At 57.5% G+C, this 56,262-nt stretch carries 55 protein-coding genes and 1 pseudogene (2 of these 56 only partly in view); 32 read left to right on the top strand and 24 right to left on the bottom strand.

Features of this window, described 5'->3' with window-relative positions:
• Together AC1Z1G_RS12950 and lpxO are read right to left on the bottom strand one after the other, a co-directional pair.
• Window positions 1-370 carry the 5' portion of a hypothetical protein gene (locus AC1Z1G_RS12950; RefSeq protein ID WP_483627484.1) on the bottom strand. 8 nt of this gene lie to the left of the window's left edge, so only the first 370 of its 378 coding nucleotides appear in the window; its start codon is at window positions 368-370; its stop codon lies beyond the left edge, outside the window.
• Window positions 371-657: 287 nt separating this feature from the next.
• Window positions 658-1,557 carry a lipid A hydroxylase LpxO gene (gene lpxO / locus AC1Z1G_RS12945; protein WP_483627482.1) on the bottom strand — a complete coding sequence of 300 codons (900 nt, stop codon included), beginning with the start codon at window positions 1,555-1,557 and terminating at the stop codon, window positions 658-660.
• A gap of 410 nt (window positions 1,558-1,967) precedes the next feature.
• Between lpxO and AC1Z1G_RS12940 the strand changes: the two genes are divergently transcribed.
• Window positions 1,968-3,251 (top strand): serine hydrolase domain-containing protein, encoded by a 1,284-nt coding sequence (locus AC1Z1G_RS12940; RefSeq protein ID WP_483627835.1) that lies wholly within the window; start codon window positions 1,968-1,970, stop codon window positions 3,249-3,251.
• Window positions 3,252-3,257: 6 nt separating this feature from the next.
• Here AC1Z1G_RS12940 and AC1Z1G_RS12935 read toward each other — a convergent pair whose 3' ends face one another.
• Window positions 3,258-3,521, bottom strand: a complete 264-nt coding sequence (locus AC1Z1G_RS12935; RefSeq protein WP_483627480.1) for a DUF1652 domain-containing protein — start codon at window positions 3,519-3,521, stop codon at window positions 3,258-3,260.
• Window positions 3,522-3,787: 266 nt separating this feature from the next.
• Window positions 3,788-4,021, bottom strand: coding sequence for a hypothetical protein (locus tag AC1Z1G_RS12930; protein ID WP_483627478.1), 234 nt, complete (start codon window positions 4,019-4,021; stop codon window positions 3,788-3,790).
• 728 nt (window positions 4,022-4,749) lie between these two features.
• Here AC1Z1G_RS12930 and pseH point away from each other — a divergent pair.
• A complete protein-coding gene (pseH, locus tag AC1Z1G_RS12925) occupies window positions 4,750-5,298 on the top strand; it encodes a UDP-4-amino-4,6-dideoxy-N-acetyl-beta-L-altrosamine N-acetyltransferase (RefSeq protein ID WP_483627833.1) in 549 nt (182 codons plus the stop codon).
• Between the two features lie 52 nt (window positions 5,299-5,350).
• Here the strand turns inward: pseH and AC1Z1G_RS12920 are convergent, their stop codons facing one another.
• Window positions 5,351-5,602, bottom strand: coding sequence for a hypothetical protein (locus AC1Z1G_RS12920; protein ID WP_483627476.1), 252 nt, complete (start codon window positions 5,600-5,602; stop codon window positions 5,351-5,353).
• A gap of 373 nt (window positions 5,603-5,975) precedes the next feature.
• On the opposite strand from AC1Z1G_RS12920, the gene AC1Z1G_RS12915 reads away from it, so the two are divergent.
• On the top strand, window positions 5,976-6,380 hold the full coding sequence (locus tag AC1Z1G_RS12915) for a hypothetical protein (RefSeq protein ID WP_483627475.1): 405 nt from the start codon (window positions 5,976-5,978) through the stop codon (window positions 6,378-6,380).
• 158 nt (window positions 6,381-6,538) lie between these two features.
• Here the strand turns inward: AC1Z1G_RS12915 and AC1Z1G_RS12910 are convergent, their stop codons facing one another.
• Complete coding sequence (locus tag AC1Z1G_RS12910) at window positions 6,539-6,763, bottom strand: hypothetical protein (RefSeq protein ID WP_483627473.1); 225 nt, start codon at window positions 6,761-6,763, stop codon at window positions 6,539-6,541.
• A gap of 265 nt (window positions 6,764-7,028) precedes the next feature.
• Between AC1Z1G_RS12910 and AC1Z1G_RS12905 the strand changes: the two genes are divergently transcribed.
• From AC1Z1G_RS12905 to pcp, 3 genes are read left to right on the top strand one after another with little or no spacing between them, the layout of a single operon-like run.
• A complete protein-coding gene (locus tag AC1Z1G_RS12905; RefSeq protein ID WP_483627472.1) occupies window positions 7,029-7,754 on the top strand; it encodes a DUF969 domain-containing protein in 726 nt (241 codons plus the stop codon).
• Window positions 7,751-8,701 (top strand): DUF979 domain-containing protein, encoded by a 951-nt coding sequence (locus AC1Z1G_RS12900; protein WP_483627470.1) that lies wholly within the window; start codon window positions 7,751-7,753, stop codon window positions 8,699-8,701. The genes AC1Z1G_RS12905 and AC1Z1G_RS12900 overlap by 4 nt, the downstream gene beginning before the upstream one ends.
• A gap of 7 nt (window positions 8,702-8,708) precedes the next feature.
• Entirely contained in the window at window positions 8,709-9,356 is a 648-nt protein-coding gene (gene pcp, locus AC1Z1G_RS12895) for a pyroglutamyl-peptidase I (protein WP_483627831.1), read from the top strand.
• A gap of 148 nt (window positions 9,357-9,504) precedes the next feature.
• Here the strand turns inward: pcp and AC1Z1G_RS12890 are convergent, their stop codons facing one another.
• Both AC1Z1G_RS12890 and AC1Z1G_RS12885 read right to left on the bottom strand, forming a co-directional pair.
• A complete protein-coding gene (locus AC1Z1G_RS12890; RefSeq protein ID WP_483627468.1) occupies window positions 9,505-9,921 on the bottom strand; it encodes a hypothetical protein in 417 nt (138 codons plus the stop codon).
• Between the two features lie 254 nt (window positions 9,922-10,175).
• On the bottom strand, window positions 10,176-10,445 hold the full coding sequence (locus AC1Z1G_RS12885) for a hypothetical protein (protein ID WP_483627466.1): 270 nt from the start codon (window positions 10,443-10,445) through the stop codon (window positions 10,176-10,178).
• Window positions 10,446-10,942: 497 nt separating this feature from the next.
• Between AC1Z1G_RS12885 and AC1Z1G_RS12880 the strand changes: the two genes are divergently transcribed.
• Complete coding sequence (locus AC1Z1G_RS12880; protein ID WP_483627464.1) at window positions 10,943-11,272, top strand: hypothetical protein; 330 nt, start codon at window positions 10,943-10,945, stop codon at window positions 11,270-11,272.
• Between the two features lie 114 nt (window positions 11,273-11,386).
• Here AC1Z1G_RS12880 and AC1Z1G_RS12875 read toward each other — a convergent pair whose 3' ends face one another.
• From AC1Z1G_RS12875 to AC1Z1G_RS12860, 4 genes are all read right to left on the bottom strand, one after another.
• Window positions 11,387-11,779, bottom strand: coding sequence for a hypothetical protein (locus AC1Z1G_RS12875; protein ID WP_483627462.1), 393 nt, complete (start codon window positions 11,777-11,779; stop codon window positions 11,387-11,389).
• Window positions 11,780-11,895: 116 nt separating this feature from the next.
• Window positions 11,896-12,600: a tRNA (adenine(22)-N(1))-methyltransferase gene (locus AC1Z1G_RS12870; protein WP_483627460.1), complete on the bottom strand. Its 705-nt coding sequence runs from the start codon at window positions 12,598-12,600 to the stop codon at window positions 11,896-11,898.
• A gap of 367 nt (window positions 12,601-12,967) precedes the next feature.
• Window positions 12,968-13,375, bottom strand: coding sequence for an acyl-CoA thioesterase (locus tag AC1Z1G_RS12865; RefSeq protein WP_483627829.1), 408 nt, complete (start codon window positions 13,373-13,375; stop codon window positions 12,968-12,970).
• Window positions 13,376-13,574: 199 nt separating this feature from the next.
• Complete coding sequence (locus AC1Z1G_RS12860) at window positions 13,575-13,955, bottom strand: type 1 fimbrial protein (protein WP_483627458.1); 381 nt, start codon at window positions 13,953-13,955, stop codon at window positions 13,575-13,577.
• Window positions 13,956-14,213: 258 nt separating this feature from the next.
• Here AC1Z1G_RS12860 and AC1Z1G_RS12855 point away from each other — a divergent pair, with 258 nt between their 5' ends.
• From AC1Z1G_RS12855 to AC1Z1G_RS12820, 8 genes are all read left to right on the top strand, one after another.
• Entirely contained in the window at window positions 14,214-15,182 is a 969-nt protein-coding gene (locus AC1Z1G_RS12855; RefSeq protein ID WP_483627456.1) for a fimbrial protein, read from the top strand.
• A gap of 54 nt (window positions 15,183-15,236) precedes the next feature.
• Window positions 15,237-18,056, top strand: coding sequence for an ATP-binding protein (locus AC1Z1G_RS12850; RefSeq protein WP_483627455.1), 2,820 nt, complete (start codon window positions 15,237-15,239; stop codon window positions 18,054-18,056).
• Window positions 18,043-19,230 carry a response regulator cyclic di-GMP phosphodiesterase PvrR gene (pvrR, locus tag AC1Z1G_RS12845; RefSeq protein WP_483627453.1) on the top strand — a complete coding sequence of 396 codons (1,188 nt, stop codon included), beginning with the start codon at window positions 18,043-18,045 and terminating at the stop codon, window positions 19,228-19,230. Before AC1Z1G_RS12850 ends, pvrR begins: the two co-directional genes overlap by 14 nt.
• A gap of 85 nt (window positions 19,231-19,315) precedes the next feature.
• Window positions 19,316-22,537, top strand: a complete 3,222-nt coding sequence (locus AC1Z1G_RS12840; RefSeq protein WP_483627451.1) for a hybrid sensor histidine kinase/response regulator — start codon at window positions 19,316-19,318, stop codon at window positions 22,535-22,537.
• Window positions 22,538-22,581: 44 nt separating this feature from the next.
• Window positions 22,582-23,229, top strand: a complete 648-nt coding sequence (locus AC1Z1G_RS12835; protein ID WP_483627449.1) for a response regulator — start codon at window positions 22,582-22,584, stop codon at window positions 23,227-23,229.
• Window positions 23,230-23,408: 179 nt separating this feature from the next.
• The gene (locus AC1Z1G_RS12830; RefSeq protein ID WP_483627448.1) at window positions 23,409-23,996 is read left to right on the top strand and encodes a fimbrial protein; all 588 of its coding nucleotides are present in this window, start codon (window positions 23,409-23,411) and stop codon (window positions 23,994-23,996) included.
• Window positions 23,997-24,070: 74 nt separating this feature from the next.
• On the top strand, window positions 24,071-24,820 hold the full coding sequence (locus tag AC1Z1G_RS12825) for a fimbrial biogenesis chaperone (RefSeq protein WP_483627447.1): 750 nt from the start codon (window positions 24,071-24,073) through the stop codon (window positions 24,818-24,820).
• A 182-nt stretch (window positions 24,821-25,002) separates the two neighbouring features.
• The gene (locus AC1Z1G_RS12820; RefSeq protein ID WP_483627827.1) at window positions 25,003-27,480 is read left to right on the top strand and encodes a fimbria/pilus outer membrane usher protein; all 2,478 of its coding nucleotides are present in this window, start codon (window positions 25,003-25,005) and stop codon (window positions 27,478-27,480) included.
• Window positions 27,481-28,401: 921 nt separating this feature from the next.
• Here the strand turns inward: AC1Z1G_RS12820 and AC1Z1G_RS12815 are convergent.
• The 3 genes and pseudogenes from AC1Z1G_RS12815 to AC1Z1G_RS12805 form a co-directional block, all read right to left on the bottom strand.
• Window positions 28,402-28,557: pseudogene (locus tag AC1Z1G_RS12815) on the bottom strand (hypothetical protein); the annotation flags it as partial.
• Between the two features lie 313 nt (window positions 28,558-28,870).
• Window positions 28,871-29,443 carry a hypothetical protein gene (locus tag AC1Z1G_RS12810; RefSeq protein ID WP_483627825.1) on the bottom strand — a complete coding sequence of 191 codons (573 nt, stop codon included), beginning with the start codon at window positions 29,441-29,443 and terminating at the stop codon, window positions 28,871-28,873.
• Window positions 29,444-29,737: 294 nt separating this feature from the next.
• The gene (locus AC1Z1G_RS12805; protein WP_483627446.1) at window positions 29,738-30,190 is read right to left on the bottom strand and encodes a hypothetical protein; all 453 of its coding nucleotides are present in this window, start codon (window positions 30,188-30,190) and stop codon (window positions 29,738-29,740) included.
• 804 nt (window positions 30,191-30,994) lie between these two features.
• On the opposite strand from AC1Z1G_RS12805, the gene AC1Z1G_RS12800 reads away from it, so the two are divergent.
• Window positions 30,995-31,372 (top strand): c-type cytochrome, encoded by a 378-nt coding sequence (locus tag AC1Z1G_RS12800; protein ID WP_483627444.1) that lies wholly within the window; start codon window positions 30,995-30,997, stop codon window positions 31,370-31,372.
• 1,042 nt (window positions 31,373-32,414) lie between these two features.
• On the top strand, window positions 32,415-34,004 hold the full coding sequence (locus AC1Z1G_RS12795) for an ABC-F family ATPase (protein ID WP_347905965.1): 1,590 nt from the start codon (window positions 32,415-32,417) through the stop codon (window positions 34,002-34,004).
• A gap of 109 nt (window positions 34,005-34,113) precedes the next feature.
• Here AC1Z1G_RS12795 and AC1Z1G_RS12790 read toward each other — a convergent pair whose 3' ends face one another.
• Both AC1Z1G_RS12790 and AC1Z1G_RS12785 read right to left on the bottom strand, forming a co-directional pair.
• The gene (locus AC1Z1G_RS12790; protein WP_483627442.1) at window positions 34,114-35,151 is read right to left on the bottom strand and encodes an alpha/beta hydrolase family protein; all 1,038 of its coding nucleotides are present in this window, start codon (window positions 35,149-35,151) and stop codon (window positions 34,114-34,116) included.
• 250 nt (window positions 35,152-35,401) lie between these two features.
• Window positions 35,402-36,013: an FMN-dependent NADH-azoreductase gene (locus AC1Z1G_RS12785; protein ID WP_483627440.1), complete on the bottom strand. Its 612-nt coding sequence runs from the start codon at window positions 36,011-36,013 to the stop codon at window positions 35,402-35,404.
• Window positions 36,014-36,140: 127 nt separating this feature from the next.
• On the opposite strand from AC1Z1G_RS12785, the gene AC1Z1G_RS12780 reads away from it, so the two are divergent.
• Both AC1Z1G_RS12780 and AC1Z1G_RS12775 read left to right on the top strand, forming a co-directional pair.
• Window positions 36,141-37,049, top strand: coding sequence for a LysR substrate-binding domain-containing protein (locus tag AC1Z1G_RS12780; RefSeq protein WP_483627438.1), 909 nt, complete (start codon window positions 36,141-36,143; stop codon window positions 37,047-37,049).
• On the top strand, window positions 37,046-37,405 hold the full coding sequence (locus AC1Z1G_RS12775) for an MmcQ/YjbR family DNA-binding protein (RefSeq protein ID WP_483627436.1): 360 nt from the start codon (window positions 37,046-37,048) through the stop codon (window positions 37,403-37,405). The genes AC1Z1G_RS12780 and AC1Z1G_RS12775 overlap by 4 nt, the downstream gene beginning before the upstream one ends.
• Window positions 37,406-37,433: 28 nt before the next feature.
• On the opposite strand, the gene AC1Z1G_RS12770 is transcribed toward AC1Z1G_RS12775, so the two are convergent.
• Both AC1Z1G_RS12770 and AC1Z1G_RS12765 read right to left on the bottom strand, forming a co-directional pair.
• Window positions 37,434-37,835: a DUF1294 domain-containing protein gene (locus tag AC1Z1G_RS12770; protein WP_483627435.1), complete on the bottom strand. Its 402-nt coding sequence runs from the start codon at window positions 37,833-37,835 to the stop codon at window positions 37,434-37,436.
• Window positions 37,832-38,662 (bottom strand): undecaprenyl-diphosphate phosphatase, encoded by an 831-nt coding sequence (locus AC1Z1G_RS12765; protein WP_483627433.1) that lies wholly within the window; start codon window positions 38,660-38,662, stop codon window positions 37,832-37,834. The genes AC1Z1G_RS12770 and AC1Z1G_RS12765 overlap by 4 nt, the downstream gene beginning before the upstream one ends.
• Window positions 38,663-38,954: 292 nt before the next feature.
• Between AC1Z1G_RS12765 and AC1Z1G_RS12760 the strand changes: the two genes are divergently transcribed.
• The 9 genes from AC1Z1G_RS12760 to AC1Z1G_RS12720 all read left to right on the top strand — a co-directional run bounded on the left by AC1Z1G_RS12760 (window position 38,955) and on the right by AC1Z1G_RS12720 (window position 47,125).
• Window positions 38,955-40,589, top strand: a complete 1,635-nt coding sequence (locus tag AC1Z1G_RS12760; RefSeq protein WP_483627431.1) for a methyl-accepting chemotaxis protein — start codon at window positions 38,955-38,957, stop codon at window positions 40,587-40,589.
• Between the two features lie 125 nt (window positions 40,590-40,714).
• Window positions 40,715-41,278 carry a nicotinamide riboside transporter PnuC gene (pnuC, locus tag AC1Z1G_RS12755; protein WP_483627430.1) on the top strand — a complete coding sequence of 188 codons (564 nt, stop codon included), beginning with the start codon at window positions 40,715-40,717 and terminating at the stop codon, window positions 41,276-41,278.
• Complete coding sequence (locus AC1Z1G_RS12750) at window positions 41,275-41,799, top strand: AAA family ATPase (RefSeq protein ID WP_483627428.1); 525 nt, start codon at window positions 41,275-41,277, stop codon at window positions 41,797-41,799. The genes pnuC and AC1Z1G_RS12750 overlap by 4 nt, the downstream gene beginning before the upstream one ends.
• 348 nt (window positions 41,800-42,147) lie before the next feature.
• Window positions 42,148-42,597, top strand: coding sequence for a hypothetical protein (locus AC1Z1G_RS12745; protein ID WP_483627427.1), 450 nt, complete (start codon window positions 42,148-42,150; stop codon window positions 42,595-42,597).
• 1 nt (window position 42,598) lies between these two features.
• A complete protein-coding gene (locus AC1Z1G_RS12740; protein WP_483627425.1) occupies window positions 42,599-43,177 on the top strand; it encodes an adhesin in 579 nt (192 codons plus the stop codon).
• A 63-nt stretch (window positions 43,178-43,240) separates the two neighbouring features.
• Window positions 43,241-44,230 (top strand): heme utilization protein, encoded by a 990-nt coding sequence (locus AC1Z1G_RS12735; protein ID WP_483627423.1) that lies wholly within the window; start codon window positions 43,241-43,243, stop codon window positions 44,228-44,230.
• A 63-nt stretch (window positions 44,231-44,293) separates the two neighbouring features.
• Window positions 44,294-44,974, top strand: a complete 681-nt coding sequence (locus tag AC1Z1G_RS12730; protein ID WP_483627421.1) for a C39 family peptidase — start codon at window positions 44,294-44,296, stop codon at window positions 44,972-44,974.
• A 44-nt stretch (window positions 44,975-45,018) separates the two neighbouring features.
• Window positions 45,019-45,765: a hypothetical protein gene (locus AC1Z1G_RS12725; protein ID WP_483627419.1), complete on the top strand. Its 747-nt coding sequence runs from the start codon at window positions 45,019-45,021 to the stop codon at window positions 45,763-45,765.
• A gap of 46 nt (window positions 45,766-45,811) precedes the next feature.
• Complete coding sequence (locus AC1Z1G_RS12720; protein WP_483627417.1) at window positions 45,812-47,125, top strand: hypothetical protein; 1,314 nt, start codon at window positions 45,812-45,814, stop codon at window positions 47,123-47,125.
• 67 nt (window positions 47,126-47,192) lie between these two features.
• Here AC1Z1G_RS12720 and AC1Z1G_RS12715 read toward each other — a convergent pair whose 3' ends face one another.
• A complete protein-coding gene (locus AC1Z1G_RS12715; protein WP_483627416.1) occupies window positions 47,193-48,518 on the bottom strand; it encodes a sigma-54 dependent transcriptional regulator in 1,326 nt (441 codons plus the stop codon).
• Window positions 48,519-48,860: 342 nt separating this feature from the next.
• Between AC1Z1G_RS12715 and AC1Z1G_RS12710 the strand changes: the two genes are divergently transcribed.
• From AC1Z1G_RS12710 to AC1Z1G_RS12700, 3 genes are all read left to right on the top strand, one after another.
• A complete protein-coding gene (locus AC1Z1G_RS12710) occupies window positions 48,861-49,127 on the top strand; it encodes a hypothetical protein (protein ID WP_347905938.1) in 267 nt (88 codons plus the stop codon).
• 360 nt (window positions 49,128-49,487) lie between these two features.
• On the top strand, window positions 49,488-50,990 hold the full coding sequence (nhaB, locus tag AC1Z1G_RS12705) for a sodium/proton antiporter NhaB (protein ID WP_483627414.1): 1,503 nt from the start codon (window positions 49,488-49,490) through the stop codon (window positions 50,988-50,990).
• A 99-nt stretch (window positions 50,991-51,089) separates the two neighbouring features.
• Complete coding sequence (locus tag AC1Z1G_RS12700; protein ID WP_347905934.1) at window positions 51,090-51,869, top strand: TSUP family transporter; 780 nt, start codon at window positions 51,090-51,092, stop codon at window positions 51,867-51,869.
• Here the strand turns inward: AC1Z1G_RS12700 and nudC are convergent.
• Both nudC and AC1Z1G_RS12690 read right to left on the bottom strand, forming a co-directional pair.
• Window positions 51,837-52,667: an NAD(+) diphosphatase gene (gene nudC, locus AC1Z1G_RS12695; RefSeq protein ID WP_483627412.1), complete on the bottom strand. Its 831-nt coding sequence runs from the start codon at window positions 52,665-52,667 to the stop codon at window positions 51,837-51,839. The two genes, AC1Z1G_RS12700 and nudC, sit on opposite strands and share 33 nt — an antisense overlap.
• Before the next feature lie 6 nt (window positions 52,668-52,673).
• The gene (locus AC1Z1G_RS12690) at window positions 52,674-53,486 is read right to left on the bottom strand and encodes a crotonase/enoyl-CoA hydratase family protein (RefSeq protein ID WP_483627410.1); all 813 of its coding nucleotides are present in this window, start codon (window positions 53,484-53,486) and stop codon (window positions 52,674-52,676) included.
• 216 nt (window positions 53,487-53,702) lie between these two features.
• Between AC1Z1G_RS12690 and pncA the strand changes: the two genes are divergently transcribed.
• Window positions 53,703-54,344, top strand: coding sequence for a bifunctional nicotinamidase/pyrazinamidase (gene pncA, locus AC1Z1G_RS12685; protein WP_483627408.1), 642 nt, complete (start codon window positions 53,703-53,705; stop codon window positions 54,342-54,344).
• Between the two features lie 76 nt (window positions 54,345-54,420).
• Here pncA and AC1Z1G_RS12680 read toward each other — a convergent pair whose 3' ends face one another.
• Both AC1Z1G_RS12680 and AC1Z1G_RS12675 read right to left on the bottom strand, forming a co-directional pair.
• Complete coding sequence (locus AC1Z1G_RS12680) at window positions 54,421-55,722, bottom strand: ATP-binding protein (RefSeq protein WP_483627407.1); 1,302 nt, start codon at window positions 55,720-55,722, stop codon at window positions 54,421-54,423.
• Between the two features lie 4 nt (window positions 55,723-55,726).
• Window positions 55,727-56,262, bottom strand: the 3' portion of a protein-coding gene (locus AC1Z1G_RS12675; RefSeq protein ID WP_483627405.1) for a response regulator. 166 nt of this gene lie beyond the right edge of the window; only the last 536 of its 702 coding nucleotides appear in the window; its start codon lies off the right edge, out of view; its stop codon occupies window positions 55,727-55,729.

The raw sequence follows: 56,262 nt of genomic DNA, 5'->3' as shown, positions 1-56,262 counted from the left end.
TGTTGCTGTCCGAATCCCGGGGCGGTGTGGTGGGCTGCAATTGAGGTTTGGCTGATCCGGGAGCATGCCCTGTGCGTGGGTAACCGTTGCCGATGCCGCCGTTTTCCAGTGTCGGCGGGCGAGGCACGGGCGCAGTACTTGGCCCGCGAATGAGCGGAGCGTTGGGCTGGGTGCCTTGCATACTGTTGGGATTAGCCCGGCGAATAGGGCTGTTGTAGGGATTGTCGGCGCTACCCGGCAGGTTTTGCGCCATGAGTGTCGGCTGCCCTGCCACCGACGCCAACATGCCGATGTCGGCGGTGGCCTGCGCCAGCGTCCCGCCCAGACCGCTTAACGCCAGCGCTGTGAAACCGAACACGAACCTGTTCATGGTGGAGCGCCTCCCGAGCCTGCAGATAAGGTCTTCGATAGCACGCTACGCCCAGGGTTAGGCTTTGTTAAGAGATTCCCTCGGCCCAAGATGTAACATTCATTGACTGCAACGCTGAACGGTCGCAAGAAACGGCGCCAATCGTGGTGCTCAGTGTCGAGACACATCACGGCTCATCGAAGGCCGGTGGCAGGACAAACCTGCTGGAAAGGCTGGAGAAAGGAAGGGGCCGGGAACTTGAGGCCCTGCCACCGCGCAACAGGTCGGTGTCAGGGCCTTCAGCAGGATCAGATCAGAATAAATATCGCCAGCAGCCCGGCGAAAATCGCCCACTTCTCCAGGTAATAGCGGGTGCGGTTGCGCTTCTTCAGCTCTTTACCGCGCAGACGGATCTTGTAGAGCCTGGTGAAGGCCCGGTTCAGCCCTCCGGTACGATCGCCGGCATTGTTGGGTGCGCCAGCCGCCGCCATCACGGTGCGGCTGAACCAACGGTTGAACGCTGCGGCCCAACGGTACTTCATTGGCCGCTCGACGTCGCAAAACAAAATAATGCGGTTTTGCTGCGTGGTGTTTTCGGCGTAATGAATGTAAGTCTCGTCGAACATCACGGCTTCGCCATCGCGCCAATGGTAGTTTTCACCGTCGACGTTGATGTAACAGCCAGGGTCGTTGGGTGTATCGAGCCCCAGGTGATAACGGTACGAACCGGCATACGGGTCACGGTGACGAACGAGTTTGGAACCCGGTGGCAACTCGGCGAACATGGCAGCCTTGATCGAACCGATACCTTGCACCAGTTCGGTCGTGCGAGGGCACAGTTTCATGGCCGAAGGATGGCTGTCGCCGTACCACTTCAAGTAGAAACGCTTCCAGCCACTCTTGAAAAACGAGTTGAAACCAACGTCATCGTACTGCTCGGAACGCTTGATCTCACCGGCCTTGAGCAAGTTCTGACCCTCAGCGCGAATCTCTTCCCAGTGAGCCTGCAATGGGCTCAGGTCCGGGAAGTCGGCGGGATCCAGATACGGTTTATTGCGAATTCGGGAAAACAGATAAAGGAAGCAATTGACCGGTGCCAGAAACGTCGAGTGGTCGCTCAACTGGCGGCCCAGTTTGTGGCGCACACGGCCGCGCAGATGCACATACGCGATAGACAAAACGTAGAGGACAGCAATAGTGAGTTTCACAGTAAATCGTCACAAGTCAGAAGAGAACACATCTGCACGCCCCCGGACTTCAATAAGGGTCCAAGGGTAAAAGCGCAGCGTCTGATGTCGAACTAAAGGGTCAATCGGTTACGCATCAGGCTAGAGCAAAAATCCAGCCTATGGCCACTGGCTGGTATTTTAGCCACACTTTGTAACTAAAGGTTAACTAAGAGATGTGAAAAACTGTCGCGCAGATGCGCTGGAAGACGGGGAAACGGCTCCCCGTTTCAGCTCGACTACCCCTCAACTCATCGTCCCTTCGCGGCTTGGTTGTTACCCGCGTCCACTGTAGGCTCTGGCGCAGTATTCCCAAGGAAGACCTCACCATGACCCCTGCCGCACCGCGCATCAAAAAACACCCGCGCATCCGTGCCATCAACCGGCTGCACATGGGACTTGCAGCCCTGCTGATCAGCGCTTGCGCCAGTGCAGGTGACTTCCCGGATGCTGTGGCCAGTGATCCGGCGAAACTTGGCTGGATGGTCGGCTCGCCTCCCCCGGCCAATCGCATCATCCGCTTTGAGGACGGCAGCTACTTCCGGTTTCCCGCATTGCGCTGGAGCGTTTCGAACTTTCGTCAATTGATGCCCACTGTCAATGTCTCCCGCAGGCTTGGTGCCCCCGTTGCGTTGCCAAACGCATTGCGCAACGACATCGATGGGCTGCGTTTCGCGCCGCTGGGCACGAAGGACTTGATGACCTGGGAACAATCGCTGGCCGCGACCTACACCGACGGTATTGTGGTGATGCATCGCGGCCAGGTCGTGTATGAACGTTATTTCGGTGTACTCAGGCCAGAGGGCCAGCACGCGGCAATGTCTGTCACCAAGTCAGTGATCGGAACGTTGGGCGCCGCGCTGGTGGTTGAAGGCCGGATCGATGCCAACCAACGGGTGTCTGCCTACGTTCCAGAGCTGAGCCACTCGGCGTTTGGCAATGCGACGTTGCGCCAGGTACTCGACATGACCACCGGGCTCAAGTACAGCGAGGACTATGCCGACCCGAACGCCGAAGTCTGGGCTCATGCCTCTGCCGGCAGCCCCTTGCCCAAACCCAAGGGCTATGAGGGACCGCGCAGTTATTACGAATTTCTCCAGACCGTACAACTGCAGGGCCAACATGGCAGCGCGTTCGCCTACAAGACCATCAATACCGATGTGCTGGGCTGGGTGATTGCCAGGGTCACCGGACGTAACATCGCACAATGGTTTTCCGAAACCCTCTGGAGCCGCCTGGGTGCCGAACAGGATGCCTACTTCACCGTTGACTCCATCGGCACGCCATTTGCCGGCGGCGGCTTGAACACAGGGCTACGAGACCTGGCGCGCTTCGCCGAAATGATGCGCAACGAGGGGCGCTTCAATGGCCAGCAGATCGTGCCCCAAGCCGTTATCGAGGATATCCGCAAGGGCGGTGACAAAGGCGCATTCGCTAAAGCGGGTTATGGCCTGCTACAAGGCTGGAGCTATCGCAATATGTGGTGGGTGAGCCACAACCCTGATGGTGCCTACATGGCCCGAGGTGTTCATGGTCAGAGCATTTACATCAATCCAAAGGCCGAAATGGTGATTGTGCGTTACGCCTCTCACCCCGTGGCCGGTAATGCGGCCAATGACCCGGTCACGCTCGCCGCGTTCGATGCCCTGGCTCAACATCTGCTAAAGCGGCCCTGACAGCGCTCAGCCGGCATAATCACCGAGACCGCTCGCGAAAGCTCTGCGTCCTGCCCTGATTTCGGTACGAAGTTCGCCGATCAAATTGGAGACTGCCCGGCTGTTGGTGAGCTTCGCTGTCGAAACGCCCGTCAGCAACAAATCAACGCGCCCGGTTATCGGGTCGAAGACGTTAATCCTCAACAGCCCGTCAGCATTCACGGTGCACGTGCAAGAAAGCGGAGCGAAGCCTGATTCAATGGTGCGACACAGCTCGTGAGTGGCGAACATACCCTTGATCCTCAGGGGTGTGGTTTTGCTTGCTCGTTCAGAGTAGATGACCTGAGTCAGGTCCGCGTCTGTCAATGACGTTCAAAAGTGCCACCGGGTTCTCATTTCGCGCGGCTCGCTCTGAGGTGCAGGGAGAAATGGAGAAATAGTGTCGCTGTTCGCGCCAGCCGTCCTCTGCCGACGTCAGGCCCCGTCGCGATTTTAGACACGGCTCACGCCCTTCCCTCCCGTTATTTGGCCGTATTGCGGCAGGATCCCCCAAGCCCCTAGATAGCCTGGCCGAAACAAACGCCTCTTGCGATATCGATTCCCCAGTCCAGGGCAGCCTCCATGTCCAGCAGATGGGGCGCCGGGTCGTGGTCCTCAAGGATGACGGTGCCGTCCGGTCGATACGCGCCAATGAACATCTGCAGGGAGCCATCCCTCAGAATCTTGGCCCTGACCTCGATCTTGCAACCGTTCGAAAGCGTTTCAGAGTGGATCAAATGACGCTCAGTCATCGTGGTGTCCCTCTCGTGGTTGGGGCTCGCATGCTCCCCTCAGCCGCTGATGTGGGGAAACAGCACTGCGGTCGTTCAAGCCTGCCGAGCCCCTCCGCTCTTCAATCCGGGGTAACCGATTGCCTGGAACGGCTCGGCTGCCTGGCAGGCTTCTCTTCAACATCCCGATGTAACAAAGAAACGTTGTAGTCATACGTTGATATCAACGGCACGGGCTCATCGTTGCGCGCCATCTCAAGCCAGCGCCGTGTTCGTTCGAGATGAAACAGTTCGTTCTTCATCGACATTTTCGCAACAAGGTTCGCGGACACCCTGAAATGTCCACACCCGGCTGAACATATGACCTCAGACCAGTCCCCAGGTACATGAACCGTTCTGGCGGCTGCCAAACAGATTAAGCACTTCATACCCGATCTCCTTATCAATCCCCCATCAACTGTAGTCGATCCTCTGTCGAGGACCTCCCCACGCAGCCAAAACAATCCAACCGCGCCTGCCCTGTCACCGGCTCGCACCGCTATATCGGATTTGCGACCTGGCCTACAATGCCGATCTTTTGTCGCCAATCAGTGCCACTTTCAAAAGAACACTATTTGATTGTGCTTGATCTGCCTGAAAGGGAAACCTCCTGGCGACACGCTCAGAAAGTGGCCAACAACGACAACCGAGGACCTTCAACCCTCAATGGCGTTGGTGGTGCTGAAGACTCACCCGACAAGGAGCAAGCGATGCATTTTCTTCCCATCCTGGAGGCTTCAGCACAGATTCAAGCGAAAGTCAGAGAGCTGCGAAACCAGAAAGGTGTGCGCCAATATATGTACACCTCGCACGAGATCAGCGAGATCGAGCACGAACACTGGCTCAGGTCCCTGCACGGAAATACCAGGCAGGAAGTATTTGTGGCCATGAACGGCACTGAGCCCATGGGTGTCGTTTCGCTGAACGCCATCAACGCCACTCACCATACCGCTGACTGGGCGTTTTACCTTGACGCATCACTTCAAGGTAAAGGCATTGGCAGTCGTGTTGAGTTCTGGATGCTTGATTACGCATTCGGCAATGCCGGGCTTGAAAAGCTTAATTGCGAAGTGCTGGAAACAAACGCCGCGGTGATCAAAATGCACCAGAAGTTCGGGTTTTCAATAGAAGGCGTGCGTCGCCAGAACATCATCAAGGACGGTGCACGCATCGATGTGGTTCTGCTGGGAATCACACAGGATGAGTGGGCGCTCCAGCGAAGCAAGATGCTCGCCGTCATGGAAAGGTTGAATCGTTGAGTATCAACGGCGCAGTGCCCCGATCACTGCGCCTTGGGGCAAGGTTCACCCGTCAATCGTCATCCCCTACCCAACGCACTGTCTTGAGCGTGATCTTCGGTACTCGCTCAGAGTAAAGGACCCGCCGTTCCCTAAGCCAGGCCTGGGTTCTCCCAACATCAAACACTTCACGTTTTTCTGAACGAATGCTAAGCACCTGATTGCTCAACTCGTATCGATCACACTGCATGCAGCCAAATATATAGCCGTCAGACGTATCATCTACCTCGGCTGCACCTGCATCACCACAAATCCAGCATTTCATGCCTGATCTCCTTATCCATAGCTCATCAACTGTAGCTGACTTTCAGCGAGGGGCCAAAAGCCCCCGTGAACACCAAAGCCGTCTGGTAAAAACCTGCCCGCACCGCTTATGCGGCTCCGCCTATCTGCACCTAGACAATAACCACGAATGGCGCGATCTGCTGACCCTCTTCGACACAATCTGACTCAATGCTCTCCTTGAGAACGATGCTTTATCACGCCTGAGCCATGCGACGTCTCAGCCAAGGCATTGACATTCCTGATGAACACTTCTAAGCCTTATTAGAAGTACGCGAGTAGCATAAATCGCCTTCAAACGCTCGGACGGTATGACCGCGAGTGTGGCGCTAATAGACTTAGAGGAGCGAATCTCTATGGCTGCGCAATTGATACACGATTCACTTGTTCCAGGCACCGTGGGAACTCATCTGGCGTCGCAGTGGGTCACCGCTGCAAATATTTCGGTGGATGCGCCCAATGCACTGGATGTGCGCGAAACAGCATTGATGCCATACGCGTACGTCATGGACAAAGCGACATTGACACTACGCACGCCCATCAGCAGCTTCATCTTGCAGTGCTATAACGGAGCGGAACCCCCTGTAGGGGAGCTTTTCGATATAGAGGGGGACCATATCAATCACCTGGTATCTGCTGCTACCGCTAATACACAAATAAGCATGATGAAGTACACAGGGGTTCCCATATCGCGCATTGATCTTACATGGCCTAATGGCGAGGGCGGGCTTGTGGAAATCTACTTCGTGGCCGAAAACTAAAGCTTTAGAACTCGGGAAATCATTCACAGACAACCTCGAACCTACGGAGCAGCTCTTCGTACCAGCACAGCTTCTGGGACGAAAAGCTGTTTGATGCGCATAAATCAAGAGTTACTCGCTCCCCCATAACGTGCTGAATGCTCCGCGACAAAACTGCATCAATGAAATGAATCGCGATGAGCCGAGACCTCACCTGGAAAAACAAGTTCGCCCAGTAAGTTGCTGTGAAACTCCTCGGCAATGGATCGAACGTCTTTGCCTGGAGACTCGACCTGCCAGCCAAGGCTAAAGGTGTTGCGACCCTGGTTCTCATCAGTGACCCAACGCCTTGCACGCGAAAATCCGCTGATGCTCGGCGAGCCGATCAAAGGTAGTTCGCCCATGCCTTAATCGCCAAGCCAATCGCTACGGCACTCCGACAACCACCGCGGCCCATAAACTTTCTTGTTCTGCAGCAACAAGTTTTTTTGTTGGACGCGTCCCTGTGGGGCGGCAAAGATGCTCGCCACTGACGCGCGACCTTCTGGGTCAATAATAAAAAATCGAGTCGGGCTGCACGCCATTCCCAAGAAGCGAACCTGACGGATCTCGTCTTTTTCATCTTCAGCTTTTTTGGCGCCGCAGCACGCAGTTAAGGACCTCAACTCCATGCAAACTGTTGTGAACTTATGGCCGCTGATAGGCGTGCTCGTCATCGTGGTCGGCTTTGTGCTGCGTTTCAATCCGCTACTTGTGGTGACCGCCGCAGCGATTGCCACGGGCCTCGCCGCTGATTTTTCCCTGGGAAAAATCCTCGCCACCATGGGCGATGGATTCATCGAAACCCGCGCCTTGCAACTGATCTTATTGTTGCCGTTAGCCGTCATCGGTTTGCTGGAGCGTCATGGCTTGCGTCTGCATGCGCAAAACTGGATCGCACGTTTCGAGCGGGCCACCGTCGGGCGCCTGCTGATCATTTACCTGTTTGTTCGTGAAAGCACCGCTGCCATGGGCCTGACAAGCCTCGGTGGTCATCCGCAAATGGTCCGCCCGCTCCTGGCGCCAATGGCCGAAGGTGCCGCCGAAAAACGCTATGGAAAATTGCCGGAAGCGCTTCGTCACAAGGTCCTGGCGATGTGCGCCGCGACCGACAACGTAGGGCTGTTTTTTGGTGAAGACATCTTTGTCGCCTTCGGCGCGATTGCGCTGATGCACACCTTCCTTCTGGGCTCAGGCCTTGATGTCGAACCTCTGCACATCGCTTTCTGGGGCATTCCCACCGCCATCTGCGCCTTCATCATTCACGCTGTGCGCCTGCACCGGTTTGACCGAATGCTGAGCCGCAAGCTGTCGACCACTGACAGCCATGTCTACCCGGCAGAGACCGCGCAATGATCATCTCTATTCAATACCTGTACTGGCTTGCCGGGGTTTTATTACTGATCACTGCCGGCATGACCCTGGTTGACCGCAGCCATCCCAAGCGCTGGTCCAGCGGCCTGTTCTGGTTGCTGTTCGCCGTGGTTTTTCTGATTGGCGATCGCCTGCCCTCGGTGGCCGTGGGCGTCGGCGTGGTGCTGATGGCGGTCATCGCCGGCCTCGGCGGTGTAGGCCGAGGCACTCATACCGAGCTACATGACAAAGCGGCCCGTGCCAGCGCGGGTCGACTGGGTCATAAGCTGTTCATCCCGGCCCTGGCCATTCCACTGACCACCGTCATCGGCTCGGTGCTGCTCAAGCACACGGAGATTGGCGGCGTACCGCTGCTTGACCCTAAAAACACGACATTTGTGTCCCTGGGCCTGGGTTGCCTCATTGCCTTGGCGTTGGCCTGCTGGCTGACCCGCGACACTCCGCTGCAGGCCTTGCGCGAATCCCGACGCCTGACTGAAGCGCTCGGCTGGACCATGGTCCTGCCACAAATGCTGGCGATGCTCGGGCTGCTCTTCAACGAGGCCGGTGTCGGCAGTGCCGTGGCCCACGTTGCCACCACCTACATCAACCTGGATTTCCGGCTGGTGGCGGTGATGGTCTATGTGCTGGGCATGGCGTTGTTCACCGTGATCATGGGCAATGGTTTCGCAGCCTTCCCCGTCATGACCGGCGGTATCGGCGTGCCAGTGCTCGTGGGCATTTACGGCGCCAACCCGGCGGTGATGGCGGCTATCGGTATGTTTTCCGGCTACTGCGGCACGCTGATGACGCCGATGGCCGCGAACTTCAACATCGTTCCGGCCGCCCTGCTGGAATTGCCCGACAAGAACGCCGTCATCAAGGCACAGATGCCTACCGCACTGATGATGCTGGTGGTCAATATCGTTCTTCTTTACCTGCTGATGTGAGGCAATGATGCGTACTGTGCTGCTGACGGGTTTCGAACCCTTCGATCAAGACACGATCAACCCCTCCTGGGAAGCGGTGCGCCTGCTGGATGGCACCCATCTGAGCGACGACGTACGGATCGTCGCCCGTCAGTTGCCCTGTGCGTTTACCAGCGCCGGGGACTGCCTGAATGAACTGCTCGCCGAGCATCGTCCGCAGATGGCCATCGCCATCGGGCTGGCGTCTGGGCGTAGCGATCTGTCCATTGAACGGGTGGCAATCAACATCAACGATGCACGCATCCCGGACAATCTCGGCCACCAGCCCATAGACAGCCCCGTGGTGCCCGGCGGGCCTGCTGCGTATTTCAGCACATTGCCGATCAAGGCCATGGTCAGGGCGCTCCGTGCGGCGGGAATCCCGGCCTCGGTATCGCAAACCGCCGGTACCTTTGTGTGCAATCAGGTGTTCTACAGCCTGCAACACGCACTCGCCGACTCGGCAGTGCGCAGTGGGTTCATCCATGTGCCCTGCTTGCCCGAGCAGGCCGCGCGCAGTGCACCGGGACAGCCCTCGCTGGCGCTGGAAATGCTGGCCGAGGGCTTGCGGATTGCTGCGCTGACGGCCTGGAACACGCAAGTGGATGTAGCAGAGACGGGAGGACAGGTCAGCTAAGGCCACCTGATCGGCCACCACCGTGGGTGCGTTGGCCACGACGCCTCACCTGCCAGCCAGGCCCGGAAACCGGCCTGGCACTGAACGCCAACATCAACTTTTTCGAGAGCGCAGTTCAGGCAGCGAGTAACCAAGGTTTGCACAAAGGTCAGGCGTAGTGATGCCCCCAGGCAATCGCCAACAGAAAGGGGGAAATCAAAGACAACACCGTCAAGAACGTTGCGCAAAAGAACCTGGCCACCACAGGCACATCAGCACTTTTCGCGGCTACAGACTGCGAGCACATTCGAAAGACAAACCCGAACGTCAGCCCCACCTGTACCAAAAGATACAGTGCAAACAGTGAAACCGCCTGAACGCTCAAGTGGAAAAACAACATCAATAGCAAAAGCACGGTCCCGATCAACAAGGGAAACCTGAAGCTTTGCGACACCTTGGCGACGTCAAAGTCGATGCGAACAGTGGATGAAGCTCTGTTGATCAGCCACCCATAAAATATCAATAGAACCATGGGTAACAGATAGAAAAAAACGACTGCCAGCAAGAGAGCGCCAACGATAACCATACTTCTCCCCGAGCCACCGCAGTTGCACTACATAGAATATAAATCAACAGACTATTAGAGGCGCCAGAGTGTACCTCAGGAATAGCGCAAAACCCGAAATGGTGAGCTCCCAACCAGCCCAAAGAGCGTCAGCCAGAATACCCAGCTGACGATCGATGACTGAATCGATAAGGTTGCCTGGCGCGCCGATCAAATCATGCCTGACGCCAGGACGAAGCCGCCGCTGAAGGTCGAGCAGGCGGCCAGACACATCCTTATGTATGCCGCGGACTCGCTACGATCAGCTGATGAATCGTTGCTTCCAGTCGATCAAGTGCTGGAACTCTCCCGGACCTGGAATGGATCGCCAGGTACTGTTGGGTGCGCAAAATGTGAAAGCTTTGCCTCATCGTGGTCATTTCTTCAATCAGCTTGCGGTTGACGGAGTAATGACCGCAGTGCGGGCACTTCAGATCGTCGAAATCGCCCACCGGGCAAGCCTTTTCAGCGCTCTCACCGCAGACCGAACAGACTGTAATGCTCATACCCACCTCCTTTTGGTTAATCGCTCAACTGTAGTCGATCCCATCAACTCCCACCTCTGCGCCCCCTGGCATGTCCTGGATCAACGCTCATTCAATCGAGCCCCTGATGCGTGCAGGTTGTTCGACCAACGGCTTGGCCGTAGCACCACACCGAGTTTTCTCACGTCACTGCCTCTGAAGTATCACCCCCCGCCTCATCTTTCTCATCCTGTAGAAAGACCATTAAGAATGGCAGGTGCCGAGACGAGGAAATCTCGTTTAGAGCGCAAATCTGCCAGTGACAAGGCAAGCTGACTGACGACCACTCGTCCAAGCCAATGAGCGACTGCCCATTCCTCGTCTACACCTTTTAAACATGAGGTTCTGGTCAGCAACTATCCGGGATGCCATGCGCCTCACTCTCTCAGGTGTTACGCCTCGAATTCGATGGTCTACGAAGCGCCATTCGAAACAGCCGTACTCCACGCTTCGAGTTTCATTTCTCAAGGAGTAGAAAAATGACTACTAGCTGCAGAAACTGGTGTGCCTGGTTGAACGCGATGCCACCGAAGCCGGACGTCCTGCATGTGGTGGGCGATGTTGAAGTGTCCAACCCAGGAATCAAAGCCTATCTAACCATGCGAGTACCACAGGGTATTAACCCCTCAATACTCATGCTGGATTTACACCTGTTCCAAGAACCCGGGGTGTGGCCTCAAGTACTGAGCTGTGTACAAGTCAAGTACGATCGCGTCATACCTTTCAAATCAGCCCACTACTCAGCCGTTGATATTTACCAGAATGGCGAGCAAATAGCGTACATCGACTACATACCGACCATTGAATGACCGCCTGAAAACGGCCACTGGCCTCGTAACACTTAACGGAGACCGACTGGCCTGTCGGTCTCCGTTAAAAGCAGCGTCCGCGGACTCCCACTCCAGGATCGATTACCGAAATCTTCAACGGACAACAAGGACCTTCGGGCGGGTAAATTTCCAGGCGACAGGCGCTAGCAACACCACCACCAGCAGGAACGAAACCTGCGAAAGATAGAATGTCTCCAACCATTGCCGGTTTAAGGCCACATAAACCGTGTTATGGATCACGTCGACAATAATAATGGCAGCGGTGAAAACGATGCCCAGTCGGGGCTTGATGAATAGCATGACTGCGGCCAGCGGATCCAGAAAAGAGAGCGCCCCCCAGAAAGCCCGGCTGCCCCATGGAGTGCTGACACCATATCCGTAGTCCCAGAGCAACCCATGTTCAAGGTCAGCACACAGGTGATTGGCTGTTGCAACAATGAGGGCGCCTGCGAACAGAATTCGGATGGCAAAAGATAATCTTGGCATGACATCGTCCGCTGAAAGTCATTGGTGTCACTGGCGTATCGAAGCCTGCCAGGAACAGGTTAGTGATCGTTACCTCGTCACTCGTCTGTTTTCGCCTTGCCTGTTCCGTACAAACCCTAGAGCTGGCAAGCCAGCAGCTCGGTGATCCACCGGGCCTGCCGGGCGATGTCTTGCACCTTCTCCTCGGGCACGGCCTGCCGCGCCCTGGCGAAGTCGGTCAGGGTCTGCTGCTTCTGGCACAGCATGCGCTGCCACTTGAGCAGGAACGTCGAACTGCGTGCCTGCATCAGCAGTGGGCCGAAGTACAGCTCCTCGGCGCTGTACATCACCGGCCCGGAACGCTCGGCGACGATGATTTCGTAGTCGAAGCGGTTTTCCCGCAGTACTTCCTCGCAGAGAATGCGGTAGCCATTTTCCATCAGCCATTTGCGCAGTGGCTGCTCGCCGCCGTTGGGCTGCAGGATCAGGCGCTCCTGGCCGCTCAGGTGTGCCTTGCCGTTGTCGAGGATGTCGCGGATCGTCTCGCCACCCATGCCGCAAATGCTGATCGCCGTGATCCCGTCTCCCGGTTCGATCGCTGCCAGGCCATTGGCCAGGCGCACAGTGATTCGCAGGTCTTGGCCACTCTCGCGCACGGTGCGCTCGGCCGAGCGGAACGGCGTCAATGCTACCTCGCCGGCTACCGCCGCCACGATGGCGCCACGACGCATCAGCGCCACCGGCAGGTAACCGTGATCCGAGCCGATATCGGCCAGGCACGCACCTGCCGGCACATGCGCCGCCACGCGCTCCAGGCGCATGGATAATGTCTGTTCGTTCAACTTCAGCCCCTTTTCACCACGAACGTCCGGCACCTTTGGCCGGATCGGGGCGCGATTCTGTCGAGCAACGCCGTGTATTTCAAATTTATGCGATCAGGGCCATGGCTCGACCCGTGCCTACCGCTCGCATATCGGCCCAAAGCGAACCCTGGTTATGGGCCGCTTGTGGCCGACCTCTGCGGAGCCTGCGAGGCTGCAATGGGTCGTTTTTTGCCTATGAGGAACGCCAGACATCGACCAATAGAGGCCATTGAAGGCGGAGGCTTTTGCATCTTGTGCCTGAGAATCAGCCGCGTGCGGACTCGGCGAAAAATAGCACTACACTGTGCCCAGTGAGCACGGTGTCTCGCCCCAGGAACGACAACGTTCAAGATTGGAGAAGCGCCCTAAGTTGCTCAGGCACCTCAATGACTTCCCGAGTAACCGGCGAGATGCAAACGTGCGTAAGGCTGGAAGTAAATGCCATGACCCCTGGCGCTACATAGCCCTCGACTAGAAATGTGAACGAGTGAAGCCCAACACTGGAAACACTTACTTTCATCGAAAGCTCTTCATCCCAAGTGACCGGATGAAGAAACTCCAGCGAGAAAGCTCTTGCTGGAGGTAATAGATCAAAGCCTAGCAGGGTTCTTAATCCGGGACCGGCAAGCCACACAGTAAGCGCATCATGAACAGCCTCGACAACAAAGTACGAGAACCTAGGTGTATAGACTACCCCCTCAGGATCACAGTCGCCGAACAATACCTTTCTCTTGATAGTCACCGGGTTCGGCACAAGATCAATCCTTAATAGTGAATAACAGAGCTCAAGCGACCACGCACCGACAGCCGCAACCAACTTCATCTCAGGGCCGATTCGTTCTCGGCGCTCAGCCAACTGCGCCTTCACCTTTACCTTGAGCAATGCCCCCACCCAACTCCAGTGACGAGCAATACGTCAACCTGCCACGACGTCGCTAGATGAAGGTACGTTTTCAAGGCGAACTCAGGGTAATCAAATACACCCCCGACCGCATTGGCTTGCCCGCACCGTCCACCAGTTCGTAATGCTGATCATAGTAACGATCGTTCTGGCTGATGCCAGCGAGCAGTTTTATATCAACATCGGAATGATCAAGCACACTGACCGAACGAACCGGCTCGGCGGCACGCACACTGACGGCACTGCCAGGCACCGGGGTCGGGCACCCATTGAACTCAAACGTCGAACTCGTTCCCACGTGGGAGGTACAGCCTGACTCGACAATACTGCCGTGAAACTGGATGACACCCAGGCCCAATGGGGTGGCCGCCAGGCACATACCGCTCAGCGCGAAGAACAGGCTGAAACCGACCGACAAACGCTTACCGTTCATGTTGACGCTCCTTAGGGATGTAAGGACTGCATCGACAAGTCTGGCTGGGATCTTGAGGCTTTTAGGGAATACCTGATGTTTTTTTGGTTGGAGCTCCATCCGCATCTCAAGTCGTACCAGATGTTGCAAACAAAGCAGCACCGCTTGGGCGCGTCGACTGGCAAGGCACCACCCACAAACTAAGAAAAGCCTTATGTTCGTAGCCTTTTGCAGACTTTAGAGTGCGCGGCTCCTTTGCCAACGTGTACCGCCATTAATATGAAGCTTTCAAAAAAACAGCGCCCACTGCTGGCCACCACCGCGTTGATGATGTTGGTGTATGCGTCGGGTGCCATGGCGGCGAACTGCACTGCCACCGACTCTAAAACCGAAACCCTGAACTTCGGCGCCAGCCTGGCAGGTACCAGCCTGACGATTGCCTCCGGCACCCCCATTGGCACGGTCGTCTACCAGGACAGCGTTCAAGCAGCGGGCCATAACTGGAAGTGCACTTCCAGCTCAATGTTTGGAGTGGCTCTGAACTCGGCACTAGGCACTGTTGACAGCAGCACCACGACTTTCCCCCTGGGTAAAACAGGGCTCTCGTTCCGACTGTGGATCGATCCCCTTGACCGCTATCAGTGGTCTTTGCAAAGTATCCCTGCAAACTCCAGCTATGGCATTGGCGCTGGGACCTACCGGCTTGAAATCATCAAGTCAGCCGAATTGCCAGCGCAAAGCACCTTTCCCGGAGGCTACCTGGCTAAACTCCAGGGCGGTGAGTTGGTGTTCAGTAACCTCAACCTGATCAACCCCATCGTGCTGAACAGCGCTTCCTGCGAAACCCCCTCAGTGCCCGTACAAATGGGCGATGACTATCACCTGCAAGACTTCAGTCGCGTCGGCGACACTCCGCGCGTGGTCAAATTCAACATCGGCTTGAACCAGTGCCAGTCCGGCATCAAGAAAGTGACCTATTCACTCAAGGCCACCACCAAGATCATTGATGCACAAAAAGGCATTGTGGCGCTGAACGCCAGCTCGACAGCCAAAGGCATCGGCCTGCAATTGATGAATGAAGCCGGGCAACCTATCGCCCTGGGCACCACCTACCCGTTCACCGCCTTCAACACCACCGGCACAGACTTTAAGATACCGCTGTCGGCAGCGTACTACCGCTTGGCCGAAGATGCGATTCAGGCCGGCAGCGCCAACACCGAAGTGACCTTCATCGTGAATTACCTATAACAAACTAAGGATCGTCTTATATCTCCCGCCCCCAGGCCTGCCTAAAGTGGCGCGATGAGACTGAAGACATACCTGCATCAGATCAACCCGATCCTTTCCACCCCTAATGCCGCCCGACGCCTGCTACGCATTTTTGCCTTGGTGTTGCTGATCGGCATCCTGGGGGGGGTCTATAACTTCCTGTTGTTCACGTTCAACAATGAGATCTCCCAGCGTCGCGGCTACATGAGCAGCGCGATTGCCGAGGCCCATACCTTTTTCACTACCCGCGAAGCCCTGCTCGAGAGCCTCAGCCTGTCGGCCACGCGTAAATCCAGGGTTGCACCGCCGACGTCCGATGAAGAGATTCACCTGCTGCTAGGCAATGCTCCCGGCAAACAGTGGAGCATCTGGCTGACCCAGCGCATGCGCGACTGCTTGAAAGCCAAGCAGGTCAGCCTGATCTACGTCAGCAGCGGAGCCAACGCCCAGGTAGCGCGTCTGTACACCGCCACCCCGGTGGCGAGAGCATTTCCCCAGGCGATGCTGAACCGGCTGGAAGCCCTTAAGCACGACAACACGCCAGCCCTGGAAGAGCTCTGGCTGACCCATCAATCGGCCGAGCATTCACAGCTCTACATATTCATTCGTTTGGATGAGCGTGACGTGAATTCCGGCTGGCTGGGCCTGGAAATGGACGGCAGGAAAGTCTCCAATGCCTTGAACGACCAGAGCGCGGGCGAGTTCATGATGTTCAACGCCCAAGGCATGCTGTTGTTCACCAACAGTCATACCGAACACTTGAGCCAGAGCCTGTTGCAGCTTCAGAGTCAGAACTTCTTCGGGCTGGTCGGCTCGGGCTGGCTACCTGATCATTTGGTCATTCGCAAGCAACTGAAATCTTCAGACTGGCAACTGGTGTACTCCATTGATTTGCGTGCCTTGCTCACCGAGTTGGCGCCGCAACTGGGTGGAGCATTGTTCTTTTGCCTGTTCAGCATCAGCATGGTGTGGCTGCTGACCCGGCGCCTGGAGTACCGGTTCGTCGTCCCGGCAATCAGCCGTATCCAGGCGCTGATCGAAAGCGAGCTGTTCAGCCGCGATGTTATCCAGACCGCCCCCGTGGCGCTGTGCGTGTTGCGTCGCACCGATGGCCAGGTGGTACTGGAAAACACCCTGTCCCAGCAGTGGCTGGGGCAAGGCAATGAACGGGAACAGCTGTGCCCAGGCTGGATTCAGAAAGCCTTCGATACCGTGGCGCCCGCCCTTACCGATTACTTTGAAACCGCCGATGGCCGGCACCTGTACCTGAGCTCTGCCCCTACTCGCTACAAGGGTGAAGACGTGTTGCTGTGTGCCTTCAGCGACATCAGCGCCCGCACCCAGATCGAAGAGGCGCTGGAACAAGCACGGCAGTTGGCCGATACCGCCAATGAGGCCAAGACTTTGTTTCTGGCCACCATGAGCCATGAAATTCGCACCCCGCTGTATGGCGTGCTAGGGACTCTGGAACTGCTGGCACGGACCCACCTGGATGCCCAGCAACGAGACTATCTGCGAGCGATTGAAGGCTCTTCTGCTACCTTGCTGCAACTGATTTGCGATGTGCTGGATGTGTCGAAAATCGAGGCTGGGCAACTGGCTCTGGAGTTGAGCGAGTTTTCCGCGCTGGAGCTGGTACAAGAGGTCATCCAGGGATATGCCGCTGCAGCCCGCAGCAAAGGTTTGCAACTCTACGCCTGTCTGGACCCGCAGCTGCCGGATCGGGTCATTGGTGATGTCACAAGAATTCGTCAGATCCTCAACAATCTGCTGAGCAACGCCGTCAAATTCACCGACTCCGGGCGCGTGGTGCTACGGGTCAGGCTGCTATGCCGCGAAGGCGAGCGCGCAAGTCTGCAGTGGCAAGTCTCCGACACCGGAAAAGGCATCGCCCAAAACAATCAACCGTTCATTTTCGAGCCCTTCTACCAGACCGCAGGCAACACCAATGTGGTAGCTGGCACCGGTCTGGGTTTGCCAATCTGCCAGCGCCTGACCCACTTGATGAACGGCAATATGCGCATGGTCAGCGAGTTGGGGTTGGGCAGTAGTTTTTCCCTGACCGTGCCACTGGAAGAGCCCTCGAGCTACACAGTACCGACCGCCATGACAAGACTCTTGCAGGAGATCGTCTACGTGATTTCACCAATACGCGAGTTGGCCGAGGTCATCAGTGGCTGGTTGCGTCGCTGGGGCGCGCGCCCGCAAATCGGTCGCCCGTCACATCTGGACCTCACCTCGCAGAGTGTATTGATCGAACTGCACCCGGGCATTCTCCAGCAGCGCCTTGAACCCGAGTGGACCGGCCCGCTGGTACTGGCCACCGGCGATGGCAGCAATGAACCGCAAATCATGTTCGGCGGCTGGAAGGTCAACCTCAATGATCTGTTGGCCATTCATCAGGCGGTCAGCCTGGCCCAGGGGCTGTGCGTGGCTAAACCCCAAGAGCACAACGAGCAGCGTGATCTGAAAAAACTCAAACTGCATATCCTGGTGGTCGAAGACAACGTCATCAATCAATTGATCCTGTGCGATCAACTGGAAGAACTCGGTTGCACCGTGAAACTGGCGTCCAACGGCGAAGAAGCGCTGGTGATCTGGCGCAGCGAAAAGTTCGACATCGTCCTGAGCGACGTCAATATGCCCCGGCTCAATGGCTACGAACTGGCACGTGAACTGCGCCGCCTGGGCTGCACCACACCGATCATCGGAGCCACCGCTAACGCCATGCGCGGTGAAGATGCCTTGTGCCTGGCGGCCGGTATGAATCACTGCCTGGTCAAGCCTTTCACGCTACGAGCCCTGTTCAATTACCTAGCGCCCTATGAAAGAACAGCCCATGAAGCCCTGTAGCATTTTGATTGTCGAAGACCATCCCTTCCAGCATCTGTACTTGCAGCACTTGTTCAGCGAACTGGGTGATTTTCATCTGGAGTCCGCGCGAGACGGCGAGGAAGCCCTCGCCCGTTTGAAAAAGCGTGAATTCGATCTGGTACTCACCGATCTGCTGATGCCCGGCATGGACGGCGTTCAGTTCATTCAGGGGCTGGCAGCCCTGCACTCGCGGCCCGCCCTGGCGATCATGAGCGCGGCCTCACGACGCATGTTGATGGGTGCAAGCCTGGTGGCCCGCAATCTGGGGGTGAAGGTGATCGGGCTGATTTCCAAACCGGTGAAACCCACCGCCCTGCGCAGCCTGACCGATCAACTCGTCGGGTTGCGTCATGCTGCCCTGCCCTTGCCCGCTCCGGGCATCGATCATCAGGCGATCCTTGACGCCTTCGACAACGGCGAGTTACAGGCCTGGTTCCAACCCAAGAAGGCCTTGGCCAACGGTCGCATTGTCGCCGCCGAAGCCCTGGTGCGATGGATGCACCCTGAGCACGGCATGCTGCTTCCCGCAATGTTCCTGCCAGCACTCAAGTCATTGGGCCTGGAGGAACGCCTGCTGTGGCGAGTGCTCAAACACGCCATCAGTGCCCAGGCTCAATGGCGTCAGCAGGGATACGACATTCCTGTGTCCGTCAACCTGCCGACTCATCTGCTTAATAGCTATGACCTGGCCGACCGCATTCTTGAGTTTGTCCATGAGCATCAGGGGGTTCCGGGGAAGATTTGCTTCGAGCTGATGGAATGCTCGGTACCGCAGGACATCAGCAACTTCTACGCCGGCGCCTGCCGTTTGCGGATCAAGGGCTTCGGTCTGTCGCAGGACGATTTCGGCAAGGGCTACAGCTCCTACATGAACCTGGTGTCGACACCTTTTACCGAGCTCAAGATCGATCGGGCGCTGGTCCAGGGTTGCAACGATAACGAGGAATTAGCCCAGGCGCTGACCAGCATTGTCGCCCTTGGGCGGCAATTGGGCCTGACCGTGGTGGCCGAAGGTGTAGAAACCGCACAGGAGCTTGCTCTGTTGCGTAAAATCGATTGCACTCAGGTTCAGGGTTTCCTGATTTCCCATGCCGTGTCTTCGGATCAGTTCCAGCAGTTGTTGACCCATGACGGTCCGGCAAGCGCGTATTGACCCGCAGATACCTGCTGTTGAACGTCTCTTGCTTCGAGGTCACTGTGCCCAACTGTTTTCGGTTCACCGGTTGCGTGGCTGCGCGATGAATCATCCCACTACCATTTTCGAGAAACTGGCCAGCAGCTCGCTGCGCCTGAACAAAGGCCTGACCGTGCTCTGTGCAATGGTGCTGCTGTTGATTGGCATCAGCGTCTGGGGTGTGCAGCGAATGCTCGAAGAACAGCACAACACAGTGAGATTTCACTTTACCCGGCTGTTGGAGAATCTGCGCGAACAGGAAGCCTTCCTCAATGCCGTCTCGCGGCAGAGCATCAAGGGCGAACTGCTGACCTCACAGTCTTCACCGATGGCGTTGCAAAAATTACTGCCCGATGAAGGACCTGACGTTTATGAAGGAAGGAAGTTTTCGTTCTCCCTGCCATTCAGCGTGAAGGTCAATCCCGAGAAGATCGCACTCAGCCAACACCCTAAAGTCTTTACCTTGGCCGCTCACCTGGCTAATGACTACAGCGCCTTCTGGTCCGCCTCACACTATCAGTCACCACAGGTGTTCCTGTTCAACGTCCCGGATAACTTCGACATCGCCGTGCCCGTCGCCGGGCGACTGCGCGGCGAGGGCCAGATTCAGGGCGGCGAGTTTGTCGAGGTGATGAGGCACGTTCTACAGCGACTGCACGATAAGAATCCAAAGCCGCTGGACAGCAGGATTCACTGGGTGCAATACAACACGGCGCTCGAGAACGTTAGCGCCCCGTCCGTCCTTGGCTACGTCAACATTGACCTGTCCTCGACCCCATTACATATTGAGGGCGCCAGCCCTTGGGTGGTGGTCGCCTCACTGCTGAATCTGTCTCAGGTCAACGACATAGAGAGAGTCATGCAGTGGTCCATCTATGACCATTTCACCCTCATCGCCCCCTCGGGCGAGGCGCTGATCGGCGCGCTGAAACCTGAGTTCAAACTCAATGAAGGGCTGAACTTCAACAGTGACGGGCTGGTGTTCAAAGTATCGAGCCCTGGCGAACGGCACTGGTCGGCCATCTACGTCATCAGTTTGAAGAGCTTTCTGAATTATGCCCTGTGGCCCTTGCTGAGCCTGTTAGCGTTGTTGGTGGCGGGGTTGGGTTGCGGTTGGGCCTTCAATCGCTGGTACAAAATCCAGGTAGTACTCCCTGCGCATCGGGCCCATGAAAGCATCGCCGAAAGCGAGGCGTTCAGCCGTGCTGTCATCGACACCGCGCCTACCGGTCTGTGCGTGATACGCCGCAGCGATTACACAGTATTGCTGGAGAACCAGCGCGCCCAGCAATGGCAAGACACGGCCCAATTGATCCGCGCACTCAACCGCCAGCACGACCTTACCCGCTCTGGACAGACCGACCTTGAGATCGAAGGCCGTCACCTGCATGTCGATTTCATTTCCACCCGTTATCAAGGCCAGGACGCCTGGCTCTGCGCCGTCCATGACGTCACCCGTCATATCGAAGACGCCGTGGCACTGGAAGAGGCACGAAAAGCCGCCGACTCGGCCAATGAAGCCAAGACCCGGTTTCTAGCCACGATGAGCCATGAAATCCGGACACCGCTGTACGGCGTACTCGGCACCCTGGAACTGCTGGGGCTGACCGCGCTTGAGCCGCGTCAGCAGGAATACCTGCACACCATCCAGCGTTCCTCGGCGACCTTGTTTCAGTTGATCAGCGATGTGCTGGATGTGTCAAAGATCGAGTCCGGGCAAATGACCCTCGAAACCCAGGACTTCTGCCCGCTGGAACTGACCGAAGATACCCTGCGCACCTACAGTGCATTCGCCGAGGCCAAGGGGCTGCAACTCTATGCCTGCATTGACGCCGAACTCCCGGATCGGGTGCGCGGTGATCCGCTGCGCATCCGCCAGATCCTCAATAACCTGCTGAGTAACGCCATCAAGTTCACCGACAACGGTCGGGTCGTGCTACGGGTTAGGGTGTTGGAGAACCGCGACGCAAACGTCAGCCTGGAATGGCAGGTCAGTGACTCGGGCATCGGCATTTCCCAGGCCCAACAGGTACAGTTGTTCGATCCTTTTTATCAGGTCCGCGATGCCTCGAGCGAAGCTGGCGCGGGCTTGGGCCTGGCGATTTGCTGGTGGTTGTGCGAGTTGATGGCCGGCCAGCTCAAAGTAGTCAGCGAGCCTGGCCTGGGCAGCAGTTTCTCTCTGCAACTGGCGCTTGAGCGCCTTCCGGGAGAGCTGGCCGATTGCCCTGAGTTCGAGCCAGGGGCACCAGAAGTTCATGTCCGCGCGCCATCGCAGGAGCTGGCGCAACACCTCTGTGCCTGGCTCAACCGTTGGGGCGTAGAGGCCAGGCCCACGGGCGCCGACATGAAACAAACGCTGGCATCGACGCTACTGGTCGATGTATTGCCGGGCAGCAACGATGTGCCCTGGCCCAGCCCACGGATTATCGCCACAACGGGAGGTCGCAACCCGCCGGAGTACTCGGCCCACGGCTGGGAAGTCGATGCCCATGATCTGCGCGCCATTGCCTGGGCCGTCCACCTTGCGCAACAAGGTGCCGGCGCTCAGAGCCGCCCATCGTTGCCCGAGAAAACCCGCAACCTGAATCTGCGAGTGCTGGTGGCCGAAGACAACCCGATCAACCAGGCGATCATCAAGGAACAACTGGAAGCACTGGGCTGCTCGGTGGTGGTTACGGCTGATGGCGAGCAGGCACTTGCCCAGTGGCTGCCTGAACGGTTCGACCTGGTGCTGACCGACGTCAATATGCCAGTCATGAATGGCTATGAATTGGCCAGGATCCTGCGCCAGCGGGATCAAGGCTTGCCCATTATCGGCGTCACTGCCAATGCCATGCGCGAGGAGGGTGAACGGTGTGCTGCCGTCGGCATGAACGCCTGGATGGTCAAGCCCCTGAACCTGCATACCTTACGCACGCAATTGCTCAAGCTCGGCAAAAAAATAGCCGAGCCGGCGCACGCCTTCAACACGCCATCGCGCCCGGTCTCTGGACTTGCAGCAGACCCGGTGCAGCTGTCGCCAAAAATGCGTGAGCTGTTTATCAGCACTATGCAGCAGGATATGCAGGACACCCGTACCGCGCTGGACCGTGGCGACACTGACAGCGTTGCGCAAAGACTCCACAGCATGGCCGGGGCGTTAGGCGTGGTTCAGGCCGGCGCAATCGCCCTTGCCTGCGCCGAGCTGGAGTGCCGACTGACGGGGTTCCCCATCACGCCCTCTCTGGCGCTGGAGGTCAGAAAAGTCCTTGAAGACCTGACCGTCGTGCTGATTGCCCTTGAATAATTTCAACCACTTTTCACCCAACAACACCTTACGGATGGCTGGTCATGGAAAAACTTAACGTTGTCATTGCTGACGATCACCCCATTGTGTTGCTCGGGGTTCGTGAGCTGGTTGAGCGTGATGATCGCTTCAGTGTGGTGGGCGAAGCCATCAGTTCCATCGGGCTGATTGACCTGCTTGAACACCAGGCTGTTGACCTGGTGATCACCGACTTCAACATGCCCGCGGACTCACCCTACGGCGACGGTCTCAAACTGGTGGAGTATTTGAAGCGGCACTTCCCAGCCGTGCACATCCTGGTATTGACCATGATCTCCAACCCCTTGATTCTGACCCGGCTCAATGAACTGGGCGTACTCGGGGTCATTCAGAAGAGCCAGTTGCACAACGAAATTGAAGTCGCGCTCAAAGCGGTGGCCAAGGGTCGTTCGTTCCAGAGCGCCGGCCCCGCACCGACTTCAGTGGTGGAGTCCACTGCCGCCCTCGACGAACGTTTTGCCCGGCTATCGCCCAAAGAACACGAAATACTGCGCCTGTTTGTCGCGGGGCTTAGTGTCGGCGATATTGCGCGCGGCCAAAACAGAAGCGCCAAGACCATCAGTGCACAGAAGGTATCAGCGATGCGTAAACTGGAAGTCAACAGCGACCAGGACTTATTGGCTTATTGCCTTGAGCGCAAACTCTTTAGCTAACCGGCACCATTAAAGTGGCTACTCCAGCCACTTTCAGCTCCGATAACCATCTGGAACTTTTCACTTCACCTGTCGGTACTCGACACTTCTAAGGATCGTCTGATTTCCCCGTCTAGATAGTCTCCGTATCGTGTGACTGCACCTCGATGCAGCACTTTTAAACCTATACGGAAATCAAAATGAAAAAGCTCTCCCTGGCACTTATGACCCTGTCGATCCTGGCGGCCACTGGCACCGCATTGGCAGCAGATCCGGTTGTAACCAAAGCGGGCACCGGCACCATCAACTTCTCCGGCAAAATCAACAACGATGCGTGCTCCGTTCAGGGGTCGGACCTTAACAAGACGATCTCCGTGGCGATGGGTGAAGTGTCGATCAAAGACATGGGCACCGCTGCCGCGCCGATTGGCAGCGGAAAATTGAGCGCCGAAAACTTTGGCATGAAGATCAGCTGTAACGCCGGTACCAAAGTATCGATGATCTTTGAACCGAAAAAAGGTGCCGGCACAGGCCTCGTCGAAGGCACCAAAGTACTGGATTTGATTGGTGGTCTGGGCGCGGCGAAAGGCATCGGTATCGCTCTGCTCGACGCCAATGGTGCGCTGATCGACCTGACGTCGGACGCCACGGCTCGCGTCGAGAACACCCTGCAAGAGGGCAACACCACGCTGAAATTCTCTGCAGCCTACGTCACCACCGGCGCTGCCGGCACCGCCGTCGCCGGTCGCGGTGACGCCACCCTACCGTTCACCCTGCAATACGAATAACCCCGGGAGCGGTTCCGACCCGGTGCGGGGCAGGACTGCCCCGCCCTTTATTTTGCGATCAAACGGTAGTCATCATGCTTACTCCTCACCCCCTTTCCTTTTGCCTGGGCATCCTCGGCATGCTCATGGTCACCCAGGCCACTGCCGGCATCTCCTTGAGCGCCACCCGCCTGGTCTTTGACGGCAAGCACAAAGAGGCCGGCATCACCGTGCGCAACAACGGTGAAGACGTGTTGATTCAGTCATGGGTCGACAGCAATGGTCCTGACGCGACGTCGGTGCCCTTCGCTGTCACTCCGCCACTGGTGCGGATATCCGGTAACGAACAGCAGTTGCTGCGGGTGATCTATGAGGGCACGGGGCTGGCGTCCGACAAAGAGTCGGTGGTCTGGCTCAATGTCCAGGAGATCCCTCAGGCGGCCACAACGCAAAACACTTTGCAGCTCGCGGTTCGCCAGCGCATCAAAGTGTTCTTTCGCCCATCGGGGCTGAATACCAACGCCTATCTGGCGCCAACAGAACTGCACTGGCAATTGGTGGAGCGGGCAGGGAAAACAGTCTTGAGGATTGATAACCCCGGCCTCTACCACGTGTCCATGGTGGATATAAAACTGCAATCGGGACAATCAACTGAGAAAGTCGTTGATTCAATGATGATCGCTCCAGGCGAACAAAAAGAACTCATCGTCAAACAATTCAATAGTGCCGGCACTGCAAACTTGTCGTTCATCAGTATCAACGACTATGGCGCCCAGGACCGTTATGCCACTCAACTTGTCAGCACTGCCACAACCAAGGCCAGCCTGATTAAAGAATCGCCTTAACGCGTCTGTTTAATGATCAGTCATACATCCACCGTACTTTACTTCGCTCCGCTCAATCGTTCGTATCGGGGGGGATATAGGTTTTTTGCATGCCTTTACTCACTTGCAGCAGATCCCATCGTGACGCCCTCCCCTGCAGCCGACTGACAAATACCCCTACTGTGTCGCCTCTTTGGCTGCTGATGGTGATCGCGTCCAGCCTTCCCGCTCTGGCAAGTGCAACTGCTTCTGGCAACGTCGCACTCGAACAGGAGCCGTTCGAGCAGTTCAACACCTCGTTTCTGCAAGGCGCCCAGTCGTCCGTGGATCTGCAATTGCTGTTGTCCGCCAACAGCGTGCTGCCGGGCAACTACCGGGTCGACCTCTACGGTAACGAGGTATTGGTAGGTCGCCGTGATATTGATTTCCGGCGCAATCCGAAGAATGGCAAGGTCGAGGCCTGCCTGACTCTGGACATGCTCCAGCAACTGGGCATCGACATGACCAAGCTGGAAGCCACCGATCAACTCAATCCCAATGACCTACAAGCCTGTTATGACCTGCCATCACTGATTGACAGGGCCACTGTGCGCTACGACGTCAGTCGACTGCGCTTGATGGTCAGCGTGCCGCAAATTGCCATGCAACGCGGCATGCGCGGGTATGTCGACCCGGCGCTGTGGGATGACGGGGTGTCGGCGACGTTTATCAACTATCAGTTAAGCAGCAACCGCAACAGCACGGACCACGCCACCACGCTTTCCAATAATGTGGGGCTGCGTAACGGTATCAACCTGGGCGCCTGGCGGCTGCGTAATGAGTCAAACTTCAGCAGCAGTACCGGCCAACCCAACACGTTCAAGAGCAACCGCAGCTACTTGCAGCATGACGTGACCGCGTTGAAAGGCCAATTCAGTGCCGGCGATATTTTCTCCGACACCGACCTGTTCGACAGCGTGCGTTATCGCGGCCTGAAACTGGCCTCCGACGAAGGCATGCGCGCAGACAGTGAGCGCGGCTACGCGCCGATCATCCGCGGCGTGGCGCAAACCAGCGCCACGGTGGAGATCCGTCAAAACGACTACATCCTCTACACGGCTAACGTACCGCCCGGCCCATTTGAAATCAGCGATATCTACCCCAGCGGCTCCAACGGTGACCTGCAAGTGACCATCATTGAAGCCGATGGCCGTCGGCGGGTCACGATGCAGGCGTTTTCCAGCCTGCCGATCATGGTTCGCGAAGGCCAGGTGAAGTACAGCGTCTCGGCGGGCAAGTACAACAGCAACAGCGAGGGCCTAGCGTCGCCGCAGTTTGTCAGCAGCACGCTGGCTTACGGTCTCAGCAGCAACCTGACCGGGATTGTCGGTGTCCAGGCCTCGGACAATTTCGAGGCGCTGGCGCTCGGTGCCGGACGAAACACCGCCATCGGCGCCGTTTCCGTCGACCTGACGCACTCTTCCAGCCGCACCCGGGGCCAGTCGGTCCAGGGTAATAGCCTGCGAGCGTTGTATGCCAAGACGTTCACGGGCACCGACACCAACTTCACCCTGGCCGCGTATCGTTACTCGACCGAGGGCTACCGGACCCTGGCCAACCACGTCGAAGCACTCGACGCCGATGGCCGCAAACCCACGGGCAACTCGAAAACCCGCACAGACCTGACCATCAACCAGAGCCTGGGCCGCAACCAGCAATACGGCAGCCTCTACCTGAACGCCAGCGACCAGCGCTATTGGGGGCGTGGCGGCTCACAGAGCGTGTCCACCGGTTACAGCAACCACTGGGGTGAGTTGAGTTACAACCTCGGCGCAACCTATACCAAGGACATTGCCGATTTCGGTGCATCGAACAATGACACCTTGATCAACCTGTCGCTGTCGTTTCCGCTGGGTTCCAAACCCCGGGCGCCACGGGCCTTCGTATCGGCCAGCACGCAGAAGAACAGCGATAGCACGCAAGTCGGTATCAATGGTTACTTGTCGGAAAACAGCGACACCTATTACTCGCTGCAAGGCGGCAACAGCAGCACCGGCGGTAACTCAGTCTCGGCCAACATCAGCACCCGCACCTCGGTGGCGGATGTCAGCGCCGGTTACAGTCAGGGGCGCGGCTACACCTCACAAAACCTCAATCTGGCGGGTTCCATCGTTGCCCATGGCGGCGGAGTCAATCTTGGGCAAACGGTGGGTGAAACCTTCGCGCTGGCTGAAGTCCCTGGTGTTTCAGGGGTCAAGATTGGCAGCTACAGTGGTGCTGAAACGGGTGCCAACGGCTTTGCGGTGGTCTCCAACGCGCAACCTTATCGGGTGAACTGGATCAGCCTGGATACGCGGGATCTGGGCGCGGACATCGAGATTGATAATGCAACCCAACAGGTTGTACCAAGGCGCGGCGCCGTGGTGCTGGCCCGATATGCCAGTAAAAGCGGGAGACGGGTGCAATTCGAACTGTTCGATGCCCACCATAAGAGCATCCCGTTCGGCGCCGTGCTTGAAGACGCGGCGGGAAAACAAATGGCGATCTCTGACCCCAGCGGCAAAGCCCTGGCACTCGTGGAACAGGACTCAGCCACCCTCAGCATCAAATGGGATGGCAAACAATGTAAGGCCCCCTATTCACTACCCGAACGCAACAAGTCGCTGAACTACGAGCGTGTGGTTTTAGTGTGCGAGCCTTAAAAACAGGGTGACTCACCGCCCGCTTCAAGTACCGCTACTGTGACCTTGGGATGTCGAAGTTCTACAACCCGAATTGGCCCAAGCGTTGTAGCAACTCATTGTGTGGAGAAAGTCGCCTCCGGCAGTACAGCATGGAGGCTATGTACCGGCCTCACACTTATACTGACAGGACACCGTCATGCTCAAGAAGCAACCACGAATTTTGATTATTGATACATGTTGTTTACGGCGCCTCCACATCGAGAAAATACTCAACAACCTGGGCTACTACCGCATCGTTTCAACCCATTCGCTAGAGGAAGGATGGAGGTTGACTCAAATCGAGTCATGCCCAGTCGAATGGATAGTAACTACCGAGCAAAGCCCCTCCTGACGATTCCCCACAGCAGGAAACTTCAATTGTTTGTAATGAGCTATCTGTCATTCAAGATTTCCTTCGTCTGGGTAAGTATCGGCATAGAGCCATTCTCTATTAATGTCACCTAAAGCTTGATATTCCTTCCGCGTAGACCTGGCGCTCAGCCAGCGCAACGCCGTCGCCGGTAATTCCGACACTTCGTTGAGCCGTCGCGGGGGCAAGTCGGGCACGCAGCATGACCCATGGTCTTCCCGCCACTTACATTTTTAACCGCAAAGCATTCACCCATCCCTGAAGTTGGCTATACCTATACGGTCACCAAGGAGGTGTGTGCCATGCATTTTTTCTGGTCTCTATTTGCTCCACGTAATGAATTTAGAAATTTTGCCCAGGTTGATCACAAAGGATTGTGCAAAGCCTTCAAGCGGTGCGCTACGCCACCGCAGGACGACTCGTGGATCGAGGTTAAAGAGCCGTGCCTCAGCTGGCTCGGTAAGCCACTCCCCAGCTCTGCCTGGGTCATTCCTGCGACTGCGCATCACCGTGTTAAAGCTGATGGTGCATCACTGACACGCGATCAATGCCGCCCCTAACTCCCGCTCGTAACCCATCTGCTGCCGACGCTCAGCCAGCAGCGCTCGCACCTTCACTTCCAGATTGTCGGTCTTCAGAAGCCCGGCGGCTGCCCACGGTGAGGGCGCCACCTGCGACGCGCACGGGTCCCCGCCGATCCGCTCCTGCATCAGCCGATTCGCCGCGGCGTGTTGGCGACATAATCGGCCTGGACTTTCGGGTCGTCAGGGTTCGCCTTTTTCAGCACCTCGACATCGCGCAGGCCTCAGTTCGCCTTGGCGCACTTTTGGACAGCGGTGTGAGAAACGCCACAGAAGGCAGCGATCTCTCTTACGCAAAGCAGACCCCATCACACCGACCGAGCAGGTCCAGATCGACACTGGACATGCCGCTTTTTGAACTCATCAACAGTGTGTGAAGCCGTTCGGTGACACGGTTCAGGGCACCAGACGGCAACAACTATCCTGAGACCGAGTGTTTCTCATCACCCATAGTCCCCGCTGTGCTGGCGACTGTCAGCGCCACACCGCAAGCCAACAGCGAGAGCGCAGCAAAAGCGCCCATCACATGTAAATACGGCATCACATGGTTCCACGCTCGAGCCACCCCCAAGAAAGAAGCGAATAACCAGCCGCTCATGGAGAGCGCGCCCAAGAGAGCAAGACGGGCACGAGCAGAACCGCGTAACAAGACGAATGGGGCTTTTTGCAGCAGTGGGAAACCGACTCGATGCAATAAGGTACCGTTCAGGGTGAGCAGCGCGACAACGGTCGCCTTGGCCCAGAGCTTCTGGTTGAGAAGATACATTTCCCCCTCAACAAGACATCCCTGAAGCACCAACAGCAGACCACTTCCCCAAAGGGCAAGCAGCGCAAGGCAGACGATCCTCTGAGTTTCCTCAATGTACTCAAGCCGAGCCTGATCGAGCACTTCCTTGCGCCAACTCCAAAGCTTGTGATCGGCCAGCAGTACTCTCCCCAGAGCAATACAAGTGGCAAGCAGATGGCCGTAAACGAGTAGCATTTTGAGCATTACCTTGACCTTATTTTTATGTGGGTAATGCACTCCCTCGCACCCTTTGATTTGAAACTAAATGATACATATTAATATTTGCATCAACAAGTTATCTGCTCAACCTCCCATCTGGGTCCGGAATCACCTGCTCTCACACGGTGTCTGTGTTGTGATCCATCGCATGGGCAATGATGTCGCGACACCCTTTGATAATTCGCGAAACGTGTCGCGACCTACCGAGCCACCTCAGTTACACAAAATCTTAGGCATAAAAAACCCCGCACAATGGCGGGGCTCTCAAAAACTGATGAATTACCAAGTTCCAGTCCCGCAAGGGTTCTCTTTCGAAGCATAAGGCTTGGTCAATTTGCTGAGTCCTTTGACTGGGATCGAGCTGGTAAAGTCGCCAGCTTTCAACTCAATAGTTTTGGCCTTGCGCATTGCAGCCCAAAACGCTGGAAAGTATCCGGAGCAGGCGTTGCACTCAACATAAAACGGATTGCTGTACTCGACACCGTCAACGATTACGTCGAAACCGCCTTGATCGTTGTGCGAGTAGAACGGCTTACCCGAAATAGTGGCGGATGCGCTCACCGGACTCATCTCGTCATTTTCGTCACAGGCAAAGTTCAGATAGCTTTTTGCCTCATCACCCGCAAAAAACTCAGTCTTCCCTTGGCCCCAGCCAGACTGCCATTCGTTGGTTCCGGCTGATGCTGAAGCACAAGCCAAAGAAAGCAAAATCGCGAATGCAGCTCTGTTCATACCCATATCCCTATCATTATTGGCCAGCCAAATGATGCCAATTTAATATTAAACGGATGTCTTGGGCAAATTGAGTTCCGCAAACGAAAAAAACCGGCTCAGTGGCCGGGTTCAGATCGTGTGCGCGAATGTCAGAAATGGGTACTGCCACAACCACAGCCACATTGAAAGCCACGCAGGATAAGCCTTTGATTTCTAAGGTGGATATCGTTGGTTCCTGGAATGGTCCCGGCAGGTGTCAAATACCTCATGCCAAACAGGCATAACCCCTCCTCCTGGCGTTCTGCCGACCAAGATCCCCCTCTATCGCTTCAACATTTCATGCTGCTACGCTGCCCTCTCCACGGAGGACCCGCAATGCCAAATTCAGACCTGCTCCCTTCCCTGCTGTTCAAGCTCAACGAAAACCAATTCGCCCTTGAGGCCGTCATCAACCCCGTCACGCTGGACGTGGACTCCACCGTACTGACCCGCTGGGGGCACTCAGATCGACGGCTGAGCCAGTCACCACCCCTTGCTGGCCATGCTCACCAATCTGCAACTTCCCGCGCTGGAAGTCTGGCGCCTGTATCGAGGCAGGGCCGATTGTGAGAACCGCATCAAGGAGTCCAAGGCCGACTTTGGTTTGAGTAGCTTTGGGTTACTGGGGCAATGCCGGCGAGCCAGTCGACCTCTCGCGGGCGCGAGCACATTGCTAATGAACAGTCCCGGTTAAAATATTATCGAGAGAATTGAGTGTGCAGTAGCAACTCCGGGAGTTGCCCTCGATTCAGATCTGATTTACACAACAAGGCAACATGAAAAATGAAAATATTATTCATCGCTTCGCTAGGCATTTTATCGCTAATTCAAACATCACTGTCCCTCGCGGACAATGCCAATGGGAAAAATCTCTATTCACAGAGATGTACCATGTGCCACGGAACAGATCTCAAAGGAACAGGACCATTGGCCAATAAAAGCAACCCTCCCACACCTGACCTTACAACGTCCGCTTTCAAAAAACGGCTAAATGATTATCCGGGCGTTATTGTGTCGTCGATAATACTTCGTCCAAATGGAGACTTGATTCCAAGGACTTTGCAAGAGAATGGTGTAAAGCTACCGCCGTACGCCTGGAGAATTAAGGATCTGCGCGATTTAAATCAATACATGAGTGGTGCGATTTCAAAAAATCGATGATTTCGAGATGAGCGGTGGGCACAGAAATCTAAAAACCATTTCAGGGTTGGTTACAAACAAGTTATTCAGCGAAGAGCTGATGAGACATTAGACATGATCAGTCAGTGTCCAAAGCATGAGCCAGCGGCAACCAGCTCAACGTCAGCCTGACGATAACTGCCCGAGCGCCTGGCACTCCCCGGCGCCGGTCACCGACCTCAAGTCAGCGGTATGTTGCTGGTGATCACATTCCTGCTTCCACATTTGCACACGGGGATCATCGCTTCGGAGCGTTTACGATAAGACTCGTAGTTGTTTGCAAGGACGGTGTTAAAGCCTTCCCAGCGCTCTTCCGTTCTACCCCAATCATCTGAACGCCAGATCTGTACACCTTCATGCCCGCAATCGCCGCAGGTCGCTTTGTACCTCTTCTCAGCCCAGCTCATTTTGACCACCTTTCACTGAACAGCTTCTGAAACCTAGCAGCAAATCCGCCCTTTTTCCCCTCCGACACCACTCGCATGCGACTTCCCACGGCGCCCTCCGGCTGCTGGCCGTGCTGTGAGGTCGCAGCCGAATGGTTTTGGACCATCACACGGAGATCCAATCATGGGTACAAGGCGATTCACCTAGGCCGACGGTACTCCAGGCAGCAAGTTGACGGGCAAGGTCGTCGTGATCAAGTTTGCCGGCGCGCCACCAGGAGTATGCTTCACACTCACTCCCCTTACGTGTTCCCCCGCAAGGGAAATGAGTTCATTTACGAGACCGGTGTGCTCGACAAGCACTTCAAGCAAGTGCTGAACGCCCTATCGTTAAGAGAGCGACCCCAGTACAATTGCCGCCACACATACGCGACCCTTTGTCTGATGACAGGAATGAATCCTGCTTTCATCGCAAATCAACTCGGGCATAGCGTCCAAATGCTGCTGTCCACTTATGCCAGATGGATCAGTTCTGCTTCTGACTGGAATGAAATCTCCAAGCTCGGAATGTCAGGAATGGGTACTAAATCGGTACTGCCGCAACCATAGCTACTCTGAAAGCCCCGCAGGATAAGCCTTTGATTTCTACAGCAAATATCACGATGCAGTTCGGCGCCAAGCCGTTATTCGAGAACGTTTCAGTCAAGTTTGGTGCGGGTAACCGCTACGGTCTGATCGGTGCCAACGGTTGCGGCAAGTCGACCTTCATGAAAATCCTCGGCGGTGACCTCGATCCGTCCGGCGGCCAGGTCATGCTCGAGCCGAATGTGCGTCTGGGTAAGTTGCGCCAGGACCAGTTCGCCTACGAAGAATTCACCGTGATCGACACCGTGATCATGGGCCACGAAGAACTGTGGAAGGTCAAGGCTGAGCGCGATCGTATCTACTCGCTGCCGGAAATGACCGAAGAAGACGGCATGGCCGTTGCGGAACTGGAAACCGAGTTCGCCGAAATGGACGGCTACACCGCCGAATCCCGTGCCGGTGAACTGCTGCTGGGCCTGGGTATCGGCATCGAGCAACATTTCGGCCCGATGAGCGAAGTTTCGCCAGGCTGGAAACTCCGTGTTCTGCTGGCTCAGGCACTGTTCTCCGATCCGGAAGTACTGCTGCTCGACGAACCGACGAACCACCTGGACATCAACACCATCCGCTGGCTGGAAAACGTGCTGACCCAGCGCAGCAGCCTGATGATCATCATCTCCCACGATAGACACTTCCTGAACAGCGTCTGCACCCACATGGCGGACCTGGACTACGGCGAACTGCGCCTGTTCCCGGGCAACTATGACGAGTACATGACCGTGGCGACCCAGTCCCGCGAACAACTGCTCTCGGACAACGCCAAGAAGAAAGCTCAAATCTCGGAACTGCAATCGTTCGTCAGCCGCTTCTCGGCCAACGCCTCGAAAGCCAAGCAGGCCACCTCCCGCGCCAAGCAGATCGACAAGATCCAGTTGGCCGAGGTCAAGCCTTCCAGCCGCGTGAGCCCGTTCATCCGCTTCGAGCAGACCAAGAAGCTTCACCGCCAAGCGGTCATTGTCGAACGCATGGCCAAAGGGTTTGACGGCAAAACCTTGTTCAAGGACTTCAGCTTCACCGTTGAGGCCGGCGAACGCGTGGCAATTATTGGCCCGAACGGTATCGGCAAAACCACCCTGCTGCGCACCCTGGTCAACGAGCTGACCCCGGATGCCGGTAGCGTGAAATGGACCGACGCCGCAGAAATCGGCTACTACGCACAAGACCACGCTTCGGACTTCGAAGACGAATCCAACCTGTTCGACTGGATGGGTCGCTGGACTCAAGGTGGCGAGCAACTGGTTCGCGGCACCCTCGGCCGCATGCTGTTCTCCAACGACGAGATCCTCAAGTCGGTCAAGGTCATCTCCGGTGGCGAGCAAGGCCGCATGCTGTTCGGCAAGCTGATCCTGCAAAAGCCGAACGTGCTGGTGATGGACGAACCAACCAACCACTTGGACATGGAGTCCATCGAAGCGCTTAACCTGGCGCTGGAAAACTACCCGGGCACGCTGATCTTCGTCAGCCACGACCGTGAGTTCGTATCGTCCCTGGCCACTCGTATCATCGAGTTGAGCCCAAGCGGCGTGATCGACTTCAGCGGCACCTACGACGACTACCTGCGTAGCCAGGGCGTGGTGTTCTAAGGGCAACTACAAGCCTTTAGCTACAAGCCTCAAGTGAAAAGCCCCGTCCTGGTGACGGGGCTTTTTGCATTTCAGGGGCGGTGCGCTCCAAGTGCAAACGCTGCATGGCTCACTGATCGGCGGTCTGCATTCCGGCTCGGCTGGAGGTGCCCAAGGTGTGGGAAAAGAACCGCCCGGCTTCAGAGATCAGATTACGGTGGATGTCTTCGCGATCAACGCCATCGGCATCGGTGCACAGTGCCGGCATGGCCACCTGTTGCTCTTCGGTGCACGGCGCCATGAACACAAAGTGCCCTGCCCCGGCCAACAGCTTGAAGTCCGGTGCGATCGGCAGCTTGCGCGCCAGGGCTGCAGCATTTTTGTCGAAGGCCACCAGTTTGTCGCCATCACCGCTGTAGAGCAGCACCGGCACATGCACGTCGGCCAAGGTATGTCGACCGAACTTCAGGCTCAGCGGCGCCATCAGCAACAAGGCATGAACACGCGGATCGGCCACGGGTTGCAGGTCATCGCGGTCGACAATCAACTCGCCTTGGGTATTACAGGCATCGCGGTCATCTGGACGCTCCTGACAATAGCGACGCAGGCGGTCCAGGTCCGGCGTGGCCCCGGACAGGATCAACGCGGTTTCACCTCCCGCCGAGTAGCCGATCACGCCCACCTGATCGGGATTGACGAACGGCGACAGCATCGGGTCCGCGAGGGTCGCGGTGATGGCTTCGGAAATCTGGATCGGCCGCCCATAAAGGTTGCTCAAGGTGCCGAGGCGGCTATGGTCCCTGGAGTTGTCACCGGGATGGAACACCCCCACCACCACGAAGCCTTTGCGCGCCAGCGAGGTGGCAAGATCGTGAAGCGCCAGCGGAGTGCCGGTATTGCCATGGGACAGCATCAGTATCGGGAAACGGCCAATGGCAACTTTGGCGTCTTCAGTGGCCTCGATCTGATAACCCTCGACCTTGCTGGAGTGCTCTTTGCCGGTCGACGGGTAGAAGGCGATGGCGCGCATGGGTTGCAAGTCCAGCGGGTCGAGAAATCTCAGCTCATGGAAGCCAACGCTCCAATGAGGATGCGACGCAGGCGCGGCGTGCACTGACATCAGGCTGCCGAGCAGGCAGATCAGTAACACTGCACTTAGACGCATCATGGGATGCCCCACCTTGACTGCTTGATTGGAAAACCCGCTTCTCCTCCAATCCCTTGGATTAAAGGCCCTGGACCCACGCTTGGCGCGTTCAAGGCTGTTGCAGAGCGAGGCCGATAACCCTCGACTGCATAACCTGGGCCAAAACCTTAAACGCCAAAAACAGAAAACTCTGTACTCCGGTCGTTTTACGGCGACCAGAATACAGAGTCTAGTGGGTAATGCCTGAGCTATTTGCGACTTTACCGATATCTTATGCGGCAGCGAACAACTGCTCGCTGATCTGCGCCTGCGCATCGCTCATGGCTTTGCCGCGAACCTCGTCACCGTAGGCCAGGCCGTGGGCGCGGACGAACTCGATGTCAGTAATGCCCATGAAGCCCAGCATGACTTTCAAGTAGTCTTCGTGACCCACGCCGGTGGCCTGGCCCACATGCAAACCACCGGAGGTGGACACCACCACGACTTTTTTGTTGCCGCACAAGCCTTCCGGACCGGCTTCGGTGTAGCGGAAGGTCTGACCGGCAACGGCGATGCGGTCGATCCAGGCTTTAAGCTGGGTCGGAATGGTGAAGTTGTACATCGGCGCTGCAATTACCACGGCATCAGCAGCGAGGAACTCGGCCAGCGTCGAAGCGCTGAGGTCGGCTTCGTGCTGTTGCGCGGCGTTACGCAGCTCGGCAGTAGTGCCAGCAGCGACCAGCGTCGCGGCAGAAAAATGGCTGATGGCATCAGTGGCCAGGTCACGGTAAGACACCACAGCCGTTGGCTCGGCGGCTTGCCAGGCCTTGACCACTTCGCGGCTCAACTGACGGGAAGCGGAGTTATCGCCAAGGATGCTCGAATCGATGTGCAGAAGTTTCATGTGGGATCTCCAAGTGAGGATCGCCACCGGGCGATCAAGTTGGGTTAATCCTACAGACGAAACCAATAGCTGATTAGACTGCACAAATGCGATAGTTCGTCCCACTTACAGGACAATGAGGCGCACCATGCAAGACCTGAATGACCTCTATTACTTCGCCAAAGTGGTTGAAGCGGGCGGTTTCGCGGCGGCCGGGCGTTTGCTGGGGATTCCCAAGTCGCGGTTGTCGCGGCGTATAGCTGAACTGGAAGAACGCCTCGATGCCCGACTCCTGCAGCGCACCACTCGCCAACTCAAGCTGACCGCCGTCGGCGAGCGCTATCTGCGTCACTGCCAGGCCATGTTGCTGGAAGCGGAAATGGCCGACGAAGCCGTCGCCAGCATGTCCAGCGAACCACGCGGGCGTTTGCGAGTGTCATGTCCGGTGGGGTTGGCCCACGAATTCTTGCCGTCGGTCATCAGCTCTTTTCTGGAGAAGTTTCCTCAGGTGCAATTGGAGATGCAGTTGCTCAACCGCCGCGTCGACCTGGTCACAGAAGGCATTGACGTCGCATTGCGGGTTCGCGAACTCGGTGATGAAGACCCGCTGCTGGTTACCCGGCGCCTGCGTCAGGCGCAGATGATCATGGTCGCCAGCCCGGATTTTTTGCGCGAACGCACCATCAATAGCCCTGAAGACCTTAAACACGTCCCGGTGCTCGGTGCGCTGGAAGCCGACCGGATGGTCCATATGCGTATGCTCGATACTCAGGGCCAATCCGTTGAACTGACGCTGGAAGCGCGCCTGGGCATCGATGACTTCATCGTGCGCAAGGCCTGCACCCTCGCGGGGCTTGGTTTCACCCTGCTGCCGATGATGTTCTGCGAACAGGAACTGGAGAACGGCTCGCTGGTGCAGTTGCTGCCGCAATGGTCGTTGCCCGGCGGTTGGCTGATGGCCGTCTACCCTCATCGGCGCGGGCTGCTGCCGGCAGTGCGCGCCTGGATTGACCATTTGACCGAATCATTCAAAAGTTGCGGGGATCGATTGTTATGAATGCCAGAACCATGAACGAAGACGATGTGGCGCGTTTCTGCCTGGCCTTGCCCGGCGCACAGGAAGATTACAAGTGGGGCGGTGTGCGGGTGTTTTCAGTGGCCGGGAGCAAGATGTTCGCGCTGCAAAACCTGCGTGGGGAGTCACTGGCGTTCAAGGTCGACAAGGAGCTGTTTCTCGGGCACGTCGACCGCCCGGGTATCGGGCCCGCGCCGTATTTGGCGCGGGCCCAGTGGATCATCATGCAAACGCCCTACCCGCTTGGCGCCGAGGAACTGCAAGGCTTGCTGCAACGCTCTCACCAGCTGGTGGTGAGCAAGTTGCCCAAACGTGTCCAGGCCGGGTTGCTGCTATAACGCGAACGCGCCGGACAGCCGTCTCTGGCTACCAGGAAAACAGGCTGGCGCCGAGGAACAACTGGTCGACCCAAAACACCTGGTGCAGCAGCACGATGATCCAGAACACCAGTTGAAACGAGACTTTGCGGGTTTTGTGCCGGAACAGTTGCTGGGCGAGCAATGCGCCCGGCCAGCCACCGGCAAACTCGACGGCATGCAGGACCTTTTCCGGGGTGCGCCATTGATCGGCGCGGGCCTGGCGTTTGTCGTTCCAGTACAGGAAAAACGCCAACAGGCTGACCACGCCATAGGCAGCCAGCGGGATCGGCGAAATCCCGCGAAGCCACAATGACGCCGAGCCGAACAACGGCAATGCACACAGCACCAGGAAAACCAGCACCTTGAGACGCGGGTACTGAACCCCGCGCCCATTGCGTTGCTCGATCATGGCTTGGCCGCTGACCAGTCGACCCAGCCAAACTGCCAGGTCGCCAGAATCAGCAAGCCGAAGGCGATCCGATACCAGGCAAATGCCGCATAGCTGTGGCTGGCAATGAACTTGAGCAAGCCCTTGACCGCGATCATCGCGAAGATGAACGCCGTGACAAAACCGATGGCGAATACCGGCAGGTCTGCTGCCTGGAACAGGTCGCGGTACTTGTAGCCAGAGTAAACCGCGGCCCCGACCATGGTCGGCATGGCCAGGAAGAACGAGAACTCGGTCGCGGTCTTGCGGGACAAGCCAAACAACAACCCGCCGATAATGGTCGAACCGGAGCGCGAAGTACCGGGAATCATCGCAAGGCACTGGGCGAAGCCGACTTTCAGAGCGTCTTTCCAGGTGATCTCATCGACCGTTTCAGCATGCACCGTATGCTGACGACGCTCTGCCCAGAGCATGATGATGCCGCCCACCACCAGTGCACTGGCGACCGTGATCGGGTTAAACAGGTATTTGTGGATCAGGTCGGCAAAAATCACCCCCAATACCACGGCCGGCAGGAACGCGATCAGTAGGTTGACGGTAAAACGCTGAGCCGTGCGCTGGGTCGGCAAACCCGTGACGACGTCGAGGATCTTGCGGCGAAACTCCCAGACCACGGCCAGAATGGCGCCCAGTTGGATGATGATGTTGAACGCCATTGCCCGTTCGCCACCGAAGTTAAGCAAATCGGCAACGATAATCTGGTGTCCGGTGCTGGAAATCGGCAAGAACTCGGTCAGCCCTTCCACAATGCCAAGAATCAATGCCTGTGCGGCGGTCCAAAGATCCATCAATCCCCCATGAAGCTATGCCCCCAGGCACGCCCCTTTCGATATTTTTTATAACGTTCACTGCGCTCAGCGTAGTTCATTCGAGCCGCGCAAGGATCAACAGAAAACCGTCAAAATTCCGTGAAAAATCAGCGTTAATTCAGGTTTTCCCATGCGGGGCCGAGATCCTATCAGACACGCCCGAATAACGCTGCCGCGTTATTGGACTTGAGTAGGGTTGGCGTCACGCCCAAAGCGTGATTGGATGCTGGCGCTCGTTTATGACAAGAAAAAGAACACGGAGTAACAACCTATGAATAGCTTGCGCAGTGTGTCGATCAGCCGTCGGTTATGGCTCATCCTGATTGTGGCTGTGCTGATGCTATTGACCTTGGGCGTGTTGATGCTCAAACAGATCCACGACGACTTGTATCAGGCCAAGGCACAGAAAACCCAGCATGTGGTGCAGACCGCCAGTGGCATCCTGGCTTACTACCATGACCTGGAGACCGCCGGCACGCTGACCCGTGAAGCCGCGCAAAAACAGGCCCTGACGGTGGTTCGCGGCTTGCGGTATGACCAGAGCGACTATTTCTGGATCAACGACCTGACACCCGTCATGGTCATGCACCCGGCCAACCCGAAACTCGAAGGCCAGAACCTGTCGGCCATCAGGGACCCGGACGGCTTTGCAGTGTTCAATGAAATGGTCTCCATCGCCAAGGCCAAAGGCGCCGGCATGGTCGACTATCGCTGGCCGAAACCGGGTGCCAATGCCCCGGTGCAGAAAACCTCCTATGTGAAACTCTTCGAACCCTGGGGCTGGATCATCGGTTCCGGGGTGTACATCGATGACATGCAGGCCGAATTCAATGGCCAGGTCTGGGAAGCCGCGCTGATGGGGCTGGCGATTGCCCTGATCATGGCGCTGTCGGTGATTCTGATCGCCCGCAGCATCGTGCGCCCCTTGCAGGAAGCCGTGAATGCCATGGCCAACATCGCCAGCGGTGAAAGCGACCTGACGCGCAGCCTCGACACCCACGGCCAGGATGAAGTGACCCAACTGGCCCGACACTTCAACGCCTTCACCGCCAAGTTGCGCCTGGTCGTCAGCCAGCTACAGGTCAGTGCCGGTGCTCTGGGGCAGTCGTCGAACGAGCTGGGTAACGACGCGACGCAAGCCCAGCAGCGCAGCCAGCAGCAATCCCAACAAATGGAACTGGTGGCGACCGCCATCAACGAAGTCACCTACGGCGTGCAGGACGTGGCCAAGAACGCCGAGAAGGCGGCCAGCGAAATGCGCGACGCTGAAGCTCAAGCCCAACAGGGCCAGGTAAACATCGACAACAGCTTGCAGCAGATCGACCAGCTCTCGGGCACCATCGACCAGGCTGTCGAGGTCATTCGCACCCTGGCTGCCGAAAGCACGCAAATCGGCAGCGTCCTGGAAGTGATCCGCTCGATTGCCGAACAAACCAACCTGCTGGCGCTCAACGCCGCCATTGAAGCCGCCCGCGCCGGTGAACAGGGTCGCGGCTTTGCGGTGGTCGCCGACGAGGTTCGCCTGCTGGCGCAACGCACGCAGAAATCCACGGCCGAAATTCAGTCGATGATCGAGCGCCTGCAAAATCATTCGGAAGCGGCCGTCAAAGTGATTGGCGACAGCAGCCGCGCGTCGCAATTGACCATCGAACAGGCCGGCCTGGCCGGCGCCAGCCTGAATGCCATCGGCCAGGCATTGCGTAACCTCAATGGGCTGAACGCCTCGATTGCCAGCGCGACACTGCAACAGGCCCACGTGGTCGAAGACATTAACCAGAACGTCACGCAGGCAGCCGGGCTGTCCCACAGCACCGCAATGGCAGCGGAGCAGTCGAGCATCGCCAGCGGGCACCTCAAGGAACTCAGCGTTCAACTGAACGAGTTGCTCAAACAGTTCCGCGTCTGAGCGCCCTTCCCCATGACCGCTGTGCAGGCGGCCATGGGGAATCTTTCGCTGCCTGAGACCCCCTCGCCATACGCCCCGCCTGCGTTACAATCCGCACCCTCTTCGACTTCCCCCAAGGAACCACCATGTCCGGGCTTGAACTGTTTGCCGCTGCACTCGGCGTGATCGCCGTCTGGCTGACAGTCAAACAGAACCCCTGGTGCTGGCCGATCGGGCTGGTGATGGTGTTGCTCTACAGCTGGATTTTCTTCGAGGTCAAACTCTATTCAGACATGCTGTTGCAGGTGATCTATGCCGCACTGCAGCTGTATGGCTGGTGGCAATGGACCCGCGCCGGCAAAGCCCATCACGGGCGAGAAGTGACGTGGCTCGGCCGTACCGCCATGCTGCAAGGGCTGGCAGTCGGGGCCGTTGGCAGTCTGTTGCTCGGCGCGGCCATGGCCTTCTGGACCGACGCCGCCCAGCCCTGGCTGGACGCCGCCCTGACCGGTTTCAGCCTGGTGGCGCAACTGTGGATGGCGCAAAAACGCGTGCAATGTTGGCCATTGTGGATCGCCGTCGATGTGATCTTCGTCGGCCTGTTCATCTACAAAGGCCTGTACCTGACGGCCGCCCTTTACGGCTTGTTCACGCTGCTGGCCGTGCAAGGCTGGCGCGAATGGCAGGCCGATCCGGCGCTGCGCACATGAAAGTACTGGTCCTGACCGGTCCCGAGTCCAGCGGCAAGAGTTGGCTGGCCGCTGAATTACAGCAGCACTTTGGTGGGCTGCTGGTCGGCGAGTATGTGCGCTATTTCATCGAACAGAACCCCCGAGACACCTGCCTGGCCGACATCCCCGAGATCGCCCAGGGTCAATTGTCCCGGGAAGACGAAGCACGTGCCCAGGCCCCGGCGCTGCTGATCCTCGACACGCATCTGCTGAGCAACCTGCTCTGGAGCCAGACCCTGTTTGGCGACTGCCCCGCCTGGGTCGAGCAAGCCTTGCTGATGCGTCGCTATGACCTGCACCTGCTGCTGTCCCCGGAGCAGGTGGACTGGACCGACGATGGTCAACGGTGTCAGCCCGCACTGGCTGAGCGCCAGGCATTCTTTCAAGCCACTCACGCCTGGCTTGAGCAGCATCAGCAGGTTTTCCAGGTGATTGAGGGCGACTGGCTGGCGCGACGCGAGCAAGCGTTTAGTGCCGTGGCACGGCTGCTGACCATTTAGCCCCAGTGTTCGGCACATTCAGCCGACGAAAACCGCCAATGTGTCCATTCCGGAAACACTCGGCCATGACTGAAAGGCCTATGCAAAGCCTCTTCATCGTACTGTCACACCGACTGTTAAAGGCTTGAAACACACCTCTGTAAACCGCTGATCTAGAGCATTGCGCCGCTTATGGCTCATTGCCTGACAAGCCAGCTGTATCACCCGTGATACAGCTGCAATGCGCCTACTCTGCTATTTACAGTTAACTCATTGATTCTCTGATAAAAATAAAAAGCGGCACAGCTTCTGCTCTCTCCTTCACAACGCTGACCAGGGCCAGCGTGTACAAGAAGAAGGAGTGCCGACGTGGCGACAATCAATAACAAAAGCTTTACCCGCCTCCTGCTGCTTGGATGTGCATTCAGTTCCGTCATCAGCCTGCCGGTGTTCGCAGACGGCAATGGTGTGATCGTCCTGCAACGTGACGTGCAACCGACGCCGATTGGTAGATCACGTGACAAAGACCCCTACCCCAACACCGTCAACGCCAACCCATCGGCCCGCGTTGTTCAAACCACCGGCTCCGAACTCAATGATGGCGAATTTGCTGGCGTCAGCAGCGGCTCAAGCATTATCAACAGAAATGTGGTCCCCAATGGTAATGGCAACGCCGGTCTGAACTCACTGACCAATCCCAACGGGATGCCCGGCATGAGCGCCGGTCACGGCGGCGGCAGCGGCGGTGAGATCTCGGGAACCATCAACCGCTCCATCAGCGCCGGCCTTTCTCCGCTGACCAATATAGGGGGCAAATAAGATGAACCGGTCCCTTCTATTTATAGCGCTGCTGGGTTGCGCCTCCGTCATGGCTGACTCAGGTGTAAACGTTGTCAACAACGCGACCCTCGATAATTCCGCAGCGCAATACAAAGGCAACATGATGATCAACCAGGCCGCTGGCGACCAGCAACAGCAGGTCAACAGCCGCGCCATCGCCATCGGCACCGAGGCCCAGGCCACCGGCAGCCTGAAGCAGAAGCTGACAACACCCGCCGACCCTTCGATGAATGCGACCAGTTCAATTGGCGGCAACTCGTTCAGCAACGGCAACGGGGCACTGGGTGTCAACCAGGCCGCCGGGGCCAACAACCAGATGATCAATGCCATGCGGATCAGCATCAGTGCTCAACCGCAGAGCATCGACGACAGCGCCCTGTCCCAACAGAACGTGGCGTTGTTACCAAACTCAGGAGCAACTGGCACTTCGCAAGGCAGCCGCCAGGTCGTTACCAGCGACCAGGCCTTCACCGGCAGCCGAGGAGTGATTCAGGTGAACCAGAGTGCCGGGGTGGGGAACCGAATGGCTAACACCCTGAGCATCCGGGTCGCAGACTGACCCAACCGAAGTGCAATTAGAAAGTACCAATACTTAACCAACTAATAAGCACGGAGAAACACCATGAAACCTACAATGGCTCTCAAACCACTGGTCTTTGCCCTGGCCTCCGTCATGGCAATAGCGGCACAAGCCGGCGGTACCGATAACGGCCGTCACCACCAGGACCATCACAGGCATGACGGCCCAACCTGGGAACAGAAACTTTCAATCAACTCTGGCGCTAGCGCCTATGTTGGGGACGAGCAAACCAGCGAGGACAACTCGGTGCGCAACCAGGCCACCGAAAACACTGCCAAGGCTGACAACTCCCTGAACGGTTCCAACGGCAACATGGGCGCTAACGTGGCGGCCGGTGACGGCAACCAACAAGACAACGCCGCAGCTATTGCTACCGCTGATGAAAGCTTCATCTTCGGTTCTGCTGATGCACAGTCCTACGCGAATCAGTACAACACCGATAACACCGTCAAAAATCACTCCACTAAAAATAACGCCACGCTCAACAGCACTGGTAACGGCGGCTCCGGCAACATTGGCATCAACGTGACTGCCGGCGACTTCAACCAACAGAAAAACAACCTGGCTATTGCCGTGTCTGGTGGGCGTGTTGCAACAGCATCCGCCAGTGCCAACCAATACTCCGGCGGTCTGGATGTGAGCAACAAAGCTGACCGTACCTACAAAACAGACACGCTGCGCAGCACCTTCTATGCGGCTGGCAAATACGAAGGCGACGGCAAAGGGTATGTCGAAGATAAAGACAACCACGGTGGCTATGGTGGCGACGACAGAAATGGAGGCAACAAAGGCGACAAGCTGACCTTCCACGAAGAAGGGAACTTCCAACTGGCTGGCTATGCCACCTGGCAAGTGCTGACCAAAGATGGCTGGAAAAACCCAGTGGTCAACAACGCCAGCATGACCAACTCGATGAATGGCTTCTCGGGTAACGGCGGTGCCAACGTTTCAGCAGGCTCGGGCAACCAACAAAGCAACTCGCTGTCCATCGCTGCTGGTTGCAAAGCCTGCCAAGGCGGCAACACTTTCTAACTGCGATGATCAAGAAGCCCCGGAAACGGGGCTTTTCTACAGTCCCCACAAGGCGGATCGACCATGCGAGTTGCTGCCCTCACCTTCCTGCTTAGCCTGGCCGGCCTGACTCAGGCCGCACAGATGCCCGTCTCGATTCTTCCCGGCGGCGTTACTGTCTACAAGCATGTGCAAAGTATTCGTGAGCGCAAATTCAGCGACCTGATCGAACAAAAAACCGACTTCAGCTGCGGCGCTGCCGCACTGGCAACGGTGTTACGCCAAGCCTACTGGCTCGACGTCGATGAGGAGCACATCATCAAAGGCATGCTGGTCAAGGCAGACCAGAACCTTGTTCGTACTCAAGGTTTCTCCATGCTGGACATGAAGCGCTACATAGAAAGCATCGGCATGCGTGCCCGGGGCTACCGGATCCCTCCCGAAAAACTGGAGGCTGTGACGATTCCGGTCGTGGTCCTGATAGACATTCGTGGTTACAAGCACTTCGTGGTGTTGCAGCGCGCACAAAAAGACTGGGTCTACGTTGGCGACCCGGTACTAGGCCATAAACGCTACTCCCACGAGGACTTTGTCAAAGGCTGGAACGGCATTGTGTTTGCGATTATCGGACCCGGTTACGACAAGGGCAATGCCTTGCTCGACCCGCCCGAACCGTTGACTGCACGAAACAAACTCAATGGTTTCAATCCCGTCAATGACGCAGAACTGATGGACTTTGGATTCATCCAGAGCGACTTCTTTTAGGTGCCTGACAAAGATAAAGGGGCAGGACGCTCCGGGAGCAGCAGATGAAAAGTTCATACTGGCTGGCCGCCGCCTGCCTGGTAGCAAGCATCCCAGCGTATGCGGGTGCAGGATTCAAACCGATAGAAATCAAGGATTCCGAACTCGCCCAACTGCGTGGTCGGTATGTCATGCCGGGGCGAATCATCAGTTTCGGCGTTGTCATGAGCAGTACCTGGCGCAATGCCGGCGGCGACCTGATCGGCGCATCAAGCGCCCTGCAGATTCAGGCTGCCACCATCAAGCCCGAATTTTATGTCTCAACCATCAAGCAGACCGGTAACGGCACCCCTGCCCTGCAAGGCACTGGCAATGTGATCGGGGGAGCGGCGTTGAGCAGCACCCAGGGCATCACCCAAAGTGTGCGTGCCGCAGGTGATGGCAACTCGGCTTACAACAACGTTGCCATTGATGTGAAAGAAAGCAACAGCCCTCCTCCTATCGTGACCCCGCCCGGCCAGGTCCTGACTGCCGGTCAAACCATCAGCGCTAACAACGCGGCAGGCTCCATTGCGGTTTCAGCCACCGGCAGCGGCATTCAAATGGCCATTCAGGCCAACAACAATCAGGGCAGTGCCCTGCAACAGGTCGCTCAGGGCGGCTTGCTGCAGAACACCCGGTTGCTGGGCAACAGCAACATGGTCAACAACCTGACGCAACTCAGTGTCGTGCTGAATAACAACGGCCCAAGTCCCGGTGCATTGGACTGCAACCTGACGCAACTCAAAGGACTACGCAATATGGGATATTGAACTACGCTGAGTCTCGACCATTAGGCTTTAAGGGACGGCTTATTTCATGTATCGATCGGTGTCACTACGCGCAGTTGTGTGTCTGAGCACTCTCTTCCCGGCGGCGCTGCTGCAAGCAGCGCCGAATGGGGATGTAGAGACCCTCAAACAGGAACTTCTGGAGTTGAAGCAGCGGTACGAAGTGCAACAGAAGGCGCTGGCGGTACTCGAGCAACGGGTTCGTCAGGTAGAAGATCAACCAGCCTCCCCTCCCCCTAAACGTCTGGCCAAGTCGCCAGCAGACATGAAAGGCAACCAACAGGTTGCGAGAACAGGTGCCAAAGCGGCGTCAGGGGGCGCAGCAGGGGGAGCTGGGGCCACGGGCGGTTCATACGGGCAATCGCTGCAAGACGATTCCCAACCCGCACAGAGTGTTTCCAACCTCTATGACGAGGCCAGCGGGTTCTTTGGCGGGGGTAAATTCAGTTTCGAAACCGGGCTGACCTATTCGCGTTATGACACCCGGCAATTGATTCTCAACGGGTTCCTCGCGCTGGACTCGATCTTCCTGGGCAACATCAACCTCGACCGTATCAAGGCCGATAACTGGACCCTCGACCTCACGGGCCGCTACAACCTCAACAACCGATGGCAGTTCGACGTGAACGTGCCGGTGATCTACCGCGAGTCGACCTACCAGTCCGGCGGTGCGGCAGGCGGTGACGCAGGCGCACTCAGCGAACAGGACGTGACGCAGGATCCGACCATTGGTGACGTGAACTTCGGTGTTGCCTACAAATTCCTCGACGAATCGGTCAACTACCCGGACGCCGTGGTTACCCTGCGGGTCAAGGCACCTACCGGCAAGGACCCGTTCGGGATCAAACTGCGCCAGACCGGGCCTAACACCAACCTGTTCGTACCGGACGACCTGCCTACCGGCAACGGTGTCTGGTCGATCACGCCGGGCATCTCGCTGGTCAAGACCTTCGACCCGGCCGTGCTCTTTGGTACCCTTTCCTACACGCATAACCTGGAAGAGTCGTTCGACGACATCAGTTCCAGGGTCAACATCAAAACCCCTGGCAAAGTAAAGCTGGGCGACAGCTTCCAGATCGGCGCGGGCGTAGCCTTTGCGTTGAACGAGAAGATGAGTATGTCGTTCTCGGTGTCTGATCTGGTGCAACGCCAAAGCAAGCTCAAGCAAAACGGCGGCAGTTGGCAATCGGTGGTGTCCAGCGACGCCAATGCCGGTTACTTCAACGTCGGCATGACCGTTGCGGCCACCGACAACCTGACCATAGTGCCCAACCTGTCCATCGGACTGACGCCAGACGCCCCGGACTTCACCTTCAGCCTGAAATTCCCGTACTACTTCTGATCCACACCAATGACGCAAAAGGCCCACTGCGACGTCAATCGCAGCGGGCCTTTTACGTTGCCGCGCCCTAACGGATCTGGTGTTTGTGCAGCAGTCGGTAAAACGTCGGGCGTGACACACCCAGTACCCGGGCCGCAACGCTGAGGTTGTCACTGTGCCGATTCAATACATCGCACAAGGCCTGGCGCTCGGCACGGGTCTTGTAATCTTCAAGCGTGCCCATGGGCGTGGCAATTGCCTGCTGGCTGATCAGGCCCAGGTCCCGTGCCTCGATCTGCCGCCCTTCGGCCAGCACCAGGCCACGCCGCACCCGGTTGGCCAATTCGCGAACATTGCCCGGCCAGTCGTGTTTGCCCATGGCGACCAGCGCGTCCTCGCTGAAACTGCGGGGTCGGCGACCGGTTTCCTGGCTGTAGAAATGGGAAAAATGGTTAGCCAGCATTGATAAGTCGCCGTGGCGCTCTCGCAGCGGCGCGGTAATCACCTGCAAAACGTTGAGCCGATAGTACAAATCTTCACGAAAACGCCCTTTCTCGATAGCGGCTTCAAGGTCGACGTGGGTAGCCGCCAGCACGCGGACATCCACGGGAATCGGTTGGCTGCCGCCTACTCGCTCGATGTGTTTTTCCTGAAGAAAACGCAGCAGATTGGCTTGCAGTTCCAAGGGCAGATCGCCAATTTCATCGAGAAACAGGGTACCTCCATGAGCCGCCTCGATCCGCCCAACCTTGCGTTGATGGGCGCCGGTAAACGCACCCTTCTCATGGCCGAACAGTTCAGACTGGATCAAGTGCTCGGGTATGGCCCCGCAATTGATTGCCACAAACGGTTTACTGTGGCGTTGTGATTGGCGATGCAGGGTTCGCGCCACCAACTCTTTACCGGTGCCGCTTTCCCCACGAATCAGCACAGGGGACTCGGTGGGTGCCAACTTACTCAGGAGTTTGCGCAGTTCACGGATCGAGCGGCTATCGCCCAAAAGCTCATGCTCGGGCTGATTGACATGAATCGTGCCCTGGCCGCGTAAGCGTGCCATGCCGAAAGCTCGGCCCAGGGTGACCTGCACCCTGGAGACATCGAACGGCAACGTATGGAAATCAAAGAACCACTCGCACACGAAATCGCCCACGTTCTGCAAGCGCAGGACTTCCTGGCTGAGCACAGCGATCCACTCTGTTCCACTGCGGCTGATGAGTTCCTTGACCGCTTCGGGCCGCTCCAGATGAAACGGTTGCAGGCGCAACAGGCCGACATCACAGGTGCGGTCGGCCGCGTTTTCAAGCGCGCAACTGTCAACGTCCCAGCCGATGGTGCGCAAACCGGGCAGCAAGCGGTGGCAATCGTCACAAGGATCGACCACGAGCAAGCGGCGTAACGCTGGAGCTTCGATCATGACTGTTCCTTGGCGCCAAAATTAGGAAATGTTATTAGAAACAGTCATTTGGCTGACCCGGTTGTAACATTAGCAAGAACTTGACGTCGCCTTGTATCGTTTGACTATAGGGGTAATACCTATTCCGTTATAAAAACTCAGGTCGTTAGTTAGCTACCGACTCCAACCTTTCATTCAGCTTTCAAAAAACCCTGCAAAACCGGCCATGTGAAAGAAAGTTGAAATTTCTGTTGATTGAGTGTGACCCACCCCCCTGTTCCGGGCATCAGTACAAGTAACCAGCCGAACGGTAAGCCCAACCGACGGCACATCACTTGATTGGGCACATAGAGAGAAGACCCCATGAACGCCCCGCTCCGTATCAACGAAGCTCTTTTGATTGCCAACCACGCATTCCAGCCGTTTCAATGCGTAGCCTGGGCCCCACAGGACGGTACCGGCGAACTGAGCCTGACCGTCATCGACCGCACCAGCACACGCATCGGTCGCAAACAAATTCCAAGCAGCGCCTACACGGACCCGACACAACTGGCGAATGTACTGCAACAAGCCCGCGCCGAGTTGTGCGAAGAAGGCTACGAGTTGCAATCGTGGACCATGCCGCTGTAATAAAAAGGGCGGATCACCGAGCGTGATCCGCCTTTTTTTGATTCAACTGCCGCACTTCACTCGGGCGTGCCTTAGTGTAACTTTGCCAAGCGTCCCTTACGGGCTTAGTTGCCTGCGCCCGTGCTGCGTTGTTGGCGTTTGAGCCAAGACAGTGTTCATGTACTCATGTTTGGCAAGCTTGCCACTGAGTCGAAAAAACACTGTTCTGGCACGCGTGGCTGGCTATTCGCTGGGTGGCGACTACCGTACGGTGGTGACGCGTTATCTGGGCCAGCATCAGACACCAAGCCAAAATTCAAGCGCTTGATCTTCTGGTTCTGTTACGGCAAGTTGCGCGCTTCTTAAAACAAGGAGCAACCGATGTCCGGTTCCATGGCCCAGGCGTTCGCACACAATTTCCTCGGGCACTCGCCGCGCTGGTACAAAACCAGCATTGTTGCGTTCCTCGTTCTCAACCCGCTGGTCCTCTGGACCCTCGGGCCGGTAGCTGCCGGGTGGCTGCTGGTGGCGCAATTCATCTTCACCCTGGCCATGGCGCTCAAGTGCTACCCGCTGATGCCCGGCGGCTTGTTGGTGGTTCAAGCCCTGCTGTTGAACATGACCACGCCCCAGGCGCTCTATGACGAACTGTTGCACAACTTTCCGGTGATCCTGTTGCTGATGTTCATGGTGGCCGGCATCTACTTCATGAAAGACCTGCTGCTGTTTCTGTTCTCGCGCCTGTTGCTGGGCGTTCGCTCCAAAGCGTTGCTGGCGCTGATGTTCTGCTTTCTCTCGGCGTTCCTCTCGGCCTTTCTCGATGCCTTGACCGTCACCGCCGTGATCATCAGCGCTGCGGTGGGGTTTTACTCGGTGTATCACCGGGTTGCCTCGGGCACGGACCCACGCCAGGACAGCGAATTCAGCGATGACCAGCACCTGCCCACCTTGCACCATGATGACCTGGAGCAATTTCGCGCCTTTCTGCGCAGCCTGCTGATGCACGGCGCCGTCGGCACGGCGCTGGGCGGCGTGTGCACCTTGGTCGGCGAGCCGCAAAACCTGTTGATTGGCCATGAAATGGGCTGGCACTTCGCCGAGTTCTTCCTGAAAGTAGCCCCGGTTTCACTGCCCGTGCTGGTCGCGGGCCTGGTGACCTGCGTACTGTTGGAAAAACTGCGCTGGTTCGGCTACGGCACCCTGCTGCCCGACAATGTACGCGCGGTACTGGCCAATTACGCGGCCCAAGACAACGCCGAACGCACCGCACGCCAACGCGCAGCGTTGCTGGTGCAAGGGTTGGCGGCGCTGATCCTGATTGCCGGGCTGGCGCTGCACATTGCCGAAGTCGGGCTGATCGGCCTGATGGTCATCGTGCTGATCACCGCTTTCACCGGCATCACTGAAGAGCACCGCATCGGCAACGCCTTCAAGGATGCAATGCCCTTCACCGCCCTGCTGGTGGTGTTTTTTGCGGTGGTGGCGGTGATTCATGATCAACAACTGTTCACCCCGCTGATCCAGTGGGTGCTGGCGCTGCCGGCCGATCAGCAGCCGGGCATGCTGTTTATCGCCAATGGCCTGCTGTCCGCCATCAGCGACAACGTGTTCGTGGCAACCATTTACATCACCGAAGTGAAACAGGCGTTCATTTCCGGCCACATGAGCCGCGAGCATTTCGAGACGCTGGCGATTGCCATCAACACCGGAACCAACCTGCCCAGCGTGGCGACGCCCAACGGTCAGGCGGCGTTTCTGTTTTTGCTGACCTCGGCCATCGCACCGCTGATTCGCTTGTCCTACGGGCGGATGGTCTGGATGGCGCTGCCTTACACCGTGGTCATGGGGACACTGGGCTGGTACGCCGTGAGCTTCTGGCTCTAAACGAAGCGCTCCAGAGCGGTCGCCGTGCCTCGCGGTTATGAGTAAGATATCGGCCTTTGGCGCAGCCACTTCTGCGCCTCCGCCGAATAAGTCGATCCCATGCCTTTCGAACTCAGCGTAGACCTCACCACACTGGCCATTCTGGCCGTTGTCGCCTTCATTGCCGGCTTCATCGATGCGATTGCCGGCGGTGGCGGTTTGCTCACCACCCCGGCCCTGCTCACGGCAGGGCTACCGCCTCACCTGGTGTTGGGCACCAACAAGCTCAGTTCCACCTTCGGCTCGGCCACCGCCAGTTTCACCTTCTACCGCCGCAAACTGTTCCACCCACGGCAGTGGGTGCATGCGATTGTCGGGACACTCGTCGGTGCGCTGACCGGCGCCATCGTCGCCCACTACCTGCCCGCCGAATGGCTGAACAAAATGCTCCCGGTGATCGTTTTCGCCTGCGGCCTGTACCTGTTGTTTGGAGGCACGCCGAAAGCACCGCTGGACAGCGACGCACCGATCAAAAAGAAATGGCAGTCGACCCAGGGCTTCAGCCTCGGTTTCTACGACGGCGTGGCAGGTCCCGGCACCGGCGCATTCTGGACCGTCAGCAGCCTGCTGCTCTATCCCATCGACCTGGTGAAAGCCAGTGGCGTGGCGCGCAGCATGAACTTCGTCAGCAACATCGCGGCGCTGTCGGTGTTCATCTTTTCCGGGCAAGTGGACTGGATCATTGGCCTGAGCATGGGCCTGTCGGTGATGGTCGGCGCATTCTTCGGCGCACGCACTGCCATCAGCGGTGGGGCGAAGTTCATTCGCCCGGTGTTCATTACCGTGGTGTTGGGCCTGACCGTGCGCCTAGCCTGGCAGCACTGGTTCAGCGTGGCCTAAGCGCCGCGCCACGTAGACGTCGATCAGGTAACGGGCAATCGAGCGCGACGCCGGCAACGGCGGCAGCGCATAGATGCTGAACCACTGGGCATCTTCGATCTCGTCGGCTTGCGGGACAATCTCGCCGCCGGCGTACTCGGCGTGAAAACCGAGCATCATCGAATGCGGGAACGGCCAGCACTGGCTGCCCAGGTACTGAATGTTCTTCACCTCGACCTGCACTTCTTCGCGCACCTCGCGAATCAGGCAATCCTCGGCCGACTCCCCCGGCTCGGCGAAACCGGCCAGCGTGCTGTAGACCCCGGTGACAAAGCGCGGTGAACGCGCCAGCAGGACTTCATCGCCACGGGTAATCAGTACGATCATGCTCGGTGAAATTCGCGGATAGCTGCGCAAGTCACAGGGCTCGCAGTACATCGCCCGTTCACGCGGTACTTGGGTCATACGCTGACCGCAGTTACCGCAGAACCGATGCTCCCGCGCCCAGGTGCCGATTTGCGCAGCATAGCCCAGCACCTTGTAAACCGTGTGGTCGCCCTCGAGCATGAACGCCCGCAGGCCTTTCCAGCCGCAACCCGGCACATCGCTGTGGGCCTTGAGCTCCAGCAGATACACCGGCTCGCCGTCCAGGTGACCAATGCCATGCTCGGCCAGGATCGACAGATCCTGGCGCTTCAGCCATTCACGTGGAAACAACGCACCATTGTCATCGCACAGAAAACCTTCGGGGCTGCGGGCCACCGCCCAACCACCCGGTTGATCGGTATCGAGTACTGCCGTGGTCCAGCGTGAAATCATGTGGGCTCAATCCAGGAATTCAGGTTTCTGCTTGCTCATCGACGCGGCCATGGCCACCCGCAGGTCCGTGGATTGAAGCATAGCGGCGTTCCAGGTGGCGATGTATTCCAGGCCATCGTTGATGCTGTGGTCGCGCATGTAGGTGATCATTTCCTTGGTCCCGGCAATCGCAATCGGAGACTTTGCGGCAATTTCGCGGGCGATGCCCATCACGCCGTCGAGCAGGCTGGCCACGTCCGGGTAGACGCGGTTGACCAGGCCAATGCTACGCGCTTCTTCGGCGCCCAGGGTACGTCCGGTGTAGGCCAGCTCGCGGAGCATGCCGTCGCCGATGATGCGCGGCAAGCGCTGCAAAGTGCCCACGTCGGCGGCCATGCCCATGTCGATTTCCTTGATCGAGAACTGCGCGTCTTCGGCAGCGTAACGCATATCGCACGCGGAAATCAGGTCGATGGCCCCGCCCAGGCAATAGCCCTGAATCGCCGCCAATACCGGCTTGCGGCAGTTGTCGACGGCGTTGAAAGACGCCTGCATCTGCAAAATTTTGCGGCGCAGCAAACGCGCATTACGGCCCACGTCCTTGCCCATTTCATTGGCCACCGAGGCCAGCAGCATCAGGTCGATGCCGGAAGAGAAATGCTTGCCCGCCCCGCTGATCACGACCGCACGGACTTCATCGGTGTCGTCGATCCATTGGAAGATATCAACGATTTCGGTCCAGAACACCGCGTTCATGGCGTTGATTTTTTCCGGACGGTTGATCTGCACATGGGCGATCTTGTCCTTCAGTTCGACGCGAAAGGCTTGGTATTCGGACATGGCAGTGATCCTTACTGGAGCGAAAAATGAAGCCCGGACTATACCAAGTCAGCGCCAGCGGCCGTAAGGCAGTGCATCGGCCAAAAGCGGGACTGCGGCGCTCATCGCCAAGCCTTCGCTACTGGCATCAACCATCGTCGCCTCCTTGAAAGTCAAAAACCGAACATGGGGCTTGCCGCTATGCTTGAGGTTTCAACGACAAGGAGGTACACCGGCATGACAATCCTTTGCGCTCAGACCATCCAATCCCGAACCGCGTTGCTGGTCATCGACGTACAGAACGACTTCATCCCTGGCGGCCAACTGCCAGTACCTGAAGGCGATTTGATTGTCCCGTTGATCAATCGCCTGGGCCGTCAGTTCAAACACGTGATTATTGCCCAGGACTGGCATCCCGACGCTCATGCTTCTTTTGCCTCCAGCCATCCTGGGGCCAAACCCTACGATGTCATTCAATTGCCTTACGGCGCACAAACCCTTTGGCCCCGGCACTGCGTGCAAGACACTCAGGGTGCCCAATTACATAAGGACCTGGACCTGCCGCACGCCCAGTTAATCATCCGCAAAGGCTGTAACCCGGATATCGACAGCTATTCGGCGTTTCTGGAAGCAGACCGCAAGACCACCACAGGGCTGGCGGGCTATCTCAAGGAGCGGGGCATCGACACCGTCTATCTGGTGGGCCTGGCACTGGATTTTTGCGTGATGTTCTCGGCGCTGGATGCGCGGGCAGCAGGCTTCAAAACCTTTGTCGTACTGGCTGCTTGCCGGGCGATTGACTTGGGCGGCTCGCTGGCCGATGCCATCGAACGGATGCAGTTGGCCGGAGTGGATTTGATTACCAGCAACGAGATCTGACTATTCTCGGGGGTAGCCCCGTAATACCTGCGATAACGCTCTGCGTCGCGGTGGACGCAGAGTGCCGCAGGTTTCTTCAAACAGGTGCCGGCAGCCACAACCTGAACCGCGCCCCGCCCAACGGTGACGCTTCGACGGTCAGTGTGCCGTCCTGGGCCTCAAGAGCCCGGCGGCTGATGGCCAGGCCCAGGCCAAAGCCACCCGTGGCGCGGTCACGGCTGCGATCCAGCCGATAGAAGGGTTCGAAAATCCGCTCGCGCTCGTCGTCCGGAATACCGATACCGTCGTCATCGACCCAGATTTCACAGCCCCTGGCACACACCTGCACGCCAATCTGAATGCGCTTTTCGCAGTAGCGCATGGCATTGCGCAGCAGGTTCTGGATAGCACGGGCGGTGAGGCGTGGGTCAAGTGTGAAGCGCTCAAGCTGGCCGTGCAGCAGCACATCAATGACGATGTCCGGCGACTCAAGTTCTTCATCGACGCTGCCCAAAATACTGTCGATGAACTCGTCCAGCGATACGTCGACCTGCTCCGGCAACCGCGCTGGGTTTTGAAGTCGGCTGTAAGACAGCAACTCCAGCACCAGTTCATCCAGTTCGCGAATATGCGCGACCAGGCCCTGCAACCGCTCGCGACTGGTGGCCGGCAAGTCATCGGACAACGCCAGCGCAAGGCCGAAATCCAGACGCGTCAGCGGCGTGCGAAGCTCATGGGAAACCGCGTTGAGCAAGTCGCGCTGCTGGTTCAACAGGTTCTCGATGTCACCGGCCATGGTGTCGAACACATGGGCCAGGCTGCCAATGTTCGAACTCGGCCGGATCTGTGTGCGTTCGCTCAAGTGCCCTTTACCGAAACGTTCGGCGGTCGCCTTCAGGCGCTCCAGGTCACGCCAGTGCGGGCGCAGCCAAATCAGCAGGCAGGCCAGCAGCGCCGCACCGATCAGTACGTTGATGCTCCAGTAGAGCAGGTTCACGTCCAGCGGGTCCGGGGGAACGGTCAACTTGACCGCCAGTTGTTCATTCAGCGGCGCTACCGTCAGCGTGCGCCAACCCCAGTCGCCAAGGCGCACCACGTTTTCACCGCGCTGCAAGCGTTCGGTTTCGTACAGCGTGAAATCCGCGTCGTCGTTACGCACCAATGCCACGTGCAGCGGGCGAAAATCCTGATCCATCTGGGTGGCCAGCGCCGACCACTGCTCGGTCGGCAGTGCGTGGAACTGCTTGACGATCAGGGTCTGCAAGCCACGGGAGTGGTCCAGGTTGTAATTCTGGAAGCGCTCGTGGAAGACCTTGATCACCAGGTCCGGTACCAGATAGATCGCCGCGCTGAATGTAACGATCGTAATCAGGTACAGCCGAATCAGAATCCGCAGCATGGTCTCAGCATTCCCACTCGGAACGGCTGAACAGATAACCCTTGCCCCACACGGTCTTGATCTTGCGCGCTTCGCCGGCGTGGTCGTCGAACTTGCGTCGCAACTTGGAAATTGCCACGTCCACCGAACGATCCGTGCCGTTGAACTCAATGCCGCGCAAGCGTTGCAGGATCTGGTCGCGGCTCAACACTTCACCCGCGTGCCGGGCCAGCACCACCAGCAAGTTGTATTCACCGCTGGAGAGTTCGACCAGTTGATCGCGCCAGCTCACGGTGCGCTCCGAAAGGTCGATACACAGGTTGCCCATGAGAATCCGGTCGCTGGCCGCCTGTGGTTCGTTCAGACTGCTGCGCCGCAGCAAGGTCCGCACCCGCGCCAGCAACACACGCGGCTCGCACGGTTTGGTGACATAGTCGTCGGCGCCCATCTCCAGGCCCAACACCTGATCGTGGCTGTCGTCGCGGGCGGTGAGCATGAGGATCGGCAGGGTTGCCGAGTCGGCGCGCAGCAAGCGGCAGACTTGCAGGCCATCCAGGCCCG

The sequence above is a fragment of the Pseudomonas sp. JL27(2026) genome (assembly GCF_056933555.1).
This window is presented reverse-complemented; position numbering and strand designations above follow the sequence as displayed.

Bases quoted from the DNA above. Each gene is read 5' to 3' on its own strand.
- AC1Z1G_RS12940 (WP_483627835.1), top strand. From the start codon at position 1,968: ATGGGACTTGCAGCCCTGCTGATCAGCGCTTGCGCCAGTGCAGGTGAC.
- AC1Z1G_RS12935 (WP_483627480.1), bottom strand. From the start codon at position 3,521: ATGTTCGCCACTCACGAGCTGTGTCGCACCATTGAATCAGGCTTCGCT.
- AC1Z1G_RS12930 (WP_483627478.1), bottom strand. From the start codon at position 4,021: ATGACTGAGCGTCATTTGATCCACTCTGAAACGCTTTCGAACGGTTGC.
- pseH (WP_483627833.1), top strand. From the start codon at position 4,750: ATGCATTTTCTTCCCATCCTGGAGGCTTCAGCACAGATTCAAGCGAAA.
- AC1Z1G_RS12920 (WP_483627476.1), bottom strand. From the start codon at position 5,602: ATGAAATGCTGGATTTGTGGTGATGCAGGTGCAGCCGAGGTAGATGAT.
- AC1Z1G_RS12915 (WP_483627475.1), top strand. From the start codon at position 5,976: ATGGCTGCGCAATTGATACACGATTCACTTGTTCCAGGCACCGTGGGA.
- AC1Z1G_RS12910 (WP_483627473.1), bottom strand. From the start codon at position 6,763: ATGGGCGAACTACCTTTGATCGGCTCGCCGAGCATCAGCGGATTTTCG.
- AC1Z1G_RS12905 (WP_483627472.1), top strand. From the start codon at position 7,029: ATGCAAACTGTTGTGAACTTATGGCCGCTGATAGGCGTGCTCGTCATC.
- AC1Z1G_RS12900 (WP_483627470.1), top strand. From the start codon at position 7,751: ATGATCATCTCTATTCAATACCTGTACTGGCTTGCCGGGGTTTTATTA.
- pcp (WP_483627831.1), top strand. From the start codon at position 8,709: ATGCGTACTGTGCTGCTGACGGGTTTCGAACCCTTCGATCAAGACACG.
- AC1Z1G_RS12890 (WP_483627468.1), bottom strand. From the start codon at position 9,921: ATGGTTATCGTTGGCGCTCTCTTGCTGGCAGTCGTTTTTTTCTATCTG.
- AC1Z1G_RS12885 (WP_483627466.1), bottom strand. From the start codon at position 10,445: ATGAGCATTACAGTCTGTTCGGTCTGCGGTGAGAGCGCTGAAAAGGCT.
- AC1Z1G_RS12880 (WP_483627464.1), top strand. From the start codon at position 10,943: ATGACTACTAGCTGCAGAAACTGGTGTGCCTGGTTGAACGCGATGCCA.
- AC1Z1G_RS12875 (WP_483627462.1), bottom strand. From the start codon at position 11,779: ATGCCAAGATTATCTTTTGCCATCCGAATTCTGTTCGCAGGCGCCCTC.
- AC1Z1G_RS12860 (WP_483627458.1), bottom strand. From the start codon at position 13,955: ATGAACGGTAAGCGTTTGTCGGTCGGTTTCAGCCTGTTCTTCGCGCTG.
- AC1Z1G_RS12855 (WP_483627456.1), top strand. From the start codon at position 14,214: ATGAAGCTTTCAAAAAAACAGCGCCCACTGCTGGCCACCACCGCGTTG.
- AC1Z1G_RS12850 (WP_483627455.1), top strand. From the start codon at position 15,237: ATGAGACTGAAGACATACCTGCATCAGATCAACCCGATCCTTTCCACC.
- pvrR (WP_483627453.1), top strand. From the start codon at position 18,043: ATGAAGCCCTGTAGCATTTTGATTGTCGAAGACCATCCCTTCCAGCAT.
- AC1Z1G_RS12840 (WP_483627451.1), top strand. From the start codon at position 19,316: ATGAATCATCCCACTACCATTTTCGAGAAACTGGCCAGCAGCTCGCTG.
- AC1Z1G_RS12835 (WP_483627449.1), top strand. From the start codon at position 22,582: ATGGAAAAACTTAACGTTGTCATTGCTGACGATCACCCCATTGTGTTG.
- AC1Z1G_RS12830 (WP_483627448.1), top strand. From the start codon at position 23,409: ATGAAAAAGCTCTCCCTGGCACTTATGACCCTGTCGATCCTGGCGGCC.
- AC1Z1G_RS12825 (WP_483627447.1), top strand. From the start codon at position 24,071: ATGCTTACTCCTCACCCCCTTTCCTTTTGCCTGGGCATCCTCGGCATG.
- AC1Z1G_RS12820 (WP_483627827.1), top strand. From the start codon at position 25,003: ATGGTGATCGCGTCCAGCCTTCCCGCTCTGGCAAGTGCAACTGCTTCT.
- AC1Z1G_RS12810 (WP_483627825.1), bottom strand. From the start codon at position 29,443: ATGCTCAAAATGCTACTCGTTTACGGCCATCTGCTTGCCACTTGTATT.
- AC1Z1G_RS12805 (WP_483627446.1), bottom strand. From the start codon at position 30,190: ATGAACAGAGCTGCATTCGCGATTTTGCTTTCTTTGGCTTGTGCTTCA.
- AC1Z1G_RS12800 (WP_483627444.1), top strand. From the start codon at position 30,995: ATGAAAATATTATTCATCGCTTCGCTAGGCATTTTATCGCTAATTCAA.
- AC1Z1G_RS12790 (WP_483627442.1), bottom strand. From the start codon at position 35,151: ATGATGCGTCTAAGTGCAGTGTTACTGATCTGCCTGCTCGGCAGCCTG.
- AC1Z1G_RS12785 (WP_483627440.1), bottom strand. From the start codon at position 36,013: ATGAAACTTCTGCACATCGATTCGAGCATCCTTGGCGATAACTCCGCT.
- AC1Z1G_RS12780 (WP_483627438.1), top strand. From the start codon at position 36,141: ATGCAAGACCTGAATGACCTCTATTACTTCGCCAAAGTGGTTGAAGCG.
- AC1Z1G_RS12775 (WP_483627436.1), top strand. From the start codon at position 37,046: ATGAATGCCAGAACCATGAACGAAGACGATGTGGCGCGTTTCTGCCTG.
- AC1Z1G_RS12770 (WP_483627435.1), bottom strand. From the start codon at position 37,835: ATGATCGAGCAACGCAATGGGCGCGGGGTTCAGTACCCGCGTCTCAAG.
- AC1Z1G_RS12765 (WP_483627433.1), bottom strand. From the start codon at position 38,662: ATGGATCTTTGGACCGCCGCACAGGCATTGATTCTTGGCATTGTGGAA.
- AC1Z1G_RS12760 (WP_483627431.1), top strand. From the start codon at position 38,955: ATGAATAGCTTGCGCAGTGTGTCGATCAGCCGTCGGTTATGGCTCATC.
- pnuC (WP_483627430.1), top strand. From the start codon at position 40,715: ATGTCCGGGCTTGAACTGTTTGCCGCTGCACTCGGCGTGATCGCCGTC.
- AC1Z1G_RS12750 (WP_483627428.1), top strand. From the start codon at position 41,275: ATGAAAGTACTGGTCCTGACCGGTCCCGAGTCCAGCGGCAAGAGTTGG.
- AC1Z1G_RS12740 (WP_483627425.1), top strand. From the start codon at position 42,599: ATGAACCGGTCCCTTCTATTTATAGCGCTGCTGGGTTGCGCCTCCGTC.
- AC1Z1G_RS12735 (WP_483627423.1), top strand. From the start codon at position 43,241: ATGAAACCTACAATGGCTCTCAAACCACTGGTCTTTGCCCTGGCCTCC.
- AC1Z1G_RS12730 (WP_483627421.1), top strand. From the start codon at position 44,294: ATGCGAGTTGCTGCCCTCACCTTCCTGCTTAGCCTGGCCGGCCTGACT.
- AC1Z1G_RS12725 (WP_483627419.1), top strand. From the start codon at position 45,019: ATGAAAAGTTCATACTGGCTGGCCGCCGCCTGCCTGGTAGCAAGCATC.
- AC1Z1G_RS12720 (WP_483627417.1), top strand. From the start codon at position 45,812: ATGTATCGATCGGTGTCACTACGCGCAGTTGTGTGTCTGAGCACTCTC.
- AC1Z1G_RS12715 (WP_483627416.1), bottom strand. From the start codon at position 48,518: ATGATCGAAGCTCCAGCGTTACGCCGCTTGCTCGTGGTCGATCCTTGT.
- AC1Z1G_RS12710 (WP_347905938.1), top strand. From the start codon at position 48,861: ATGAACGCCCCGCTCCGTATCAACGAAGCTCTTTTGATTGCCAACCAC.
- nhaB (WP_483627414.1), top strand. From the start codon at position 49,488: ATGTCCGGTTCCATGGCCCAGGCGTTCGCACACAATTTCCTCGGGCAC.
- AC1Z1G_RS12700 (WP_347905934.1), top strand. From the start codon at position 51,090: ATGCCTTTCGAACTCAGCGTAGACCTCACCACACTGGCCATTCTGGCC.
- nudC (WP_483627412.1), bottom strand. From the start codon at position 52,667: ATGATTTCACGCTGGACCACGGCAGTACTCGATACCGATCAACCGGGT.
- AC1Z1G_RS12690 (WP_483627410.1), bottom strand. From the start codon at position 53,486: ATGTCCGAATACCAAGCCTTTCGCGTCGAACTGAAGGACAAGATCGCC.
- pncA (WP_483627408.1), top strand. From the start codon at position 53,703: ATGACAATCCTTTGCGCTCAGACCATCCAATCCCGAACCGCGTTGCTG.
- AC1Z1G_RS12680 (WP_483627407.1), bottom strand. From the start codon at position 55,722: ATGCTGCGGATTCTGATTCGGCTGTACCTGATTACGATCGTTACATTC.